The 57,671-nt window shown below is 56.0% G+C and carries 51 protein-coding genes, 1 other RNA gene and 1 pseudogene (2 of these 53 running past the window's edge); 22 read left to right on the top strand and 31 right to left on the bottom strand.

Annotation, left to right across the window (positions count from 1 at the left end; translation table 11 throughout):
• Both HV213_RS04980 and srsR read left to right on the top strand, forming a co-directional pair.
• A protein-coding gene (locus tag HV213_RS04980; protein WP_181484915.1) for an oxidative stress defense protein crosses the window boundary here: on the top strand, positions 1–412 show its 3' portion. Its footprint begins 356 nt before the window's first position; only the last 412 of its 768 coding nucleotides appear in the window; its start codon lies beyond the left edge, outside the window; it ends in the stop codon at positions 410–412.
• Between the two features lie 119 nt (positions 413–531).
• Positions 532–1,480 (top strand): annotated as a pseudogene (gene srsR / locus HV213_RS04985) (LysR family transcriptional regulator SrsR); the annotation flags it as partial.
• On the opposite strand, the gene HV213_RS04990 reads toward srsR, so the two are convergent.
• From HV213_RS04990 to argP, 5 genes are all read right to left on the bottom strand, one after another.
• Positions 1,425–2,891: an acetyl-CoA hydrolase/transferase family protein gene (locus tag HV213_RS04990; RefSeq protein ID WP_442788142.1), complete on the bottom strand. Its 1,467-nt coding sequence runs from the start codon at positions 2,889–2,891 to the stop codon at positions 1,425–1,427. The pseudogene srsR and the gene HV213_RS04990 overlap by 56 nt on opposite strands.
• A gap of 10 nt (positions 2,892–2,901) precedes the next feature.
• Positions 2,902–3,687, bottom strand: coding sequence for a methylmalonyl-CoA decarboxylase (gene scpB, locus HV213_RS04995; protein ID WP_181484916.1), 786 nt, complete (start codon positions 3,685–3,687; stop codon positions 2,902–2,904).
• 13 nt (positions 3,688–3,700) lie between these two features.
• On the bottom strand, positions 3,701–4,693 hold the full coding sequence (gene meaB / locus HV213_RS05000; protein WP_181484917.1) for a methylmalonyl Co-A mutase-associated GTPase MeaB: 993 nt from the start codon (positions 4,691–4,693) through the stop codon (positions 3,701–3,703).
• Positions 4,686–6,830 carry a methylmalonyl-CoA mutase gene (gene scpA / locus HV213_RS05005; protein WP_181484918.1) on the bottom strand — a complete coding sequence of 715 codons (2,145 nt, stop codon included), beginning with the start codon at positions 6,828–6,830 and terminating at the stop codon, positions 4,686–4,688. Before scpA ends, meaB begins: the two co-directional genes overlap by 8 nt.
• Positions 6,831–7,030: 200 nt before the next feature.
• Complete coding sequence (argP, locus tag HV213_RS05010) at positions 7,031–7,924, bottom strand: DNA-binding transcriptional regulator ArgP (RefSeq protein WP_110276731.1); 894 nt, start codon at positions 7,922–7,924, stop codon at positions 7,031–7,033.
• 168 nt (positions 7,925–8,092) lie between these two features.
• Here argP and rpiA point away from each other — a divergent pair, with 168 nt between their 5' ends.
• Both rpiA and serA read left to right on the top strand, forming a co-directional pair.
• Positions 8,093–8,752 carry a ribose-5-phosphate isomerase RpiA gene (rpiA, locus tag HV213_RS05015; protein WP_181484919.1) on the top strand — a complete coding sequence of 220 codons (660 nt, stop codon included), beginning with the start codon at positions 8,093–8,095 and terminating at the stop codon, positions 8,750–8,752.
• 269 nt (positions 8,753–9,021) lie between these two features.
• Positions 9,022–10,254, top strand: coding sequence for a phosphoglycerate dehydrogenase (serA, locus tag HV213_RS05020; RefSeq protein ID WP_181484920.1), 1,233 nt, complete (start codon positions 9,022–9,024; stop codon positions 10,252–10,254).
• A 504-nt stretch (positions 10,255–10,758) separates the two neighbouring features.
• On the opposite strand, the gene HV213_RS05025 is transcribed toward serA, so the two are convergent.
• From HV213_RS05025 to zapA, 3 genes are all read right to left on the bottom strand, one after another.
• Positions 10,759–11,355 carry a 5-formyltetrahydrofolate cyclo-ligase gene (locus tag HV213_RS05025; RefSeq protein WP_181484921.1) on the bottom strand — a complete coding sequence of 199 codons (597 nt, stop codon included), beginning with the start codon at positions 11,353–11,355 and terminating at the stop codon, positions 10,759–10,761.
• A 111-nt stretch (positions 11,356–11,466) separates the two neighbouring features.
• Positions 11,467–11,650, bottom strand: a non-coding RNA gene (gene ssrS / locus HV213_RS05030) — 6S RNA.
• 41 nt (positions 11,651–11,691) lie between these two features.
• Positions 11,692–12,021, bottom strand: coding sequence for a cell division protein ZapA (gene zapA, locus HV213_RS05035; RefSeq protein WP_110276727.1), 330 nt, complete (start codon positions 12,019–12,021; stop codon positions 11,692–11,694).
• A gap of 163 nt (positions 12,022–12,184) precedes the next feature.
• Here zapA and HV213_RS05040 point away from each other — a divergent pair, with 163 nt between their 5' ends.
• From HV213_RS05040 to HV213_RS05075, 8 genes are all read left to right on the top strand, one after another.
• Positions 12,185–12,763, top strand: a complete 579-nt coding sequence (locus HV213_RS05040) for a YecA/YgfB family protein (RefSeq protein ID WP_181484922.1) — start codon at positions 12,185–12,187, stop codon at positions 12,761–12,763.
• Positions 12,764–12,791: 28 nt separating this feature from the next.
• Positions 12,792–14,108 carry a Xaa-Pro aminopeptidase gene (pepP, locus tag HV213_RS05045; protein ID WP_181484923.1) on the top strand — a complete coding sequence of 439 codons (1,317 nt, stop codon included), beginning with the start codon at positions 12,792–12,794 and terminating at the stop codon, positions 14,106–14,108.
• Positions 14,105–15,283 (top strand): 2-octaprenyl-6-methoxyphenyl hydroxylase, encoded by a 1,179-nt coding sequence (ubiH, locus tag HV213_RS05050; protein ID WP_181484924.1) that lies wholly within the window; start codon positions 14,105–14,107, stop codon positions 15,281–15,283. Before pepP ends, ubiH begins: the two co-directional genes overlap by 4 nt.
• Positions 15,284–15,293: 10 nt before the next feature.
• Positions 15,294–16,496 (top strand): FAD-dependent 2-octaprenylphenol hydroxylase, encoded by a 1,203-nt coding sequence (ubiI, locus tag HV213_RS05055; RefSeq protein ID WP_181484925.1) that lies wholly within the window; start codon positions 15,294–15,296, stop codon positions 16,494–16,496.
• 420 nt (positions 16,497–16,916) lie between these two features.
• Positions 16,917–18,011: a glycine cleavage system aminomethyltransferase GcvT gene (gcvT, locus tag HV213_RS05060; protein ID WP_181484926.1), complete on the top strand. Its 1,095-nt coding sequence runs from the start codon at positions 16,917–16,919 to the stop codon at positions 18,009–18,011.
• Positions 18,012–18,034: 23 nt separating this feature from the next.
• Positions 18,035–18,424, top strand: coding sequence for a glycine cleavage system protein GcvH (gene gcvH / locus HV213_RS05065; protein WP_110276721.1), 390 nt, complete (start codon positions 18,035–18,037; stop codon positions 18,422–18,424).
• A gap of 178 nt (positions 18,425–18,602) precedes the next feature.
• Positions 18,603–21,476: an aminomethyl-transferring glycine dehydrogenase gene (gene gcvP, locus HV213_RS05070; protein WP_181484927.1), complete on the top strand. Its 2,874-nt coding sequence runs from the start codon at positions 18,603–18,605 to the stop codon at positions 21,474–21,476.
• A 60-nt stretch (positions 21,477–21,536) separates the two neighbouring features.
• Positions 21,537–22,280: an SDR family oxidoreductase gene (locus HV213_RS05075; RefSeq protein ID WP_181484928.1), complete on the top strand. Its 744-nt coding sequence runs from the start codon at positions 21,537–21,539 to the stop codon at positions 22,278–22,280.
• Positions 22,281–22,437: 157 nt separating this feature from the next.
• Here the strand turns inward: HV213_RS05075 and HV213_RS05080 are convergent, their stop codons facing one another.
• The 6 genes from HV213_RS05080 to HV213_RS05105 all read right to left on the bottom strand — a co-directional run bounded on the left by HV213_RS05080 (position 22,438) and on the right by HV213_RS05105 (position 28,547).
• A complete protein-coding gene (locus HV213_RS05080) occupies positions 22,438–22,938 on the bottom strand; it encodes a protein disulfide oxidoreductase (protein ID WP_181484929.1) in 501 nt (166 codons plus the stop codon).
• Entirely contained in the window at positions 22,928–23,527 is a 600-nt protein-coding gene (locus HV213_RS05085) for a DsbA family protein (RefSeq protein ID WP_181484930.1), read from the bottom strand. Before HV213_RS05085 ends, HV213_RS05080 begins: the two co-directional genes overlap by 11 nt.
• A gap of 2 nt (positions 23,528–23,529) precedes the next feature.
• Positions 23,530–25,539, bottom strand: coding sequence for a protein-disulfide reductase DsbD family protein (locus HV213_RS05090; RefSeq protein WP_181484931.1), 2,010 nt, complete (start codon positions 25,537–25,539; stop codon positions 23,530–23,532).
• Positions 25,540–25,587: 48 nt separating this feature from the next.
• A complete protein-coding gene (locus HV213_RS05095) occupies positions 25,588–25,947 on the bottom strand; it encodes a copper resistance protein (protein WP_181484932.1) in 360 nt (119 codons plus the stop codon).
• Positions 25,948–26,263: 316 nt separating this feature from the next.
• Positions 26,264–27,697: a 6-phospho-beta-glucosidase BglA gene (bglA, locus tag HV213_RS05100; protein WP_181484933.1), complete on the bottom strand. Its 1,434-nt coding sequence runs from the start codon at positions 27,695–27,697 to the stop codon at positions 26,264–26,266.
• Between the two features lie 121 nt (positions 27,698–27,818).
• A complete protein-coding gene (locus HV213_RS05105; protein WP_181486337.1) occupies positions 27,819–28,547 on the bottom strand; it encodes a MurR/RpiR family transcriptional regulator in 729 nt (242 codons plus the stop codon).
• Between the two features lie 50 nt (positions 28,548–28,597).
• Between HV213_RS05105 and yqfB the strand changes: the two genes are divergently transcribed.
• Positions 28,598–28,909 carry a N(4)-acetylcytidine aminohydrolase gene (yqfB, locus tag HV213_RS05110; RefSeq protein WP_110276712.1) on the top strand — a complete coding sequence of 104 codons (312 nt, stop codon included), beginning with the start codon at positions 28,598–28,600 and terminating at the stop codon, positions 28,907–28,909.
• Positions 28,910–29,070: 161 nt separating this feature from the next.
• Positions 29,071–29,730 (top strand): PAQR family membrane homeostasis protein TrhA, encoded by a 660-nt coding sequence (gene trhA, locus HV213_RS05115; RefSeq protein ID WP_112216534.1) that lies wholly within the window; start codon positions 29,071–29,073, stop codon positions 29,728–29,730.
• 157 nt (positions 29,731–29,887) lie between these two features.
• Here the strand turns inward: trhA and dagF are convergent, their stop codons facing one another.
• From dagF to dagR, 7 genes are all read right to left on the bottom strand, one after another.
• Entirely contained in the window at positions 29,888–30,631 is a 744-nt protein-coding gene (gene dagF / locus HV213_RS05120; RefSeq protein ID WP_181484934.1) for a 2-dehydro-3-deoxy-phosphogluconate aldolase, read from the bottom strand.
• Positions 30,618–31,727, bottom strand: a complete 1,110-nt coding sequence (dgaE, locus tag HV213_RS05125; RefSeq protein ID WP_181484935.1) for a D-glucosaminate-6-phosphate ammonia lyase — start codon at positions 31,725–31,727, stop codon at positions 30,618–30,620. Before dgaE ends, dagF begins: the two co-directional genes overlap by 14 nt.
• Before the next feature lie 3 nt (positions 31,728–31,730).
• The gene (locus tag HV213_RS05130; RefSeq protein WP_167492726.1) at positions 31,731–32,591 is read right to left on the bottom strand and encodes a PTS system mannose/fructose/sorbose family transporter subunit IID; all 861 of its coding nucleotides are present in this window, start codon (positions 32,589–32,591) and stop codon (positions 31,731–31,733) included.
• Positions 32,588–33,337: a PTS mannose/fructose/sorbose/N-acetylgalactosamine transporter subunit IIC gene (locus HV213_RS05135; protein WP_110276708.1), complete on the bottom strand. Its 750-nt coding sequence runs from the start codon at positions 33,335–33,337 to the stop codon at positions 32,588–32,590. Before HV213_RS05135 ends, HV213_RS05130 begins: the two co-directional genes overlap by 4 nt.
• 145 nt (positions 33,338–33,482) lie before the next feature.
• Positions 33,483–33,968, bottom strand: a complete 486-nt coding sequence (locus HV213_RS05140) for a PTS sugar transporter subunit IIB (protein ID WP_181484936.1) — start codon at positions 33,966–33,968, stop codon at positions 33,483–33,485.
• Between the two features lie 12 nt (positions 33,969–33,980).
• Positions 33,981–34,406, bottom strand: coding sequence for a PTS sugar transporter subunit IIA (locus tag HV213_RS05145; RefSeq protein ID WP_181484937.1), 426 nt, complete (start codon positions 34,404–34,406; stop codon positions 33,981–33,983).
• Positions 34,407–34,526: 120 nt separating this feature from the next.
• Positions 34,527–37,325, bottom strand: a complete 2,799-nt coding sequence (dagR, locus tag HV213_RS05150; protein ID WP_181484938.1) for a transcriptional regulator DagR — start codon at positions 37,323–37,325, stop codon at positions 34,527–34,529.
• Positions 37,326–37,622: 297 nt separating this feature from the next.
• Here dagR and HV213_RS05155 point away from each other — a divergent pair, with 297 nt between their 5' ends.
• Complete coding sequence (locus HV213_RS05155; protein ID WP_181485305.1) at positions 37,623–38,645, top strand: IS110 family RNA-guided transposase; 1,023 nt, start codon at positions 37,623–37,625, stop codon at positions 38,643–38,645.
• 329 nt (positions 38,646–38,974) lie between these two features.
• Here HV213_RS05155 and ygfZ read toward each other — a convergent pair whose 3' ends face one another.
• Positions 38,975–39,958, bottom strand: coding sequence for a tRNA-modifying protein YgfZ (ygfZ, locus tag HV213_RS05160; RefSeq protein ID WP_181484940.1), 984 nt, complete (start codon positions 39,956–39,958; stop codon positions 38,975–38,977).
• Positions 39,959–40,201: 243 nt separating this feature from the next.
• On the opposite strand from ygfZ, the gene sdhE reads away from it, so the two are divergent.
• Positions 40,202–40,468, top strand: a complete 267-nt coding sequence (sdhE, locus tag HV213_RS05165) for an FAD assembly factor SdhE (protein ID WP_110276703.1) — start codon at positions 40,202–40,204, stop codon at positions 40,466–40,468.
• Positions 40,449–40,859: a protein YgfX gene (locus HV213_RS05170; protein ID WP_110276702.1), complete on the top strand. Its 411-nt coding sequence runs from the start codon at positions 40,449–40,451 to the stop codon at positions 40,857–40,859. Before sdhE ends, HV213_RS05170 begins: the two co-directional genes overlap by 20 nt.
• 5 nt (positions 40,860–40,864) lie before the next feature.
• Here the strand turns inward: HV213_RS05170 and fldB are convergent, their stop codons facing one another.
• Positions 40,865–41,386 carry a flavodoxin FldB gene (fldB, locus tag HV213_RS05175; protein ID WP_112216527.1) on the bottom strand — a complete coding sequence of 174 codons (522 nt, stop codon included), beginning with the start codon at positions 41,384–41,386 and terminating at the stop codon, positions 40,865–40,867.
• A gap of 121 nt (positions 41,387–41,507) precedes the next feature.
• On the opposite strand from fldB, the gene xerD reads away from it, so the two are divergent.
• The 5 genes from xerD to lysS all read left to right on the top strand — a co-directional run bounded on the left by xerD (position 41,508) and on the right by lysS (position 47,591).
• Entirely contained in the window at positions 41,508–42,404 is an 897-nt protein-coding gene (xerD, locus tag HV213_RS05180) for a site-specific tyrosine recombinase XerD (RefSeq protein WP_181484941.1), read from the top strand.
• A gap of 23 nt (positions 42,405–42,427) precedes the next feature.
• Positions 42,428–43,141: a bifunctional protein-disulfide isomerase/oxidoreductase DsbC gene (gene dsbC, locus HV213_RS05185; RefSeq protein WP_181484942.1), complete on the top strand. Its 714-nt coding sequence runs from the start codon at positions 42,428–42,430 to the stop codon at positions 43,139–43,141.
• A gap of 5 nt (positions 43,142–43,146) precedes the next feature.
• Positions 43,147–44,880, top strand: a complete 1,734-nt coding sequence (gene recJ / locus HV213_RS05190) for a single-stranded-DNA-specific exonuclease RecJ (RefSeq protein WP_181484943.1) — start codon at positions 43,147–43,149, stop codon at positions 44,878–44,880.
• A gap of 85 nt (positions 44,881–44,965) precedes the next feature.
• Positions 44,966–46,064, top strand: a protein-coding gene (gene prfB, locus HV213_RS05195; protein WP_181484944.1) for a peptide chain release factor 2 whose coding sequence is annotated in 2 segments (ribosomal slippage) — positions 44,966–45,040 and positions 45,042–46,064 — 1,098 coding nt in all. Because the reading frame shifts where the segments join, the coding sequence is not laid out codon by codon here.
• Between the two features lie 9 nt (positions 46,065–46,073).
• The gene (gene lysS, locus HV213_RS05200) at positions 46,074–47,591 is read left to right on the top strand and encodes a lysine--tRNA ligase (protein ID WP_181484945.1); all 1,518 of its coding nucleotides are present in this window, start codon (positions 46,074–46,076) and stop codon (positions 47,589–47,591) included.
• Between the two features lie 41 nt (positions 47,592–47,632).
• On the opposite strand, the gene idi is transcribed toward lysS, so the two are convergent.
• From idi to ygfM, 8 genes are all read right to left on the bottom strand, one after another.
• On the bottom strand, positions 47,633–48,181 hold the full coding sequence (gene idi / locus HV213_RS05205) for an isopentenyl-diphosphate Delta-isomerase (RefSeq protein WP_181484946.1): 549 nt from the start codon (positions 48,179–48,181) through the stop codon (positions 47,633–47,635).
• A 132-nt stretch (positions 48,182–48,313) separates the two neighbouring features.
• Positions 48,314–48,436 carry a hypothetical protein gene (locus HV213_RS33190; RefSeq protein ID WP_228288593.1) on the bottom strand — a complete coding sequence of 41 codons (123 nt, stop codon included), beginning with the start codon at positions 48,434–48,436 and terminating at the stop codon, positions 48,314–48,316.
• 1 nt (position 48,437) lies between these two features.
• Positions 48,438–49,883, bottom strand: a complete 1,446-nt coding sequence (locus tag HV213_RS05210) for a nucleobase:cation symporter-2 family protein (RefSeq protein WP_181484947.1) — start codon at positions 49,881–49,883, stop codon at positions 48,438–48,440.
• Positions 49,884–49,969: 86 nt separating this feature from the next.
• On the bottom strand, positions 49,970–51,337 hold the full coding sequence (ghxQ, locus tag HV213_RS05215; RefSeq protein ID WP_181484948.1) for a guanine/hypoxanthine transporter GhxQ: 1,368 nt from the start codon (positions 51,335–51,337) through the stop codon (positions 49,970–49,972).
• 32 nt (positions 51,338–51,369) lie between these two features.
• The gene (guaD, locus tag HV213_RS05220) at positions 51,370–52,686 is read right to left on the bottom strand and encodes a guanine deaminase (RefSeq protein WP_112216520.1); all 1,317 of its coding nucleotides are present in this window, start codon (positions 52,684–52,686) and stop codon (positions 51,370–51,372) included.
• Positions 52,687–52,701: 15 nt separating this feature from the next.
• Positions 52,702–54,102: a nucleobase:cation symporter-2 family protein gene (locus tag HV213_RS05225; RefSeq protein ID WP_181484949.1), complete on the bottom strand. Its 1,401-nt coding sequence runs from the start codon at positions 54,100–54,102 to the stop codon at positions 52,702–52,704.
• 525 nt (positions 54,103–54,627) lie between these two features.
• Positions 54,628–57,498, bottom strand: coding sequence for a molybdopterin-dependent oxidoreductase Mo/Fe-S-binding subunit (locus HV213_RS05230; RefSeq protein WP_181484950.1), 2,871 nt, complete (start codon positions 57,496–57,498; stop codon positions 54,628–54,630).
• A protein-coding gene (gene ygfM / locus HV213_RS05235) for a molybdopterin-dependent oxidoreductase FAD-binding subunit (protein WP_112217312.1) crosses the window boundary here: on the bottom strand, positions 57,495–57,671 show its final stretch. It continues 603 nt past the right edge of the window; only the last 177 of its 780 coding nucleotides appear in the window; the start codon falls outside the window, past its right edge; the stop codon is at positions 57,495–57,497. The genes HV213_RS05230 and ygfM overlap by 4 nt, the downstream gene beginning before the upstream one ends.

The following is a 57,671-nucleotide window of genomic DNA, read 5'->3' on the forward strand; positions in this document are numbered from 1 at the left end:
GCGTCAGTTAGATAAGCTAAACGGCCTGTTGGATGGGGCGTTAAAAGCCGGTCTGAATGAAATTCGCTCCGTGTCGTTGGGCGTTGCGCAGCCGGACTCTTACAAAGACAAAGCGCGTAAAGCGGCGATTGATGATGCTATTCATCAGGCGCAAGAGCTGGCGACAGGCTTCCACGGTAAACTGGGGCCAGTCTATAGCGTGCGTTATCATGTCTCTAACTATCAGCCAAGCCCGATGGTGCGGATGATGAAGGCCGATGCAGCACCGGTTTCTGCCCAGGAAACCTATGAGCAGGCGACGATTCAGTTTGATGACCAGGTTGATGTGGTGTTTGAACTGCAACCGACCCAGCCTACGCCAGCACCCGCTGCGCCAGCGAAACCCGCTGAAGAGCCAAAAGCGGCACAGTAATTCGATTGCCCGGCATTCGTGCCGGGTTTTTTCTGTGACCATCTGTAAAAATGGGAGCACGACAAAAGTCTTTCCCCTGATGAAGTGAGGATATATCCCTGTCCCTTGATGAGGTAAACATGGATATCTTTATTTCGAAAAAAATGCGCAATTTTATTCTGTTGGCGCAGACCAATAACATCGCCAGAGCGGCGGAAAAAATACATATGACCGCTTCCCCCTTTGGCAAAAGCATCGCCGCGCTGGAGGATCAAATTGGCTATACGCTGTTTACCCGCAAAGATAACAGCATCAGCCTGAATAAGGCTGGGCAGGAGCTTTATCAGAAGCTGTTTCCGATTTATCAGCGCTTATCGGCAATTGATAACGAAATCCATCACTCTACGCACCGTTCGCGCAATATTGTCATCGGTATCGACAACACGTATCCCACCATTATTTTTGATCAGCTGATAAGCCTCGGCGATAAATACGATGGCGTCACCGCGCAGGCGGTGGAGTTCAGCGAAAATGGGGTGATTGATAATCTGTTTGACCATCAGCTCGATTTTATTATCTCGCCACAGCACGTTTCCGCTCGCGTTCAGGAGCTAGAAAATCTGACCATCACCGAGCTTGCACCTTTGCGGCTGGGGTTTCTTGTTTCCCGTCGTTACGAAGATAAGCCACCGCAAGAGCTTTTGCGTGAGCTACCCTGGTTGCAAATGCGCTTCCAGAACCGGGCGAATTTTGAGGCGATGCTGGATGCTTATATGCGCCCATGCGGAATTAATCCCACTGTCATCTATCGGCCTTACAGCTTTATGGCCAAGATCAGCGCCGTGGAGCGCGGACAGTTTCTGACGGTGATCCCGCATTTTGCCTGGCGTCTGGTGAACCCGGCGAAGCTGAAGTACTTCGACGCGCCCGGTAGCCCAATGTATATGCAGGAGTATCTCTACTCGCTGAAAAACCATCGCTATACCGCCACGATGCTTCAGCACATTACTGAAGATCGTGACGGCACGGCGAATTAACCGAGCATCGAGCCGTACTCAATTAAGTTACGGTGCAGATCGAACGCGTGGCGGAGGTCGTGATGGATATGCCCGCCGGGCGCATTTTCCAGATAGCGATGCAGGTAGCTCCGATAGAGCGGATGCGCGCAATTTTCGATAATCGTGTACGCCCGCTGTAGCGGCGACAGCCCTCGCAGGTCGGCAATCCCTTGCTCGGTGATGATGACTTTCACGCTGTGTTCGCTGTGATCGACATGGCTGCACATCGGCACTATCGTCGAAATCTTCCCGTCCTTGGCAATTGAGGGGGCCATGAAAATGGAGAGATAGGCGTTGCGCTCGAAATCGCCGCTGCCGCCGATGCCGTTCATCAGATTCACCCCAGCCACGTGGGTGGAGTTGGCGTGACCGTAGATATCAAACTCCAGCCCGACGTTCAGCGCGATTACCCCCAAACGGCGGATGATCTCCGGATTATTGGAGATCTCCTGCGGGCGCAGCACGATGCGGCTGGCGAAGAAATCCATATTGTCGTAAATCTTGTGCAGTGAATCGGCGGAGACCGTCAGGCTGGAGGCGCTGGCCCCGGTGATTTTTCCGCTTTCCAGCAGATGTACCACCGACTCCTGCAAAACCTCTGAATACATCGTAAACGGCGGAATATCCGGGTTTTCGCCAAGCCGCGCCATTACCGCGTTGTTGATATTGCCAACCCCGCTTTGTAGCGGCAGAAACTCAGACGGGATCCGTCCCTGCGCCATCTCATTGAGCAAAAATGTCACTACATTATCGGCGATTTGCTGGCAGAAAGGGTTGCTCTTCTCCAGTGCGTTACCTGCATCGGGCAGCTCGGTCTCCACCACCGCAACAATCTTTTTCGGATCGATCTGTACGTACTGGCTGCCTACGCGATCCATGGTGTGAAAAATAGAGACGCTATTGCGACGCGGCGGCGCGCCGGGGATCACGATATCAGCCAGCTCAGCAACTCGCGGGCTGTGGTAGTGATTAAGCTCAATGATCACTTTTTTCGCCCGCAGCAGCCAGGTTGGCGCATTGCCGATCCCGCTAGAGAGCCAGACTCGTCCATCCGGCGCAATGGCTGAAGCCTCGATCACCGCAACGTCAATATCGCCAAAGAAGCCGTAGTTGACCATCTGCGCCACTTCGCTCAGGTGCAGGTCGACAAATTTCACTCTCCCCTGATTGATTTTTTGCCGCAGACCGGAGGCGGTCTGATACGGTGCGCGCCACGAGACGGCGTCGGCTTCTGATAGGGCATCATCCGCCGCTGCACTAATTGACGCCCCGGTTAGCAAACGAATCTGAAAAGGCTGTTGCATCTGATGCAGTTCGCTGGCGCGGCGGGCAATGGCAGCAGGCAGGGCCTTGGGCGAACCGGCGGGCGTGAACCCGCTGAACGCAACCATCTGGTCATGCTGGATAATCTCCGCCGCTTCATCGGCGCTCATCCGTTTCATTTTGCTCTCCTTAATGGCCGATGAAATTAGGTTTACGTTTTTCCATAAACGCGCTCATGCCTTCCTGATAATCCTCACTGTCGTAAACGGCGCGGCGCATCCCCTGAATACGTTCGAACTCATCGGAATTCATGGTGTGCGCTTCGCCAAGCACGCGCAGCTCTTCCTTTATTACCGTGATGGCCAGCGGCGCTTTTTCCGAGATGTGGTGCGCCATCTGGAGGGTGAAATCCTCCAGCTCTTCAACCTCCACGACGTGGTTGAGAATGCCGACTGCCAGCGCGCGCTGGGCGGTAATCGGCAGGGCGGTGAAAATTAGCTCTTTAACGATATGGAAACCTGCGTCGCGGGTAAGGTTGTGGATGCCGACCAGGTTGTACGGTACGCCGAGGTTGACCGGGGTCATTGAGAAGGTTGAGGTGCTGGCAGAAATAATCAGATCGGAACTCATGATCATCTCAAATGCACCGCCCCAGACGCTGCCTTCAACCATTGAGATCACCGGCTTCGGGTATTTTTGGATCATGCGGGTGATTTGGCGTAGCGGATCGTCATACGAAAGCGGATCGCGCCGCCCGGCGGGCAACTCATGGATATCATGGCCTGCGGAGAATACCTTTGCTCCGCTCGGGGCACGTAAAATAACGCAGCGAATTTCCGGCTTGTTGAGATCGCTTAGCGCCTGCATCAGATCGTCAATAAACACCTTGCTCAGGGCATTGAGCTTGCGGGCGTAGTTGAACTCAATGACCGCAACTTTCTGGATAATTTCAACATTAACATATTGATAAGACATAAATATCCTTGCATTAAAAGTAATGATTCTGGAGAAATTCGCTGATCTGCCGCAGTCCGGTGCGCGGCGAGAGGCTGTTATTTTTGACGGCCTGTAGCGTCTGCTGGAAGTAGTGCTCGAAGTCGGTACGGGCAAAGAGCTGGTGCAGAGCTTCCGTTTCCGTCTGCTTTTGCAGCCACTCCACCGCCTGCTGTTGGCGCAGTTTTTCCAGGCTGCCGCTGGCGGTCAGCGCCGTTCTGAAGTCGAGGATGGCGAGCCAGATTTCTTCGATACCGCGTTTTTCCAGCGCGCTACAGCTCAGAACGTGCGGCTGCCACTCAGCGTATTTGCGGCGCAATATATGTAGCGCGGATTCGTACATATGGCGGGCGATGGCGACGCTGGCGTGGTTATTGCCATCGTCTTTATTAATGACCACCAAATCCGCCATCTCCATAATTCCCTTCTTGATGCCCTGGAGGTCGTCGCCCCCACCGGCGATTTGCAGCGAGATAAAGCAGTCCACCAAGCGGGCGACCTCCGTCTCTGACTGCCCGACGCCGACGGTTTCGACGATCACCACGTCGTAACCCGCCGCTTCGCACAGCAGCATTAATTCACGAGCGCGCTGGCTTGCGCCGCCCAGGTGTCCGCTGGAAGGGACCGGGCGGATAAACGCGCTGTCCGAGCGCGAGAGCTCAACCATCCGGGTTTTATCGCCGAGGATGCTGCCGCCGCTGACCGGACTGCTGGGATCGACTGCAATCACCGCGACCCTTAACCCCTCACGGATTAGCAACATGCCAAAGGTTTCCAGAAAGGTGCTTTTTCCGGCCCCCGGCGTGCCGGTGATGCCCAAGCGCAGCGCGTTACCGGTGAACGGCATAATGGCGTCCAGCAGTTGGGTGCTTAGCGCCTGATGCCGGGAATGCTGGCTTTCTACCAGCGTCATGGCCTGGGCGAGCGTGGCGCGCTCCCCAAGCCGCAGCCGACGGATAGCATCAACAAGAGTGGATTCATTAATCATGATGCTGACTAATCCGGTTCAACACGTCGCGCACGCTCTCCAGCATCGGCGTGCCGGGGCCGTAAATGGCCGCTACGCCATGCTCATGCAGGAAGGCGTAATCCTGCGGCGGGATCACGCCGCCGGCGATGACGCAGATATCATCACGACCCCATTTTTTCAGTGCCGTAATCAGTTCAGGAATCAACGTTTTGTGGCCCGCCGCCAGCGACGACGCGCCAACCACGTGCACGTCGTTTTCCACCGCCAGACGGGCGATCTCATCGGGCGTGGAGAACATCGGGCTGAGATCGACATCGAAGCCGAGATCGGAATAGGCGCTGGCGATCACTTTGGCCCCGCGATCGTGGCCGTCCTGGCCCATCTTGGCGATCAGAATACGCGGACGGCGGCCGTTCTCTGCCAGGAACTGGTCAGTTTGCGCAACAATGGCGTCAAACTCGCCGGCGGATTTATCAGACTGGTGGTAGCTTTGCGCAATGACTCCGGTGACGCACTGGCTGGGCACCAGATAACGGTCAAACGCGGCTTCCAGCGCGTCGGAAATCTCACCGAGCGTGGCGCGAACGCGGGCGGCGTTAACGGCGGCGGCTAGCAGGTTTTCATTATGCTGTGCGGCGTGGGTGAGGGCGCTCAGCGCGGATTTTACTGCCGTATCGTCACGGGTGGCGCGAATACGTTCCAGCGAGGCGATTTGCTCGTTGCGCACCTTAACGTTGTCGATCTCCAGCACCGCCGTTTCGTCCTCTTTCTCCAGCTTGTACTTGTTGACGCCGACGATAACGCGCTTGCCCTGGTCGATCAGCGACTGCTCGCGGGCGGAGGCTTCTTCGATCATCCGCTTCGGCAGGCCCGCTTCGATGGCCTTTGCCATGCCGCCTGCTTCGTCGATCTTTTCGATGATGGCCCGCGCCTGCTTGACGATCTGATCGGTCAGCGACTCCACGTAGTAAGAACCGGCCAGCGGATCGACGGTGCGGCAGATCTCCGACTCCTCCTGAATGATGATCTGCGTATTGCGTGCGATGCGGGCGGAAAAGTCGGTGGGCAAACCGAGCGCCTCGTCGAAGGCGTTGGTGTGCAGCGACTGGGTGCCGCCAAGCGTAGCGCCGAGCGCTTCGATGGTGGTGCGGATCACGTTATTGTACGGATCTTGCTCGGTCAGGCTCCAGCCGGAGGTCTGGCAGTGGGTGCGCAGCGCCAGCGACTTCGGATTGGTCGCGCCAAAACCGCTGACCGCTTCGCTCCACAGATAGCGTGCAGCGCGCAGCATGGCGACGTTCATAAACAGATCCATGCCGATGCCGAAGAAGAACGACAGGCGTGGGGCAAAATCGTCGATTTTCAGCCCGGCGGAGAGCGCGGCCCTGATGTACTCAATCCCATCAGCGAGGGTGAACGCCACCTGCTGCACGCAGTTAGCACCCGCTTCGCCCATGTGATAGCCGCTGATGCTGATGGTGTTAAAGCGCGGCATGTTGTCTGAACACCAGGCGATGATGTCGGCGATAATGCGCATCGATGGCTTCGGCGGGTAAATATAGGTGTTGCGACACAGGTACTCTTTCAGAATATCGTTCTGGATCGTCCCGGTAAGCAGTTCCGGCGCCACGCCCTGCTCCTGCGCCGCCACGATGTAAAACGCCAGCACCGGCAGCACCGCGCCGTTCATGGTCATCGATACGGACATCTTATCCAGCGGGATCTGGTCGAACAGCACCTTCATGTCTTCGACGGTATCGATGGCGACGCCCGCTTTACCAACGTCGCCCGCCACACGCGGGTTATCGGAGTCGTAACCGCGATGGGTGGCGAGATCGAAAGCGACGGAAAGCCCTTTTTGCCCGGCGGCGAGGTTGCGGCGGTAAAAGGCGTTGGACTCTTTGGCGGTGGAGAAACCGGCGTACTGACGGATGGTCCACGGCTGGGCGGTATACATGGTAGCTCGCGGGCCGCGAACGTAAGGTGCCAGGCCGGGAAGCGTGCCAGTGACCTCCAGATTATCGAGGTCGGCTTCGGTATACAGTGGTTTGATGGCAATCCCTTCTGCCGTCTGTTTTACCAAAGACTCAACGGTTTTTTCCCGTCGACTCAGTTCCTTATTGGCGAGTGTCCGCCACTCCTGCAAGTCTGACATTTTGTGCTCCATATTCCACAATTAAAATAAGGTATTGCGAATACGGTGAGCTTTTTAACGATCCTTGTCGCCAGCAAAAAATAGCCATCAATGCGTCGTTTTTTGCCGCATGGAATATTTTATTTTGTGATGTATTTCAAAGACGTGATGTGGAGATGGTGGGTCATGCAGGCCGGATGGATCCGGCCTGCTGGCGAGGCTTAATCTTGTCTTAACACTTTGTGGCCGTAAGCGATCAGCGCATCGGTGACCCGGCGCATCATGCGGCTTTCTGGCGCGAAACGGTGCCAGTAGAGCATCCGGCGCTGGAACAGGCCAGGGGTGAGGTTAATAAGCTCGCCGCTGTTCAGCTCTTTCTCAATCTGCAAGTGCGGGATCATACAGCAGGTTGTCCCCTGACGGGCCAGTTGCACAAAGGCCTCAGAGGAGTTAACGATATGGCAGGGTACGCTACCCGGTGGTAAGTCGAAGTTCTGTTGCAAAAAGGCCTGATGCATATCATCAAGATGATCGAATGCGACTACCGGGGCTTTGAGCAGCGCCGAGCGGGTCACGCCGTTAGGGAAATAGCGTTGTGCAAATTCTTTGGAGGCGACGAACAGGTAGTCCAGAGCCCCGAGCTGATCGACCAGACAGCTTGGCAGCGCCTGCGGCTGGATACTGACTGCACCAACCACTTCGCCACGGCGCAGGCGTTCCTGGGTCCGGGTTTCATCTTCGACCTGCAGGTTCAGACGAATAGGCGAGTCGGAAAGTACGCTGGAAAGCGCGGGCAGCAGCCAGGTCGCCAGGCTGTCGGCGTTGACCGCCAATGACAGCAGCAGCGGCGTAGCACCGGTCTGCTCATCGCCCAGCCACTCTTCTTCCAGCAGCTCAACCTGGCGCAGCAGGGCCAATAGCTTTTGCCCTTGTTCGGTCGGACGCGGCGGGACGGTACGCACCAGCAGCGGCTGCCCAAACATATTTTCCAGCTGTTTGATACGCTGAGAGACGGCGGACTGTGTAATACAAAGCTTCTGCGCGGCGCGCTCAAACCCTCGTTCCCTGATTACCGCGTCCAGCGCTTGTAGTGTTCTGTAGTCCGGTCGTTTCATTGATCTGGCGTACCCCTAGTACTTTTCGTTAACTTGCACTATGACATAAATTTGTTTTTGATGAAGACGAAAAATGATCTACTCAGTTGTGTGATCCCCGTCGCAGGGACAATGGCACCCTTGATGTTCTATAATGCGCCACAGGAATTCACATCTCGGACCATAATCATGACGCAAGATGAACTGAAAAAAGCGGTAGGCTGGGCGGCATTGCAGTATGTACAACCTGGCACCATTGTTGGAGTCGGCACTGGCTCCACGGCGGCGCATTTTATTGATGCGCTGGGCACCATGAAAGGGCAGATTGAAGGCGCGGTTTCCAGCTCTGATGCTTCGACTGAAAAACTGAAAGGCCTCGGCATTCATGTGTTTGATCTCAACGAAGTGGATAGTCTTGGCGTTTACGTTGACGGTGCTGATGAAATCAACGGCCATATGCAGATGATCAAAGGTGGTGGCGCAGCGCTGACGCGTGAGAAGATTATCGCCTCGGTCGCGGATAAGTTTATTTGTATCGCCGATGCGTCTAAACAGGTCGATATTTTGGGCAAATTCCCGCTGCCGGTGGAAGTGATTCCGATGGCGCGTAGCGCAGTCGCGCGTGAACTGGTTAAGCTTGGTGGTCGTCCGGAGTATCGTCAGGGCGTAGTGACCGATAACGGCAACGTGATCCTCGATGTATTTAGCCTGGAGATTCTGGATGCTATCGCGCTGGAAAATGCGATTAACGGCATTCCAGGCGTCGTTACCGTTGGTTTGTTCGCTAATCGTGGCGCTGACGTGGCGTTGATCGGAACCGCCGATGGTGTAAAAACTATCACTAAATAGTCTGATCAGGGGGAGTGAATGGCTCCCTCGTAAATATTTTTTTGTCAGGACGATTTTGGTGACTTCTGTCACATTTATGCGGCGGATGTCATTAACAATCTACCTTTCTTTTACTTTCTGGTGTTTTGTCCTGTCATTTCCCTCTGTGTGATATTTCTTCAGGTCGTCGACGCAAACGTTCATATTGCCGCAATAGTTTTTTTTGATATGTTGCTGAGAAGAACTTTCGTTCCGCACGACATCAGATAAGACAAAAACAGGACGGGGAAATGGCTAAGGTATCACTGGAAAAAGACAAGATTAAATTTCTACTGGTTGAAGGTGTGCATCAAAAAGCGGTGGATAACCTCCGCGCTGCAGGCTACACCAACATCGAATTTCACAAAGGCGCGCTGGACAGCGAAGAGCTGAAAGCGTCGATCCGTGATGCCCATTTCATCGGCCTGCGTTCCCGTACTCACCTGACTGAAGAGATCTTCGCGGCGGCGGAAAAGCTGGTTGCGGTCGGTTGTTTCTGTATCGGTACCAATCAGGTTGATTTGAATGCGGCGGCAAAACGCGGTATTCCGGTGTTTAACGCGCCGTTCTCAAATACCCGCTCTGTTGCTGAACTGGTGATCGGCGAACTGCTACTGATGCTGCGTGGCGTACCGGCGGCAAACGCCAAAGCGCACCGCGGTGTCTGGAACAAATTGGCTGTCGGCAGCTTTGAAGCGCGCGGCAAAAAACTGGGTATTATCGGCTATGGCCATATCGGTACCCAGTTGGGTATTCTGGCAGAATCGCTGGGAATGCACGTTTATTTCTATGATATTGAAAGCAAACTGCCATTAGGTAATGCCACTCAGGTTCAGCATCTCTCTGATCTGTTGAATATGAGCGATGTGGTGAGCCTGCACGTGCCGGAAAACGCCTCCACCAAGAACATGATTGGCGCAGAAGAACTGGCGCTGATGAAACCGGGCGCGCTGCTGATTAACGCCTCTCGCGGTACCGTGGTGGATATCCCGGCGCTGTGCGATGTGCTGGCAAGCAACCACCTGGCAGGCGCAGCGATTGACGTATTCCCGACTGAACCGGCGACCAACACCGATCCATTCAACTCTCCGCTGTGTGAGTTCGACAACGTGATCCTGACTCCGCATATTGGCGGATCAACCCAGGAAGCGCAGGAAAATATCGGTCTGGAAGTAGCTGGCAAGCTGGCGAAGTACTCCGATAACGGTTCAACGCTTTCTGCGGTTAACTTCCCGGAAGTGTCGCTGCCGCTGCACGGCGGTCGCCGTCTGCTGCACATCCATGAAAACCGTCCGGGCGTACTGACTGCTCTCAACCAGATTTTTGCCGCCCAGAGCATTAACATTGCGGCCCAGTATCTGCAAACCACCCCGCAGATGGGCTATGTGGTTATTGATATCGAAGCGGAAGAAGATGTCGCGCAGCAGGCGCTGCAGGCAATGAAAGCGATTCCAGGTACTATTCGCGCACGTTTGTTGTTCTAATCATTTTTTGCCTGTGGGCAGGTTGTTGACCTGCCCTTTTTCTTTTCCGAACCCCCATTTCTGAAATTTCCCGCGCTCATACAAACTCTTTGCGAGGCTTGCCGCAAACGGCGATTAAAGCCGATAGATGTCGTTGTGCCTGAAAGAAAGGGAATTACGATAAGGGCGCAGCATGAGGCTGATACGGGAAAGCCCCTGGCGAAGCTGGGGCTCAATACCCTAAATAATTCAAGTTTCAAGAAGGCGGCAAGTGAGGGAGTCCCCAGGAGCTTACATGAGTAAGTGACTGGGGTGAGCGAGTGAAGCCAACGCACATGCAACTTGAAGTATGACGGGTATAAGAGGAAAGGGACGATGATGAGACTACTCATCATGTTGCTTATCCTGTTAATCATCGCCTGGCCAGCATATTAACAGAGAGGAAGCAGGAGGGAGGTTCGCCTCCCTCACCCTTTACCCGAGAATTTAGGTTAAAAAAAAAGCAATGTCAATGGGGCCGACGCTCTACCAGAGCCAGGTTTTTGCTGGCGTAACCACTGCGGGCAGCGGGATATCCCACTGCTCCGTTGGCAGCGTTTCGACCTGCTGGCAGTCGTGGGCGTAGCCGACCGGCTGTAGATGATACTGCCGCCAGTTTTGCAGCGTCCGGTCATAAAATCCGCCGCCCATTCCCAGGCGCTGCCCAACGGCATCAAACGCCACCAGCGGCGTAATCAGAACATCCAGTTGGCTAAGGGGAAGGACATCGCGCACGTCAAGCTTTGGCTCGCGGATTTTCAAACGATTCACTACCAGGCAGCTGCTCGGATGGTAGTGCAGAAACAGAAGATTACCCGGGCTGAAAGGGTGGAGCACCGGAAGATAAACCTGTTTACCCGCCCGCCACAGTTGCTCAATCAGCGGCTGCGTATCCAGTTCCCCATCAAACGAGAGAAACACTGCAACGGTATGCGCCAGTAAAACCGGTGGATAGGCCATCATTCGGTCAGCGGCCTGAAGGGCAAACTGCGTTTGCTGCTCTGACGTTAATGCGCGTCGACGCAGGCGAGTCTGCTGGCGAATTTGTTGTCGGCTAAGTGGGATATCCGGAATTTGAGTCATACCTGGCTGCCTGAAAAGCGTTACGAGAGCAAAGGAGACGAACGAAGCAAGTGTAATACACCAAGAGGCAAGAGCCGAAAATGAAAACAGGGGGATGGAACGATAAAGAAGGGAATCTCCGAGATGCCGCCGCAGGCTGTAACCCTTGAACCCTTGGTTCAAGGTGAATGTGTCGTCACAGTCTTAAGGCTTCTCGGACGAACCGAGCATGCTCACCAACCGTGGAGCGCCACATTCTTGTGGTATGAAATATCGGCTCAGGGGACTGGCCCGCTTGCAAACATCTCAGAGAAATTTTGTTCTTGCGATTACTCTAACACAGTTAAATGCAAAGTGTTATTCAAACTTCTGCCCGGGTCTTTCGCTTATGCGACCTTGCTCAAGCAACGCTTGTTCAATGGTCTGCTGAAGCATCCGAATACGCTGTTCCATGCTGGCGGCGTAGTCGCGGGTTTTCGCTTTTTCCTGAGCCAATTCGTAGCTGATGTTCAACGCGGCGATGAAAACCAGCTGCTCAGTATTTGTGACTCTAGTGCGTTCTTTTAAATCTTGCAACCGCTGATTCAGGTCGTCAGCTGCCTGGTTTAAGGCATCCCTTTGTTCAGGCGGGCAATTCACTCGTAGTGAACGGCCAAAAATTTGGAGATCTACGGGTTGTGCAGACATGCCACCTTCCTGCTGATTGACTGCGCTGCCTTCACGCCCTGCCCGGGTCTGCGAAGGGGCGACACTATAGCTACCCTGGAATGAAGATACAAGCCCCATTCTGGTTCACCAGGGTCCAAAGTGGTAGCATATCATGAATTCCTCCCAACGATGACGAATGCGCATGTCTATACAGAACGAAATGCCTGGTTACAACGACGTAGACCAGTTACTGAACCAACAAGGGGTGGGATTAACCCCTGCCGAAATGCACGGTTTGATCAGCGGGATCCTGTGCGGTGGCAATAAAGACAGCAGCTGGCAGCCGTTGGTACATGACTTGGCCAACGAAGGTCTTGCTTTTGGTCATGAGCTGGCACAGGCGCTGCGTAACATGCATTCCGCCACCAGCGATGCGCTGGAAGATGACGGCTTTCTGTTCCAGCTCTATTTGCCGGATGGAGACGCGGTGAGCGTTTTCGATCGCGCCGATGCGCTGGCGGGTTGGGTGAACCATTTTCTGCTCGGGTTGGGCGTGACGCAGCCTAAGTTAGATAAGGTCAAAGATGAAACCGGCGAAGCCATAGACGATCTGCGCAACATTGCCCAGTTAGGCTACGACGAGGATGAAGACCAGGAAGAACTGGAAATGTCCCTCGAAGAGATTATCGAGTACGTACGCGTTGCCGCGCTGCTGTGCCACGATACCTTCTCTACGCAAAAGCCCACTGCGCCGGAAGTTCAAAAACCGACATTACACTAATCATTGATTAAATCGTTCAGGGGGCGTCATGACTCAGCAGGAATTTCTCTCTCGTCGCCAGGCTCTGCTGGCACAGATGCAGCCAGGCAGCGCAGCGCTAATTTTTGCTGCACCGGAAGCGGTACGCAGCGCAGATTCGGAATATCCCTACCGGCAAAGCAGCGACTTTTGGTACTTCACCGGCTTTAACGAGCCAGAAGCGCTCCTTATCTTGATTAAAAGCGACGAAACGCATAATCACAGCGTTCTGTTTAACCGCGTGCGCGATCTGACGGCGGAAATTTGGTTTGGCCGTCGTCTTGGTCAGGACGCTGCGCCGGAAAAACTCGGCGTCGACCGCGCCCTGGCGTTTAGTGAAATCAATCAGCAGCTATTCCAGATACTTAACGGCCTCGATGCTATTTATTTTGCACAGGGTGAATACGCTTACGCAGACGAAATTGTGTTTAACGCGCTGGAAAAACTGCGCAAAGGCGTGCGCCAGAATCTGCAAGCGCCGAACTCGGTGATTGACTGGCGGCCGATGGTGCATGAAATGCGCCTGTTTAAGTCGGCGGAAGAACTTGAGGTGATGCGGCGAGCTGGTGAAATTTCCGCGCTGGCCCACACCCGCGCCATGGAAAAATGTCGCCCGGGCATGTTTGAGTATCACCTTGAAGGCGAAATCCTTCACGAATTCAACCGCCATGGCGCGCGCTTCCCTTCCTACAACACCATCGTTGGTGGCGGCGAAAATGGCTGCATCCTGCACTACACTGAAAACGAATGTGAACTGCGCGACGGCGATCTGGTATTGATCGATGCCGGCTGTGAATATCGCGGCTACGCGGGCGACATCACCCGAACTTTCCCGGTTAACGGCAAGTTCAGCCCGGCGCAGCGCGAGATTTACGATATCGTCCTCGAATCGCTGGAAACCTCGCTGAAGCTCTATCGTCCCGGCACCTCAATTCACGAGGTTAACCAGCAGGTCGTGCGGATTATGATTACTGGCCTGGCGCGTCTGGGGATCCTCAAAGGGGATATCGACGAGCTGATTGCCAACAACGCCCATCGTCCTTTCTTTATGCATGGTCTGAGCCACTGGCTTGGCCTCGACGTGCATGATGTCGGCAACTATGACGTAGACCGTTCGCGCATCCTCGAACCAGGGATGGTGCTGACCATCGAACCGGGACTCTATATTGCGATGGATGCCGATGTTCCGGCTCAGTATCGCGGTATCGGCATTCGTATCGAAGATGACATCGTGATTACCGAAGACGGCAATGAGAACCTCACCGCTGGCGTGGTGAAAAAAGCGGATGAGATTGAGGCGCTGATGGCGGCGGCACGCCAGCCATGAGCGTGCTGATTGTTGGCGGCGGAATGACCGGCGCGACGCTGGCGTTAGCCATTTCTCGCTTCACCAGCGGCACGTTGCCGGTGCATCTGGTAGAAGCGACAGCACCGGAATCCGCGCAGCATCCGGGTTTTGATGGCCGCGCTATCGCCCTGGCCGCCGGCACCTGCCAACAGCTGGCTCGGGTGGGTATCTGGCAAGAGATTGCCGACTGCGCTACGCCTATTCAGCGTGTCCACGTCAGCGATCGCGGCCATGCTGGTTTTGTGACGCTCGATGCTCAGGAGTATGGCCTGGCGGCATTAGGCCAGGTGGTTGAGCTGCACGATGTGGGCCAGCGCTTGTTTGCGCAACTGCGCAAAGCGCCGGGCATTACGTTGCACTGCCCGGCAAAAGTTGAAGACGTCAGCCGCAGCGGGGAGGGCGTAAGCCTGACTCTGGACAGCGGCGAGGTTCTCCACGGTAAACTGCTGGTGGCGGCAGACGGCTCTCGCTCCACTCTGGGGGCTCGTTGTGGCATCAGCTGGCAGCAGCAACCCTATGAACAGTTGGCAATTATTGCCAACGTTAGCACCGCTCTGCCTCACAACGGCCGCGCCTTCGAACGCTTTACCCAACACGGCCCGCTGGCGATGCTGCCGATGTCGCAGGGGCGCTGCTCGCTGGTGTGGTGTCATCCGCAGTCGCGGCAAGAAGAGGTGCTGAGCTGGTCTGACGAACGTTTTTGCCATGAGCTTCAGCAAGCGTTTGGCTGGCGACTCGGTCAAATTACCCATGCCGGAAAGCGCAGCGTTTATCCGCTATCGCTGACTTCGGCCACCCGCACGGTTGCGCATCGTCTGGCGCTGGTCGGCAATGCGGCACAAACGTTACATCCTATTGCCGGACAGGGTTTTAACCTCGGTCTGCGCGATGTGATGAGCCTGGCGGAAATGCTGTCGCAGGCGCAGGCCGCTGGTCAGGACCCGGGCGATTACTCGCTTCTGAACCGCTATCAGGCGCGGCGCGCCGATGACAAAGCCGCCACTATCGGCGTGACCGACGGGCTGGTGCATCTGTTCGCCAATCGCTGGGCGCCGCTGGTCGCGGGGCGCAACCTGGGCCTGATGGCGATGGAATTATTTACCCCGGCGCGAGATGCGCTGGCGCAGCGTACCCTCGGTTGGGTCCCCCGTTAAGGAGTAAAACGTGCAAAGTGTTGATGTCGCCATTGTTGGCGGTGGGATGGTTGGTCTGGCGGTTGCCTGTGGTTTGCAGGGGAGCGGGCTGCGCGTGGCGGTGCTGGAACAGGCAACCCCTCAGCCGCTGGGTATGGATGCGCCACCGGCGTTGCGGGTATCGGCGATTAACGCCGCCAGCGAGAAGCTGCTGAGCAAACTGGATGTCTGGCAGGATATTGTCGCCCAACGCGCCAGCCGCTACCACGGTATGGAAGTGTGGGACAAAGACAGTTTTGGTCGCATCAGCTTTGATGACCAGAGCATGGGATTCAGCCACCTCGGGCATATTATCGAAAACGCTGTGGTGCACCATGCCCTGTGGCAGAAAGCTCAGCGCTGTTCCGATGTCACCCTGTTGGCCCCGGCTCAACTGCAGCAGGTCGCATGGGGCGAGAACGAGGCTTTTCTGAGCCTGCAGGACGGCAGCATGTTAACCGCCCGGCTGGTGGTTGGCGCTGACGGTGCCAATTCATGGTTGCGCAACAAAGCCGATATTCCTCTGACTTACTGGGATTATCATCATCATGCGCTGGTTGCCACTATTCGTACCGCAGAGCCGCACGAAGCGATTGCGCGTCAGGCGTTCCACGGCGAAGGGATTCTGGCGTTCTTGCCGCTGAGCGATCCGCATCTCTGCTCTATTGTCTGGTCGCTGTCTCCTGAAGACGCGAAGCGGATGCAGCAGGCGGACGAAGTCGCTTTCAACCAGGCGTTGAATATTGCTTTCGATAACCGCCTTGGCTTGTGCTCGGTGGAAAGCGAGCGTCAGGTTTTCCCGCTGACGGGCCGCTATGCGCGTCAGTTCGCCGCCCATCGTCTGGCGCTGGTTGGCGATGCTGCTCACACCATTCATCCGTTGGCGGGGCAGGGTGTCAATCTTGGCTTTATGGATGCCGCCGAGCTGATTGATGAGCTCAAACGCCTGCATGCGCAGGGAAAAGATATTGGTCAGCATTTGTATCTGCGTCGCTATGAGCGCAGCCGCAAGCATAGCGCCGCAGTGATGCTGGCAGGAATGCAGGGTTTTCGCGAGATGTTCTCCGGCAGCAATCCGGCGAAGAAGCTGCTGCGCGATATCGGCCTTAAGCTGGCGGACACGCTGCCCGGTGTGAAGCCGCAGCTTATCCGTCAGGCAATGGGACTAAACGACCTTCCTGCCTGGTTACGTTAAGCCCATCACACTTCTCTCTCCCGGCCATCGCGCCGGGTCTCCCCGCTCATTTGAAATAATCTAATCTCACCTCTTTTTTCGCATTAGTTTTATTAATGTTACCTTTTTTTTGTTATAGAAATTAGGTGCGTAATTTCGCATAAAATATCATTACCCTCTGTCTTTAAGGTTCATTACATTGTTTTTATGTGGCGTCTATCGCTTTAATTTAGTTGATAACTCTGTAGGCTCATCGGCGGATTTTGGTCATAAGCTAATGTGATGTCCTGATTCAGCTTATGGTTTACTCCCGGTATCGGTGGTAAGTTCTGGCCAAAGAGAACGTTTGCGTCGACGTCCGTTAGCGATGTCGACGGCGGATTTCGTGGCGCAAAATCGCCAAAAATAGTGGCTGGTTCCGTTTTATTCGATGAGGAAAAGATGGCTCAACAGACTCCGTTGTTTGAACAACACACGCTATGCGGCGCGCGCATGGTGGATTTCCATGGCTGGATGATGCCGCTGCATTACGGATCCCAGATTGATGAGCATCATGCGGTGCGCGGTGATGCCGGGATGTTCGATGTGTCGCACATGACCATCGTTGATTTCCACGGCAGCCGCATCCGTGAATTCCTGCGTTATTTGCTGGCTAACGACGTGAATAAGCTCACCACGCCGGGCAAAGCGCTCTACAGTGGGATGCTAACCGCTTCTGGCGGCGTCATCGATGACCTGATTGTCTATTTCCTTTCTGAAGATTATTTCCGCCTCGTTGTTAACTCCGCCACCCGTGAAAAAGACCTTGCCTGGATAACTCAGCAATCTGAATCTTATGGTCTTGAAATGACCGTGCGTGACGATCTTTCACTGATTGCCGTACAGGGTCCGAAGGCGAAAGAAAAAGCAGCGACGCTGTTTACCGATGAACAGCGCCAGGCGGTTGCAGGCATGAAGCCGTTCTTTGGCGTGCAGACGGGCGACCTGTTTATCGCCACCACCGGCTATACCGGCGAGGCGGGTTATGAAATTGCGCTGCCGAACGAGCAGGCGGTGGATTTCTGGCGCGGTCTTCTGGATGCAGGCGTTAAGCCATGCGGCCTGGGCGCACGCGACACGCTGCGTCTGGAAGCGGGGATGAACCTGTACGGCCAGGAGATGGACGAAGGCGTATCTCCGCTGGCGGCGAACATGGGCTGGACCATTGCATGGGAGCCCGCGGAGCGTAATTTTATCGGCCGCGAAGCGCTGGAGTTACAGCGTGAAAAAGGCACTGAGCAGCTTGTTGGCCTGGTGATGACCGACAAAGGCGTCCTGCGCGGCGGCCTGCCGGTGCGCTTTAGCGATGCCGAGGGTAATCAGAAAGAAGGCATTATCACCAGCGGCACCTTCTCCCCAACGTTGGGCTACAGTATTGCGCTGGCACGCGTACCGGAAGGCATCGGCGAAACCGCCGTGGTGCAGATTCGTAACCGTGAAATGCCGGTAAAAGTGACTAAACCTGTTTTTGTACGCAACGGCAAAGCCGTGGTGTGATTTCCCCTTTTGGAGATGAATTGATGAGCAACGTACCAGCAGAACTGAAATACAGCAAAGAACACGAATGGCTGCGTAAAGAAGCTGACGGCACCTATACCGTCGGGATCACCGAACACGCACAGGAGCTGCTTGGCGATATGGTCTTCGTTGACCTTCCTGAAGTGGGCGCCATCGTCGAAGCAGGTGCTGACTGCGCGGTTGCCGAGTCTGTGAAAGCGGCTTCCGATATCTATGCCCCCATTAGCGGCGAAATCGTTGCCGTTAACGAAGAGCTGAATGACTCTCCTGAGCTAGTGAACAGCGAGCCGTACACCGACGGCTGGATCTTCAAAATCAAAGCCAGCGACGAAGCTCAGGTTGCCGCTCTGCTGGATGCCACTGCGTACGAAGCGCTGTTAGAAGACGAATAAATACGCTTCATTCTTCACGTTGCAGGTGTGTTGGCTGCGCTCGCTCACCCCAGTCACGTACTTATGTACGCTCCTGGGGATTCACTGACTTGCCGCCTGCCTGCAACGCGAATTATTTTGCGTATTCAGATAAGTAGAGACACCTACGATTCACCGCACGTTTCAGGAACCATCGCTCATGACCCAGACTTTAGGCCAGCTTGAAAACCGTGACGCCTTTATTGAACGTCACATCGGCCCGGATGCCCAGCAACAGCAGGAGATGCTGAAAACCGTTGGCGCCGACTCGCTTAACGCCCTGATTGGCCAGATTGTGCCGCAGGATATCCAGCTGGCGACGCCGCCGCAGGTGGGCGAAGCAACTACTGAATTCGCCGCGTTGGCGGAGCTGAAGGCGATTGCCGGTCGTAACAAGCGCTTCAAGTCGTACATCGGCATGGGCTACAGCGCCGTGCAGCTGCCGCCGGTTATTCAGCGCAATATGCTGGAAAACCCAGGCTGGTATACCGCCTATACGCCTTATCAGCCGGAAGTCTCTCAGGGCCGACTGGAATCTCTGCTGAACTTCCAGCAGGTCACGCTGGACCTGACGGGCCTGGATATCGCCTCGGCTTCGTTGCTGGATGAAGCCACCGCCGCGGCTGAAGCAATGGCGATGGCCAAACGCGTGAGCAAACTGAAAAACGCCAACCGCTTCTTCGTTGCCGCCGATATCCATCCGCAAACCCTGGACGTGGTGCGCACCCGTGCGGAAACCTTTGGCTTTGACGTGATTGTCGATGATGCTGATAAAGTCCTCGACCACCAGGATGTCTTCGGCGTACTGCTGCAACAGGTCGGTACCACGGGTGAAGTGCATGATTACAGCAAGCTGATCGCGGAACTGAAAGCGCGCAAAGTGATTGTCAGCGTCGCCGCCGATTTTATGACGCTGGTTCTGCTGACCGCTCCGGGCAAGCAGGGCGCGGACATTGTCTTCGGCTCCGCTCAGCGCTTCGGCGTACCGATGGGCTACGGCGGCCCGCACGCGGCCTTCTTTGCCGCAAAAGATGAATTCAAACGCTCCATGCCGGGCCGTATTATCGGCGTATCGAAAGATGCGGCGGGCAATATTGCGTTGCGCATGGCGATGCAGACTCGTGAGCAGCATATTCGCCGCGAGAAAGCGAACTCCAATATCTGTACTTCCCAGGTGCTGCTGGCTAACATCGCCAGCCTGTACGCCGTATTCCACGGCCCGGTAGGCCTGAAGCGTATTGCCAGCCGTATTCATCGCCTGACCGATATTCTGGCCGATGGCCTACAGAAAAAAGGCCTCAAGCTGCGTCACGCGCATTACTTCGATACCCTGTGTGTGGAAGTTGCTGATAAAGCAGCGGTACTGGCGCGGGCGCAAGTGCTGCAGATCAACCTGCGCAGCGATATTCACAACGCCGTCGGCATCACGCTGGATGAAGCCACCACCCGCGAAGACGTGCAGAACCTGTTCCGTGCCATCGTTGGCGATGATCATGGTCTGGATATCGACACCCTGGATAAAGACGTGGCGCTTGATAGCCGCTCGATCCCGGCCAGCATGCTGCGCGACGATGCGATCCTGACCCATCCGGTATTTAATCGCTATCACAGCGAAACCGAAATGATGCGCTATATGCACTCGCTGGAACGCAAGGATTTGGCGCTGAATCAGGCGATGATCCCGCTGGGCTCCTGCACCATGAAGCTGAACGCCGCCGCTGAGATGATCCCGATCACCTGGCCGGAATTTGCCGAGCTGCACCCGTTCTGCCCGATAGAACAGGCGGAAGGTTATCATCAAATGATCGCCCAGCTTGCCGACTGGCTGGTCACCTTGACCGGTTACGACAGCGTTTGTATGCAGCCGAACTCTGGCGCACAGGGCGAGTACGCGGGCCTGCTGGCGATCCGTCATTACCATGAGAGCCGTAACGAAGGGCATCGCGATATCTGCCTGATCCCGGCTTCTGCCCACGGCACCAACCCGGCTTCCGCGCAGATGGCGGGGATGCAGGTGGTCGTAGTGGCCTGTGATAAAAATGGCAACATCGATCTGGCAGATCTGCGGGCAAAAGCGGAGCAGCACGCGGACAACCTCTCCTGCATTATGGTCACCTATCCGTCTACCCACGGCGTCTACGAAGAGACGATCCGCGAAGTGTGCGAAATCGTGCATCAGTTCGGCGGCCAGGTTTACCTCGACGGCGCGAACATGAACGCGCAGGTCGGCATTACCTCTCCAGGCTTTATCGGCGCGGACGTATCGCATCTCAACCTGCATAAAACCTTCTGCATTCCGCACGGCGGCGGCGGCCCGGGTATGGGGCCGATTGGCGTGAAATCACATCTGGCGCCGTTTGTTCCGGGCCATAGCGTGGTGCAAATCGAAGGTGTGCTGACCCGTCAGGGCGCAGTTTCCGCCGCCCCGTTCGGCAGCGCCTCGATTCTGCCGATCAGCTGGATGTATATCCGCATGATGGGCTCAGAAGGGCTGAAGCAGGCGAGCCAGATGGCGATTTTGAATGCCAACTACATCGCCACCCGCCTGAAAGACGCGTTCCCGGTGCTGTATACCGGACGCGACGGTCGCGTGGCGCACGAATGCATTCTTGATATTCGTCCGCTGAAAGAAGAGACCGGCATCAGCGAGTTGGACATCGCTAAACGCCTGATTGACTTTGGTTTCCACGCGCCGACGATGTCCTTCCCGGTAGCGGGTACGCTGATGGTTGAGCCGACCGAATCGGAAGGCAAAGCCGAGCTGGACCGTTTTATCGATGCGATGCTGGCGATTCGCGGCGAAATTGACCGTGTGAAAGCCGGTGAGTGGCCGCTGGAAGACAACCCGCTGGTTAACGCTCCGCATACCCAGGGCGAACTGGTGAGCGAGTGGAACCACCCGTACCCCCGTGAGCTGGCGGTATTCCCGGCAGGGCTGAACAATAAATACTGGCCGACCGTGAAGCGTCTGGACGATGTTTACGGAGACCGTAATCTGTTCTGCTCTTGCGTCCCGATGAGCGAATACCAGTAATCTGCTGATTAGACTATCTTTTAAAGGCGCTGCGGCGCCTTTATTTTTTGGGGGAATGGCATGACGATAGCATTAGTGACGGGCGGCAGCCGCGGAATAGGTAAAGCGACGGCGCTGCTGCTGGCGCAGGAAGGTTATACCGTGGTGGTGAATTATCACCAGAACAGTGAAGCTGCGACCGGCGTGGTGAACGAAATTATCGCCTGCGGCGGAAAGGCCGTTGCGCTGCAAGCGGACGTCAGTGATGAAACACAGGTGGTGGCGATGTTTGAGGCTGTCGATCGCCTTGGCGAACCGCTCTCGGCGCTGGTCAATAACGCTGGCATTTTGTTTACCCAGGGGACGATTGAAAGCCTTTGCGCCGAGCGGATTAACCGGGTACTGGCGACCAACGTCACTGGCTATTTTCTTTGCTGCCGGGAGGCGGTAAAGCGGATGTCGCACAAGCACGGCGGTAAGGGTGGGGCGATTGTTAACGTTTCATCAGCGGCCTCGCGCCTGGGCGCACCGGGGGAATATGTGGACTATGCCGCGTCAAAAGGCGCGGTAGATACCCTGACCACTGGCCTGTCGCTGGAGGTTGCGGCGCAGGGAATTCGGGTCAACGGGGTTCGTCCTGGCCTAATTTATACTGAAATGCATGCCAGCGGCGGTGAACCGGGGCGCGTGGATCGCGTGAAGTCGATGTTGCCGATGCAGCGCGGTGGTCAGCCAGAAGAGGTCGCCCAGGCCATCGTCTGGTTGCTGAGCGACAAAGCCTCCTACGTAACCGGCAGCTTTCTGGAGCTGGCGGGCGGAAGATAATCCACAACGCCTTCCCGGAGGCGGCGCTGCGCACCTGTCCGGGCTGCAAAACTGAACCTGCTCCCGGGTTGCGGCTAACGCCTTACCCGGGCTACGGGACCGCAGACGGCTGTGAACCCGTAGCCCCGCTAAGCGTAGCGCGAGCGGGGGAGATGCGCTACGACGCCATCCACAGCCGCAGGCGCATCCCCCAACCGCTGGTCCAGCCGCTGGTGACCGACTTCACCTCGCCGCGCGAAATTACGACCAGAGTTGGCGTCACCTGCACATCCCACTGCTGTGAGAGCTGACCGCTGGCGTCGTTTATCGTCGGTAACGCCATCTTTTTATGCGCCAGCCACTTCTCCAGGGCAGCGTTATCGCCGGAGCGCAGCGCCACGGTTATAACGTTACTGCCATCGTCAGCCAACGCGGCTACCGATGGCGTGGTGTAACGACATACGCCGCACCATGTGGCCCAGACGTACAGCAGCAGCGGACGTTCGTGGCTCATCGCCGCCAGGTCGACCGTCCGGCCATCAAGGGTTTGCAGCGGTGTGCTGGTGAAATTTTGCGGCAATGCGGGTTTACGCACGTAATCCACCGCCAGGCTTATCGCCACCCCAATCAATAGCAAGACGATCCCCTCGCGCAGCCAGCGCGTTAATTTACTGCGCATCCGCTTTCGCCAGCTGTTCTTTCACCAGCCCCTCCAGATCTGCTTCGGGGATTGCGCCCGCTACCATCTCGTCGCCGATAATGGTGGCCGGTGTGCCCTGAATATTCAGTACCTGCGATAAAATCAGGTTCATCTTCAGCGACTCCATGGTTTTCTCATCGATCTTCACCCCGTCGGTGGCGGTTTTCTGCTGCGCGGCGTGAATGCTGGCATCATCGTGATAGCCCTTTTTCGCCATCAGCCGCTGATGCAGCGTCCAAAACTTATCTGGCTGCTGCTGCCAGGTTGAGAGCGCGGCTTTGGCTGCGTTGACCGAACTTTGCCCCTTAAACGGCAGTAGCTTCACAATCAGTAAAACGTCAGGATTATCATGGACGATTTTCTCCAGCATTGGGTCGAACTGCTTGCAGTAAGGGCAGTTGTAATCCGTGAATGAGACGATGGTCAGTTTCGGCTCTTTGGCTCCCATACGCGGGCTTAAGGGATCGTTAAACAGCAGCCTGGCGAGCTGGTCATCGGTGGACGATTCCGGCGCGGCCATGCTAAATGTTGCTATGCACAGCAGCAGTAATGCGGTGATGATTCTCATGATTATTTTCCTTTCGCAGCGGATAGGGTGGCGAGAAGCTCTTCTCGATTTAATAGCGCAGGCAGCGTCTGGCCCTGCGGTAACGCCGGTCCATAAACCTGATTGAACGGTACGGCGGCGCTGCCGCGAGCGGTCAGAAACTGGCTAATGGTGTCCGACGGTCGACTCCAGTCGCCGCGCAGCGCCACCACATCCGGGGCTGAGAGCGCCTCCTGTACCTCATCACGAAGCAATACGTTGTATTTATTGGCTTTACAGGTCACGCACCAGTCGGCAGTTACATCGACAAACACTCGCTGATGATTTGCCAGCGCGTCGGCAATCGCCTGTTCACTGAGCGGTTGCCAGTTGACGCGATCGCGGCGCGAGCCCTGGCCTTCCGGTGGTGAAATCAAAGCAACCGCGACCGCAATCACCAGGGCCAGCGCTGCGGCCTGTAGCGCCGTACGCCAGCGGTAGCGCCAGGCCGTCGCCAGCAGCAGAACGAGAGCCAGAATCACCAACAGTGCGAGCACCGGCAGGCGACCTATGTGCACCGTCAGCAGACTTACCAGCCACAGCGACGAGGCGAGCATCATCAGCCCGAGAATGACCCGAACGCGGTTCATCCAGCGGCCTGGGCGAGGAAGATGTCGGGTGAAACCGGGCCAGGCGACAATCAGCAACCACGGCAGGCTCATTCCCAGACCCATCGCGAAGAAGATCCCCCACAGCAGCGGTAGTGGCGCAACGAGCGCCACCGATACGGCTGTGCCGAGAAACGGCGCGGTACACGGCGTGGCGAGAAGCGTGGCGAATGCCCCTTGGCAGAAGTGGCCCAATAAACCGCTTCCGCCGCGGGTGGCCAGAAACGTGCTGGTGTTAGAGGTGAGGCGAAACTCAAACAGCCCCATCAGGCTGGCGCTGAACAGCACCATCACCATCGCCATCGCACCGATAAACCACGGATTCTGGAACTGAATGCCCCAGCCCAGCGCCTGATTGCCCAGCCTTAACAGGGTCATCATCAGCGCCAAAACGAGGAAAGAGGCGATAATCCCGCCAACGGATGCCAGGAACTGGCGTCTTATTACCCCGCGCTGCTGGTTAGCGCTTTGCACCAGCGTGCCCAGCTTCATGGCCAGTGCCGGCAGCACGCAGGGCATCACGTTGAGGATCAGGCCCCCGGCCAGCGCCATCAGCAGCACCCACCACAGGGACAGTTCCGGTGCAGCGGTCCCCTGAACAATGGCAACCCGGCTCTCCTCGGCCTGACCGCCCTCGGCAAGCACCAGCGATAAAGTCTTACCGCTGAGGTTTGGCGCAGCATCGCCCCAGCTATCGGTGACCGGCAGCGTGGCGATAAGCGTATTCCCCTTGATGGCGAAGGCGGGCTTGCCGAAATCCACGTCATCCATACTGTCGATAAATAGCGAAGGCTGCTGCCAGCCTGATTCGCGAACGGCGGTGACCGTTAACTTACCGCTGATATAGCTGGCGCTACGCTGCGAGGTCAGGCCGTCCGTCAGCGGCAGAGTGCCTATCGCCCGGGTGAAGTCGTAGCGAAAATCGCTTCCAGCGGGGGAGGTCATATCCAGCGAGAAGGGATAGTCGGTGAGAATACAGACGTTGCTACAGGTGGATAGCGTCAGCACACCGTGCAGGGTTTCCGGCAGCGGGCCGCGAATCTCCAGTGGGAAGCTGACGTTGCCGTGATAGCCCTGAGTAGAAATCCCGGCGACGTCAAAGCGCTGCGGCGTTGGCCAGTGCCAACTGACATCAAGCGGTTTTGACCAGGTTATTGCCGGAGCAATTCCCCCCTCACCCGGCGAGCGCCAGTAGGTTTTCCAGCCCTTTTCCAGCGCGACGTCCAGCAGCAAGCGCGTTTCGCCGCTGCTCTCATTTTGCGCGCGCAGCCTGACGCTGGCGTGTTGATTATCGGCGGCGCGTAACCAGCCGCTGTCGGCGGCCTGACTGACGGGCAGCCATAGCCAAAGCAGGCAGACCAGTAGTCGCCTGAATACCATAAGCATAAATTTTCTCCGTAAATGAATGATTAACCTGAACCGTCAGGCCAGTGCTCATTCACGGAAAACACATAATCGGAGATGCACCCGTAACCGGGGAGGAGAAATTTCGCGGGGGGGCCAGAGGCGCTCAATACGCGCAGGACTTGCCGCCAGTACCGCCAGCAGCAGGGCGATGGCAAATAGCGCGCCTTCGAACAGCATCGGCGGAACGGCCATCAGCGATTTGGCGCTCAGCTCGCAGGGCGTCACCGGCTCATCGCTATTACTCTGACCCTGCTGTACCGATTGAGTGGCGGCAGTCGCATTTATGACAAGCGCATGCATCCCGGCCATACGCTGCGCGGTGCATATCAGCACCACCAGACAGGCAAGGGCTACAAGAAGGATGGCTTTGCGTTGTCGCTTGATCATGATCGCCTCAATTATTCACGTGGCCTATCTTATCGGGCGAAAGCTTTTTGGCAATGTTAATGCTGTAAAGAAGTGTCTGTACCCGTCGTACTTCAAGTTGCAGGTGTGTTGACTGCGTTCGTTCACCCGAATCACTTACCAAAGTAAGCTCATCGGGATTCACTCTCTTGCCGCGTTACTCGGCCTACGGCCTCGCCCCTTCGGGGCCAGCGCAAGCGCTGTTCAAGGTACAAGTGCCTTGTCCTGCAACTCGAATTACTTAGGGTATATATCGTGGGGTTTTTTGCCCCCTCCCGGCCGGGAGAGGGCAGAAGCATTATAGTTTTTCACCGTTGCTGGCGATAACCTCTTTGTACCAGTTGAAACTTTTCTTACGCGAGCGCGACATATCGCCGGTGCCGTCGTCGTGTTTATTGACGTAGATAAAGCCGTAACGTTTGCTGTACTGGCCGGTGGTGAAGGAGACGCAGTCGATGCAGCCCCACGGGGTGTAGCCCATCAGCTCAACGCCGTCGTAAGTGACCGCTTTGATCATCTCTTCGACGTGCGCGCGCAGGTAGTCGATGCGGTAGTCGTCGTTGATGCTGCCGTCTTCTTCTACTTTATCGTACGCGCCGAAACCGTTTTCGACGATAAACAGCGGCTTCTGATAGCGCTCATACAGTTCGCACAGCGCATAGCGCAGGCCTACCGGGTCGATTTGCCAGCCCCAGTCGGAGGCTTTGACGTGCGGGTTTGGTACGCTGCCTTCAAAGCCGGAAATCGCGTCGCCAGTGCCGCCTTCCGCTTTCACCGCGTTGGTCATGTAGTAGCTGAAGCCGAGGTAAGCACAGGTGCCTTCACGCAGGATCTGCGCATCGCCGTCTTCCATTTTGATGTTAAAGCCGCGACGCTCCCACTCGTTTAAGACGTAGCTCGGGTAGCTGCCGCGTAGCTGGACATCGGTAAAGACATAGCGCTCGCGCATTGATTCCTGAGCGAACATGATGTCTTCCGGCTTACAGGAAAATGGATAGAGGGGAACCATCGCCAGCATGCAGCCAACCTGCATATCCGGGTTGATTTGACGCGCTGCTTTTACCGCCAGCGCGCTTGCCACGAACTGGTGGTGTAGCACCTGGTACATGGTCTCTTCCGGGTTTTCATGATCGGTATAGACCACGCCCGAGCAGCAGTAGCCAAACAGCGGCGCGCGCCAGTTGCGCTGGTTGTTGATTTCGTTAAAGGTCATCCAGTATTTCACTTTGTGCTTATAGCGCTCGAAGACCACTTCGGCGAAGCGCACAAAGAAATCGACCACTTTACGGTTGGTCCAGCCACCATATTGCTGAACCAGATGTAGCGGCATCTCAAAGTGGGAGAGGGTGATAACCGGCTCGATGTTGTACTTCAACAGTTCATCGAACATGTCATCGTAAAACTTCAGGCCTTCTTCATTCGGCTGGGTTTCGTCACCTAATGGGAAGATGCGGGTCCAGGCGATAGAGGTACGGAAACACTTAAAGCCCATCTCGGCAAACAGCTTGATGTCTTCTTTGTAGTGGCCGTGGAAGTCGATGGCTTCGTGGTTCGGGTAGTATTTACCCGGCTCAACCTGCTGGGTTATCTCGCGTGGTACGCCGTGCGCGCCACCGGTCAGCACATCACAGATGCTTGGGCCTTTGCCGCCTTTATTCCAGCCGCCTTCAACCTGGTGTGCAGCTACCGCGCCACCCCATAAAAAGTCTTTCGGTAAAGGTATTTTTTTCATCTTTGCTAATCTCGTCATAATTACTTGTTGGTTTCGAGTCTAGCAAAGGGGATATAAATGTCACGATATAACAATTTTCCCTGCGTGGGATTTGTTACATCGAAAAAACAGGGTGTTATTTTCAGGCGAGTTTACGCGCTAATTTACGCCCGAGGCTTTCAAGAATATAAATAACCGGGATCTGCGTCGTAATATCGTAGACTCCGCCGATGCGAGTTTGCGGGACGTGCCATGAGAGATTAAAGTCTGCAAGCTTTGCCAGCCGCGAGTGTTCGTGGCTGGTGATGGACATCACTTTACAGCGGTGCAGGCTAAACTGGCTGGCGAAACGCAGGATCTCTTCGGTTTCGCCGGAGACCGACAGCACGATCGCCAGCGCATTGCGCGCCATATCATTGGTGACCGGGAAATAAGGGTCATCGATATGATTGCTGAATTTCCCAACGTTAGAAAAGAAGCGGGCACCATATTTCGCCAATGCGCCGGAAGTCCCCGCGCCAACGAAAATAATACGCTCAGAAGAGAGGATAATATCGACGGCCTGTTCCAGTAATCCATCAAATTCATCATTATTGACGCTTTTGAAAAAGCTCATTATTTCACTGGCACCGATATTTGCCTGTTGAGGCTCATTCTGCTCCAGATATAATTTAAAGCGTACGCGAAACTCTGAGTAGCCTTCGCACTGCAGTTTACGGCAGAAGCGCAGGACGGTTGTCGTAGAGACTCCGACGGCTTCCGCCAGTTCGCGGATGGTCATATACATCACTTTGTCACGATTCTTAATAACGTAGTGATAGACCATCATCTCAAGATTGTTGAGACTGGCGATAGCAGCGTGGGAGAAGATACTCACAGTGGCAAACTCACAATTCATAATGACCAGGACGGAATTATATCATGCAGCAGAATGACATTACCTTTTTTCAGCGCTTTCAGGACGACATCCTTGCCGGGCGTAAAACCATTACTATCCGCGATGCTGCCGAATCGCACTTTAAAGTGGGCGATATCTTGCGCGTTGGCCGCTACGAAGATAACGGCTATTTTTGTACCATCCGCGTAGTGGCGACCTCAACGGTAACTCTGGAGACGCTGACCGATCTGCATGCGCAGCAGGAGAATATGACGCTGACGCAACTACGAGACGTGATTGCGGAGATCTATCCGGGTGAACAGCAGTTTTATGTCATTGAATTCGAAACGCTTTAATAAAATAGTGAACGACTGTTAGTTGAAATTTAACTGTAACACTATGATTTTATAGTATTCATAAATATTCATCTTTTTATTTTAGCTAACAGGTGTTCACTGGAATCATTCTCAGTTAACCTAAGTGAGCACAAAAAGCGTACTTGTTTTCGGAGTCAAATATGGTTCGCAAGCCATTAATCACTCAGGGATATTCTCTGGCAGAGGAAATTGCCAACAGCATCAGTCACGGGATCGGGCTGGTGTTTGGTATCGTCGGTCTGGTGTTGTTGTTGGTGCAGGCGGTAGATAGCAACGCTGGCGCAACGGCTATCACCAGCTACAGCCTGTACGGCGGCAGCATGATTTTGCTGTTCCTCGCCTCCACTCTCTATCACGCGATTCCGCATCAGCGGGCTAAGCTGTGGCTGAAAAAATTCGACCACTGCGCCATCTATCTGCTGATTGCCGGGACCTACACGCCGTTCCTGCTGGTGGGGCTAAATTCACCGCTATCGCGCGGGCTGATGATTGTTATCTGGAGCCTGGCGCTGCTGGGGATCCTGTTCAAGCTGACCATCGCGCATCGCTTTAAGATCCTCTCACTGGTGACCTACCTGACGATGGGCTGGCTGTCGCTTATCGTGGTTTATCAGCTGGCGATTAAGCTGGCGGTGGGCGGCGTCACGCTGCTGGCGGTCGGCGGAGTGGTCTATTCGCTGGGGGTGATTTTCTACGTCTGCAAGCGCATTCCGTACAATCATGCAATTTGGCATGGGTTTGTGCTCGGCGGCAGCGTGTGCCACTTCCTGGCGATTTATCTGTACGTCGGACAGGTTTAAATTTCGCGAAATCTCCCGGTGGCGCTAACGCTGGCCGGGCTACGAGCCCGCGCGGTTTGTGGTTTGGTAGCCCGGACAAGGCGCGTCAAGCGCCGCCTCCGGGACATTCTCCGTTGGTGATGGCTTGCTTGCCAGGGCTACGGCTTGGTTTTTTTATTTAGACTACGGCTTTCACTATATCCATTAATCTGCGGATATCTTCTGGTCGTGTATTGCCGGTTTGCGGGTCGATTATCGAGCTGTAAACATGAGGCATCACGCGAGGTACGCCTGCTTCCAGACAGCTTTGCAAAATAATGCCAAAATTATCGAGATCGATTCCGCCGGTTGGTTCTATCAGCGTCATCCCGTTGCGCGCAGCGGCGGTCGCCAGCACATACAGCTCCGGTAGCGACTTCTCACCGCCCATTGGAAAAAACTTCGCCGCATGCGCCCCTGAATCCTGCATCATACGTACCGCCGCATCGCAGGAAACGCGGGCGGGCGTTCCCTGACTACTGCTGACTCCAGTTGAAATCAGCACCTCGCCCGGCGTACCCGTCGGGCTGACCAGCGCGTTGATATGCGTCTGCCCGCCGCCCGTCGCCGCCAGCGCGCCAGCCGCAAAACCGCAGCCGGTAAAGGTCTGGTTGACGTGCGCCGGATGTACCTTCGACGCGATCATCGCTGCCTTGTAATACTGTGCCGGATCCCCGGCTCCCAGCCCCACGGAGATGGACGGCACCTCCGCCATCCAGCGTTTGATCTCCTGAACGCCGTCTTCCACTGAGGCAAACTGCGCGGAGAGCACGCCGATTACCGCATGGCCCTCTGCGGCATCATAGATTTCCCTGGCATTGGCAATATCTTTCGCCAGCACGTTGATCGCCACTCGTTGGCGATAAAAATTAATCTGCTGCATGGTCTGCAATCTCCTTGAGTCGCGCCACAATTAACGCCATTTCCCCTTCTGCGACCGTCCGTGGATCAAGGCTAAATACGCCCTGATGAAGGTTATAGCGTCGGGCATAAATGGCGATATCGCCGCCGCGCAGTTGCGCTTCCACTTCACGGGCGTTAATGCCTAACGCCTGCGCATTCACCCGGACACGAATACGCCAGATGGCGCGCCCTGCTTCATCCTGCTCAATATCGGCGTTCAGCCCGCGAATGGCGGAAATCGCCTCCGCCACTGGCTGCAGTTGTTCGGCAGTCACTACCGCCTGCTCCTGATGATAATTTTCCAGCGCGTACACCAGCCCAACCATATTCTCCTTACCGATTTTCATCGCCCGCGCAATACCATGGTGCTGCGCCTTACAGGCGGTAATCCACGGTTTCTTACCGGTGATAAACCCGGAGGTGGGCGCGTTAAAGGCTTTTGCCCCGCTGTAGACAACCATATCCGCTCCGCTCGCCACCCAGGCGTGCAAATCCTCCTCGGCGGCGGCATCAACAATCAGCGGCAGGTTGTGAACCTGCGCGACCTGCACGAAGTCTTCAATGCTCAACATCCCTTTCTGCACGCAGTGGTGCGATTTCACATACAGCAGCGCGGCGGTATTGCCAGTAATCGCGCTCTCCAGTTGCCAGCGGGCCGCCAGGTTGCTCGAACCCACCTCTACCACACGCCCGCCGCCGAGGCGAATGGCGCTGGTAATCGGCGCACCGTAGTCGACGTTATGTCCACGCAGCATCACTACTTCGTTGGCCATACCGGAGCTGTCCGGTATCTGCGTGACTCTGGCCTGGTCACCACGAGTAATGGCGGCGGCGACGGCAATGGCGATGCCCGCCGAGGCGCAGGAAGTGACGTAACTGTCCTCAGCGCCGGTAAAGCGGGAAACCAGCTCGCCAGTACGGTCCACCAGTCTGTCGATTTCCACAAAGGCTGAAGCCGCCCGAGCCGTGGCCTGCATCACCTGTGGCGCGACGCTGGAGACGCCCAGAATCGTCATCTTGCCGCAGGCGTTAATCACCTGTTTTAGCCCCAACTGTTGATAGATGTTCTGCGTCATGGTTTACAGCACTCCCAGCAGCGAACAGACCACGCTCAGCGCGACAATCGACAGCAAAATAGTGGTGTAACGCGGCCCTTTCTTCAGCAGATAGAAGTAGACCGCGAATACCGCCGCCAGCGGCAGCAGGCCCGGCGCGATGGAGTCGAGGATCTGCTGGACAACCACCTCAGAACCTTTCAGGGCGCTGATTTTTAACGGCGTAGTGATTTTGACGTAGCTCGCCGAAAGCGCGCCCATCATGATCAAACCCAGCACGTTCGCGCCGTAGATCAGTTCTTTAATTCGCCCCCCTTGCAGCAGGCCGATTATTGAGTCGCGCCCCAGCGTGTAGCCTTTGTGAACCATGCCGTAGCTGATCGCCAGCGTAATCGCCGGATAAAGAATTAAGGGCACAATGCCGCCCATTGCGCTGCCGTTGGCGGCGAACGGGATGAAAATCGCAATCAGCAGCGGCATCACAGCCGCCCAGATGATGGAATCGCCCATCCCGGCCAGCGGCCCCATCAGGCCGGTTTTAATCCCGGTGATCGAGGCATCGCTAATCGGCTCGCCGCGGGTTTTTTGCTCCTCCATCGCAATGGAGATCCCCTGAATCACCGCACCAAAGGTCTGTTCCGAGTTGAAGAAGTTCAGATGGCGTTTTAGCGCCTCTACCTGCTCCTCTTTTTGCGGGTAAAGCTTTTTGATGATCGGCGTCATCGATGCGCAGAAAATCAGGCTTTGCAGGCGCTCATAGGAGCTGGAAACTTCCGCACCCAGCCAGTAGATAAACCAGGCTTTGGTGATATCGGCTTTGGTCAGCGTGCCGCTTACTCGTGCGCGTTCGACCAGTTCATTCTGCATTACGTCGCTGCTCATCATGCTGCTCCTTCATTTTTCGCCAGGCCTTTAATCAGGAAGGCCACGCAGGTGCCGAAGATGGCCATCGCCATGATGTCTACCTTCAGATAGAGCACCGCGAAGAATCCACCAATGAACCACGGCAGTAGGCTCTTTTTACCGATCACCATAATGGTGATGGCGAAACCCAGCGCCGGGAGGATCCCGCCCATGATTTCAAAGGAGTGGGTCAGCCAGTGCGGCATCAGCTTGAGGAAACTTTCCACCACGTTCTGGCCGAAATAGTTGGCGGCAAATACCACCGGGAAGCGCAGTACCAGCCCAAGCAGTGCCGGGTAGAGGAAGGCGCAGCGCATAATACCCGCCATATTCGCCGTTTCCGCATGTTTATCCGCCATATGTACCCAGGCGGCGTTCAGCGTACGACGCAGCTGATCGAGGAACACGCCGATCACGCCAAACGGAATCGCCAGCGCTATCGCCAGGTTCGGATCCATCCCGGCCTTCACGGCAATGGGAATAGCAATACAGGCGGCCAGCGCGGGGTCCGACGGTACGTTACCGCCTGGCGTCGAAGTTACGCCGAGATAGACGAGCTGCATGCCCGCACCAATGATCATTGCCGTTTGCATGTTGCCAAGCAGCAAGCCGACGAAGACTGCGATAACCACCGGCTGAAGCAGCATGGCGGAGAAGGTGTAGCCAAGGCGTAATCGGGCAAACCAGTAATACAATCCCATCAGGCTTGCAAAGACTAAAGTATCCATAATATTTTCCTATACACTTCATCCTTCAGGCTGCCTCTTTGTTGGCTACCTTCGCTCACCCCAGTCACTTACTTTAGTAAGCTCCAGGGGATTCACTCAGTTGCCGCCTCGATGCATCCAGAATGATTTTGTGTATGTTAAATGGTTAGAATTTTTTCAGGATATCGTCCAGAGACTGCGGCTTATCTTCCGGAATGGTCTGGAATACTGCCTTAATCCCGCGACTTTTCAGGTCGTTAAGAATGCCTACGTCTTTTTCATCCAGCGTGATGTTCTGGAAAACGACTTTGCGGTTCGGCCCGCCGCCTAAACCACCCACCTGAATGGCGGAGACATCAAACCCCAGCTGTACGGCTTCCTGAATCGCCGCCAGAGAAGGGAACAGCACCAGCACATTGCCATCGCCAAGCTGATTTTCTTTCCACGATGCCGCAAAGCTCTGATTGCTGTAGCAATCCACTTTAATGTTTGGCGGTGCGGCCATCAGATAGATGTTTTTCATAAACGGATCGGCGTCCAGCTCATCACTGACCACCGCAATCCGGTTGGCCTGAGATTGTCCGACCCACTTTGTCACCACCTGTCCATGAATCAGACGGCTGTCGATGCGACATAACACGATGTTAGCCATAATATTTTTCCCTTATTTTGGTTGTTGTAATTGACGAACGTGGGCGACAACGTCCAGACAGCTGCTGCGTGCGGCTTCCACCAGGTCGGCCACGCAGGCAGAGAGCGGCCCCTCTTCACGCCTGTCCAGCGCCTCCAGCAACAGCGAGGCATTTAGCCCGGAAACCACCGCCACCGGATAATCCGCACTCAGTCGCGCCGCCACGTTTGAGGTGGTACCGCCAACAAAATCGGTCAGAATGAGTGAACCTTCCGGCATGGTTTTCACAACGGCTTCGACACGCTGGTAAAATTCGCCCAGCGTATCGACGGGCATCAGCGCAATTTCCGTCACGCCTTTGATTTCGCCCGTCACCATGCACAGGCTGTTGCAAAGCTGTTGCCCCCAGCCGCCATGCGTCAGCAGCAGGATCTGGGACAAGGGTTCAGTGGTAGTCAAAATGGCCTCCTGGCTCTATTACGTTTACACACGTAGTAAGAGCAAAGGCTGTGCCAGAATTTGTGTCACGTGGGGGAGGAGAGAGGGCTGGCGAGGCGCAGAGCCACGCCAGATAAGGAGTTAGCGATACAACAGTTCGTAGATATAAAAATATTCCGCGTCGGATAAACGGATGGCATAAGCCTCTTCGATAGGCAGGAAGGCGGATTTAATGACACTAAACGCCCGGGCATCCAGATCGGGCTTGTTCTCCAGCGACATCTGTAACGGTTTGCGGTTAATCACGATATGCTCGACCATACAGCAGCAGTGGATCAGGAAGCGCAGTGTCACCTGGCGGCTCGGTTTCAGCGAAAGTGAGGTGGTCAGATGGTTGAGCACGCCTTCCATCTCTTTGAGAATGCGCTGAGGATTGAGCACCGAAATATGGTTGATGATGCTTTCCATGGTTAGCGCGCTGATAAAACGCATCGCGCTGCGCTCCATCTCCAGGCGGCGTTCGCTGCTTGAGAGATCCGGTGTCAGCAGGCTTAGCACCAGCTCCGGCCCCTGTTCGGAGAACAATTCTTCCAGCGAGATAAACGGAATATCCGGCAGACCGGGCTGGAAGGTGCCGACAATTCCCGCCAACCGTTCGCTGGGGTTAATCGCCTGCTGGACCCGCTCCAGACTGCGCACCTCGTTGTAGTCGAGGATCACCATCCGCGTGTCCTGTGACATCAGTTCGCCAAAGCTTTCCTCCAGCACCTTTTTGATTTTCTCCGCCGTGCCCATGCCGGTAATGCAGGAGATTACCAGTACTTTACCGCCGTTCTCCTGCTGCGGCGTGCAGAGCTGACAGGGGATATCTTTACTCTGCATTAACGCCGCCAACTGTGGTAACTCGCTGGTTTCATAGCTTAAATCCAGCCCTAACTCCAGCAGGCTGGTCAGAGTGATATTGGGCATCAGCAGTACATCAATCTGAAATAACTTGCTGATCGTACTACCAAAATGAATCAGTGAACCGATATCTACCATCAATATCAGCCGCTGCCAGCGTCGGGCCTGGATCATCTGGATTAACGTTTCGAGGGTGTCATGCACCGACTGCTCAAACGGCATGTCGATGGCGCTAAACAGCTCGCGCTCCAGCACCCGGTTCACGTACTGCGCCTGGCTGGTGGCCGTCGTCGAACCATGGGCAATCAAAATCACCCCGCAGTCCGGGCTGGCATCGATGCGCTGACGGTAATGTCGACACTCTTTCAGGAACAGGCATAACCAGACCACTTCCGTCGCCGGGCACTGGATATGCAGTAGTTCGTTGATTTTTCGACACAGCAGCGTGGCATTGTCGTATTCATCTTTACAGCGGTCGAGGATCAGGCTGGAGGAGTAAAGCTGCGGGATAAGACCACGCTGCACGTAGCCAATCAGTGCCAGAAAGTGCTTACGCAGCGGATTCACCAGGTTTTCAGGCAGCGTAAACGTAAGCACCTGCTCCACGCAGCCAATCAGCAGCGTCACGCGCTCCTCAATCTGATCGCCATAGCGCGGCGGATGGGCAATATTGTCGCGGCTGTAGAGACCATATTCAAAAATTGAACTGAGCTTATTTTTCAGGATTGCCAGCGTTTCAGCTGGCGGAACGTTGCTGTTGCGCAGATTGACATATTCGCGAGTCAGGAAGCTGTAAAACAGATCGCTCTCTTCAATCTCCGCCCCCGTCGCCAGCGAGGTTTTCAACGCCGGCAGCGTGCGCGCATCAACACTTAGCCGCTCTTTACCGTCAAATAGCGTATCGACCAGCAGACGCTGCTCCGGCGTGGCGTTAAACGGCATCTCCGCCAGCCGTTTATCCAGCTGTAGCGTATCGCTATGCTCCGTCATCCCTGATGCCCACGCCTGGGCACACAGGAACTGAATATCACTCTTGAGTTGGCCAATATTGCCTTCCAGCGGTTTATTTAACAGCCAGAGCAGCAGCGTTTTGTCGATGCTTATTGTGCGCTCGATTTTACGGCTCTCACGCTGTAAGAAGCCGACAATCAATTCAACCTGCTCTTCCACCGAGCGCTGGCGAATACCGGGCAGATCGATGCAGACCTGAATACGCCGCTGGAAGGTGCGCAACAGCGCCGAGCTGACCGGTTCAGTCGTTGCACAAATCAGGCGTACCGAAATTGAGCGCGCAGTGGCGCTTGAGCCGAGCGGGCGATACTGGCCTTTGTCGAGAATGGAGAATAGCTTTTCCTGCCCTTCATATGGCAGACGGTGGACCTCATCGAGCAGTAGATAGCCACCATCTGCCTGTTCAACCAAACCGGGTTTATTCTCGTTTGCTCCGGTAAATGCGCCCTGCCGGTGACCAAACAGGTGCGAGGAGAGCAGTTCCGGGTTATGGGCATATTCTGCACAGTTAAAGTAGACCAGCGGCGGCGCAGTTCCCGTTGCATGTTCGCAGGCAAAGCGATGCATCAGTTCGGCAAAGAAGGTTTTGCCAACGCCGGAAGGGCCGGTCAACAGCACATGCAACCCGTGGGGATAAAGTACCGCAGCGCGGCCTTTTTCCACTGCGTCACGCAGACTACGGTCATAACCAATCAGGCCGCTAAAAGGGTCATCAGTCGAGTGGTCTTCCTGATGGGGGAGCAGATCGGCAACCGTGCGCACTTCACGCTCGGACTCATCCAGCGTGCGTCCCAGCAGCGTTTCCACCGCTTGACGGTGCAGGAAGAACACCGGACGGCCACGACTCTTAATCGCCAAACCGTCGCTCCACAACTGATTGAGATCTTTGCTAACTGAGTTACGCGCCAGCCCAAGGTTAAAGCCGATGGCTTCTGCCGTAAACGCTGTCTCCTGCGCTAAATCCGCAAGACTCAAGCCGCTCGTCAGCCGCGCCAGCTCTCCCTGTATTACCTCAATCCGTCTCATTCTCTTTACCGCTTAAGAAATAAATGATTGTTCAGAACATACACTATTCTGCTATGCAAGAAAGTGGCCTGGGGCCAGAGATGGTGCATTAGCTCAGACGGCTATGGCAGTTGAGGGACGACGGGGAGGCGGTATCGCTTTCGGGAAAATCCCCCGGTGGCGCTGCGCTGACCGGGCTACAGGTTCACAGTCGTCTGCTGTCCGGTAGCCCGATGTGATGGACACCTCCCACCTTACGGCATCATAACGTGCCAGACTGGAAGTGTTACCTGCAGTCCACAGGAGGAGGTGTCCACCATGAATATTAAACGTATCGGTCTTGACCTGGCAAAAAATGTCTTTCAGATCCATGCCGTGGATCACCATGAGCATGTCGTCGTACGAAAATCTATTCGCCGCGCCCACATGCACGCTTATTTCTCTCAGCTGGCTCCCTGCACCATCGGGATTGAAGCCTGCGCATCATCCCACTACTGGTCCCGCGAACTCACCCGCATGGGGCATACCGTGCGCATTATTCCCCCGAAATTCGTCAAGCCTTACCTCAAAGGCAACAAGAATGATGCCAACGATGCCGAAGCCATCTGTGAAGCCATCAGCCGCCCCGCCATGCGCTTCGTCGCGGTTAAGACAGAGCGCCAGCAGACCCTTCAGGCGGAGCATCGCGTGCGGGCCAGAGTGATAAAAAGCCGCACGGCGCTGTGCAACGAGATACGGGGCTTTCTGGGCGAATTCGGCGTGGTGCTGCCGGTCGGCATCAGCCAGTTGCGTAAGGCGCTGCCGGAGATACTGTCACAGCAGGAGCAGTGGGATGACCGGTTTATGCGCCTGCTGTGCGAGCTGGCCGAAGAGCTGCGGATGCTGGATGACCGGGTGGCGGGGCATGACCGGCGGCTCGCAGAGGCGGCGCGGGAAGATATCTGCATCCAGCGGCTGATGAAAATAGAAGGTATCGGCGTGATAACCGCCAGCGCGATGGTGGCGTTGTTGGGTGACGCGACGCAGTTTAAGAACGGTCGGGAGATGGCGGCTTATGTGGGGCTGGTTCCCCGGCAGCACTCAAGCGGCGGTAAGCAGCAGCTGGGGCATATCAGCAAGCGGGGTGACAGCTACCTGCGTACGCTGGTCATCCACGGGGCACGGTCAGTTCTGAAGACATGTGCAGGCAAAGAAGACCGGCGGAGCCAGTGGCTGCAGTCGGTGGCGGAAAGACGGAACCGGAATATCGCGACGGTGGCGCTGGCGAACAAGAATGTGCGGATAGCGTGGGCGGTGATGAGTCGCGGAGAAGATTACCATGGTTCACGGGTCGCCGGTTAACCGACGCCCCGTGAGCCATGCAGTAAAAAGAGCAGTAACCCTGTCGTGAGATTGCGAAGCGATTTAGCGTGATGAGTAACCGGTAAGACCAGCACCTGAGAAATCCGGCCTGTCCGAAGGCTCCCTGCGAAGCAAAGCCGATAGCCCGAAAGGAAGCAGGTGCGCAGAACACATCATGGCCCGGGTACGACGGTACCGAAAGAGAGGCCGGATATACGAACGCAACTTACCCTGGTGACTCACACAAAAAATAGCTTGCATCACGGGAGGTGTCCATATACGGACAGGCGCATTGCACCGCCTCCGGGGAGAAGACGGCCAGGAATATTTTAACTCTCTTCCAGTGAATACGGCAGCGGTTCGATGCTCAGGCTACCGGCATCATCGCGCACACGGAATACGCTGTCCGGCTCCATATCGTTATTCATCACCACCTGCACCAGCAGGCGACCATCATCTAACTGCACGGCGGCTAAAACGGTGCCGGTACGACGCCAGTTTTCACCCATTTTCAGCTCAAGGTCCTCCCCGGCTTCCGGCACGCGGCTGGCTTTCCCCGCCAGGGACCACAGAGCACGCTTGTTGGCACCGCGGAATTTTGCGCGGGCAACCATTTCCTGACCGGTGTAGCAGCCTTTCTTAAAGCTGATGCCGCCCAATGCCTGAAGGTTAGTCGCTTGCGGAATAAACTGTGCGCTGTTGGCGCTGTCGATAACCGGCAGTCCGGCTTCAATATTCAGCGCCAGCCACTGCTGGCTGTTGTTAAGCTGCGCTTCACCGCGCAGGGCCTCGGTGACGCGGGTGGCGGTTGTCTCATCGGTCACCAGCAGGAAACGCTCGGCCGGATGCTCAAACCACAGCAGGCTGGTGGATCCTTCACTGACAACCTGCTTGTCGGCATTCGGCAGTTCGCTAAACAGCGGTGCCAGCGCGGCACGGGCCTGGAAACCGGCGACGCCCAGCAGCACCAGTTCATCATCGGCGGCGATCGTCACTTTAGAGAACACCGCGTATTTTTTCAGTTCAGTCAATTGCGCGTCGCGCAGGCTGCGGCGTTCAATCCATGCAAACCCCTCGTTACGACGGAAAACGCGCAGATTGCTCCACATCTTGCCTTTAGCATCGCAATGCGCGGCAAGCAGGTGCTGCTCGTTGGTCAGTTGACTGATATCAGCGGTAATCTGCCCTTGCAGATATTTTTCGCCATCCGCACCGGTAATCGTCGCCAGCGCCCAGTCATCCAGCGTCATCAGCGTTAACGGCAGACGCGCGCAAGAGGAAGGCTGACGCGGAGGAAAAGGTGTAAAAGCCATAGTCATATCCCGAATAGCTTAACGCAGAGTGTGTGACTAATGGTAAAAGAGCTAGAGTGCAATGCAAGCGCTTTCGGCAAGCCATTTGTGCCCTCAATGGCGGGAAGCCAGACCGCAGGAAATAATGAAAGACCTGATTATTTTAGGGTTTTCATGGAGGCGCGCTCGCGAATCTTGATATTCCTGTGAAGTCAGTGGCGAAAACGGGTTAAACTAAGAAATATTTATAAGTAGGAAGTAAACATGGATATTAACAATAAAGCTCGTATCCACTGGGCGTGTCGCCGGGGGATGCGTGAACTCGATATCTCCATCATGCCGTTTTTTGAGTACGAGTACGATACGCTCAGCGATGGCGACAAGCTGTTGTTCATCCGCCTGCTGGAAAACGACGATCCGGACCTGTTCAACTGGTTAATGAACCATGGCGAACCGGCTGATGCGGAACTGCAACGGATGGTAAAATTAATTCAGATACGGAATCGGGAACGTGGTCCTGTGGCAATCTGATTTACGCATCTCATGGCGAGCGCAGTGGTTCTCGCTGTTGCTGCATGGTGTTGTGGCGGCACTTGTGCTGCTGATGCCCTGGCCGCTCAGCTACACCCCGTTATGGCTGATACTGCTGTCGCTGGTGGTGTTTGACTGCGTGCGCAGCCAGAGGCGGATTCACGCCCGTCAGGGCGAAATAAAACTGCTGATGGACTCCCGACTGCGCTGGCAAAAAGCGGAGTGGGAAATCGTCGGTACCCCATGGGTGATCAATAGCGGAATGCTGCTGCGTCTGCGGGATACAAAAAACCACCGTACCCAGCATCTGTGGGTCGCGGCAGATAGTATGGACGCGGGGGAGTGGCGCGACCTGCGCCGACTGGTGTTACAGAAATCGGCGCAAGATTAAGAGCCTCAGGCGAACTGCTCAGCCATTTCGCCGAGGATTTGTTCGCACCAGTTCTGGATGCGTTCATCGCTCAGGTCGTACTGGTTAGTTTCATCCAGCGCCAGCCCAACAAACAGCTGCCCGTCGGCGATAACCGGTTTCGGACTGGTAAACTCATAGCCTTCAGTTGGCCAATAGCCGATGAACTTCACGCCTTTGGTTGCCAGCTTGTCGTGCAGCATACCCAGCGCATCAAGGAACCATTCGCCGTAGCCTAACTGGTCGCCCATACCGTATAGCGCGACGATCTTATCTTGCAGATCCAGCGTATCGAGCTGTTGCCAGACGGCCTCCCAATCTTCCTGGATTTCACCAAAATCCCAGGTTGGAATGCCGAGGATAAGCACGTCATATTGCGTCATCAGGGCAGGGGAATCATCTTTCAGGTTGTGCAGCGTCACCAGTTCAGGGCCGATGATATCGCGGATTTTTTCCGCCGCCATTTCGGTGTAGCAGGTGCTGGAACCGTAAAAAAGACCTATGTTCATCGCAAAAATGTCTCAATTCTTGTTGTGACTTTGTGCTTAGTCTACCAGAAAGGCCGTGGCCGCCTGCAACTCGAATTATTTAGGGTATAATGACGCCGTTTTGATAAGCAAAGAGGCCGATGTGAAACAGGATCTCGCACAAATCGAGCAGTTTCTCGATGCTTTATGGCTGGAGCGTAATCTGGCGGAGAACACGCTAAGCGCCTACCGCCGGGATCTGACGATGGTGGTCGAATGGCTGCATCATCGCGAGCTGTCGCTTGCCAGCGTTAGCGGCGAGGATCTCCAGTCGCTGTTGGCGGAGCGCCAGACCGGCGGCTATAAAGCCACCAGTACTGCGCGCTTACTGAGCGCCGTACGTCGTTTCTTTCAGCATCTTTATCGGGAAAAAATCCGCCCGGATGATCCAAGCGCGCTGCTGGCATCGCCAAAGCTGCCGCAGAGGCTGCCGAAGGATCTGAGCGAAGCCCAGGTTGAACGCCTGCTGCAGGCACCGCTGGTGGAGCAACCGCTGGAGCTGCGCGATAAAGCGATGCTGGAAGTACTGTACGCGACGGGTCTGCGCGTCTCAGAACTGGTGGGTCTGACCATGAGCGACATCAGCCTGCGCCAGGGCGTTGTGCGCGTGATTGGTAAAGGCAATAAAGAACGACTGGTACCGTTAGGCGAAGAGGCGGTACTGTGGGTTGAGAATTACCTTGAGTACGGGCGTCCCTGGTTGCTGAACGGCGTGGCGTCCGATGTGCTTTTTCCCAGCCAGCGCGCGCAGCAGATGACGCGCCAGACGTTCTGGCATCGGATTAAACACTATTCCGTACTGGCGGGGATTGACAGCGCAAAGCTCTCCCCGCACGTGTTACGCCATGCATTCGCCACGCATTTACTTAACCATGGCGCGGACTTACGCGTGGTGCAGATGCTGTTAGGACACAGCGATCTCTCCACGACGCAGATCTACACCCACGTGGCGACCGAGCGTCTGCGACAACTTCATCAACAGCATCACCCGCGTGCGTGAGCGCTGAATAAAAAGGATTGAGTATGAAAAAAGGTTTACTGATGTTCACCCTGCTGGCGACCACCTTATCCGGTGCAGCACATGCCGATAGCGCGGCGATTAAGCAGCTGCTGGCAAAGCTGGGTGTGCAGAGCACGGACGTGCAACCTTCTCCGGTCAAGGGCATCAGCACCGTGTTGACGGATAGCGGCGTTCTGTACGTCACCGATGATGGTAAGCACATCATCCAGGGGCCGATGTACGATGTCAGCGGCGCGCAGCCGGTGAACGTTACCAACACGTTGTTGGCCGGTAAGCTCAACGCGCTGGAAAAAGAGATGATTGTCTACAAAGCGCCGCAGGAAAAACACGTCATCACCGTCTTCACCGACATTACCTGCGGCTATTGTCACAAGCTGCACGAGCAGATGAGCGACTACAATGCGCTGGGCATCACCGTGCGCTACCTGGCCTTCCCGCGCCAGGGGCTGCAAAGCGAAGCCGAGCAGAATATGAAGGCTATCTGGTGCGCCAAAGATCCTAACAAAGCACTGGATAACGCCATGAGCGGCAAAGCCGTAGAGGCTGCCAGCTGCGATGTTGATATCGCTAAACACTACACGCTTGGCGTGCAGCTTGGTGTTAACGGCACCCCGGCGATGGTGCTGAGCGACGGGACCCTTATGCCGGGCTATCGCGATCCTAAAGACCTGAAAGCGCTCCTCGATGAGCATCAAAAACAGACAAGCGGTAACTGATTCGCGTGAAACAACAGATACAACTACGCCGCCGGGAGGCGGCTGACGACGTCGACTTACCTCCAGACCTTCCTCCGCTCCTGCAACGGCTGTACGCCAGCCGGGGCGTGCGCAGTGCGCAGGAGTTGGAACGCGGCGTGAAAGGCATGCTGCCGTGGGCGCAACTGACCGGCGTCGAAAAAGCGGTAGAAATGCTCTACGGCGCATTTAAACAACAACTGCACATCGTGGTGGTTGGCGATTTTGACGCCGATGGCGCCACCAGTACGGCGTTGAGCGTGCTCGCCTTGCGCGCGCTGGGTTACGGCAACGTTTCCTATCTGGTGCCGAACCGCTTTGAGGACGGTTACGGCCTGAGCCCGGAAGTGGTCGATCAGGCTCATGCCCGCGGCGCGCAGATGATTATGACCGTTGATAACGGTATCTCATCACATGCTGGCGTCGATCACGCTCATGCTCTGGGCATTCCGGTGCTGGTGACCGATCACCACCTGCCTGGCGACACGCTGCCCGCAGCTGATGCGATCATTAACCCAAACCTGCGCGACTGTGAGTTCCCGTCGAAATCGCTGGCCGGGGTTGGCGTGGCTTTTTATCTGATGCTGGCGCTGCGCACTTTCCTGCGTGATAAAGGCTGGTTTGAGGAGCGCGGCATCGCGCCGCCGAATCTGGCTGACTTACTCGACCTGGTGGCGCTTGGCACCGTGGCGGATGTGGTGCCGCTGGATGCCAACAACCGTATTTTGACCTGGCAGGGGCTGAGCCGCATTCGGGCGGGTAAATGCCGTCCGGGTATTAAGGCGCTGCTGGAAATCTCTAATCGCGACCCGCAAAAGCTGGCGGCCAGCGATCTCGGTTTTGCTCTCGGTCCGCGCCTTAATGCGGCCGGACGGCTGGATGATATGTCCGTCGGCGTCGCATTGCTGCTGTGCGAGAGTACTGGCGAAGCGCGGGTGCTGGCGAATGAACTGGATGCGCTAAACCAGACGCGTAAAGAGATTGAACAGGGGATGCAGGCGGAAGCGCTGACCTTATGTGAAAAGCTGGAGCGCAGCAGCGAGACGCTGCCCGGCGGGCTGGCGATGTACCACCCGCAGTGGCACCAGGGCGTGGTCGGCATCCTGGCTTCACGTATTAAAGAGCGTTTTCACCGCCCGGTCATCGCTTTTGCGCCCACCGGAGACGGACTGCTAAAAGGCTCCGGTCGGTCGATTCAGGGGCTGCATATGCGCGATGCGCTGGAGCGCCTGGATACGCTCTATCCTGGCATGATTTTGAAGTTCGGCGGTCACGCCATGGCGGCAGGACTGTCGCTGGAAGAGGCGCGCTTTGATGAGTTTCAGCAGCGCTTTGGCGAACTGGTGACCGAGTGGCTCGACCCCGCGCTATTGCAAGGGGAAGTGGTTTCCGACGGCCCGTTAGCAGCGGCTGAAATGAGCATGGAAGTCGCTCAAATGCTGCGCGATGCGGGCCCCTGGGGGCAAATGTTCCCCGAACCGCTGTTTGATGGTCATTTTCGCATTTTGCAGCAGCGCCTGGTCGGCGAACGTCACCTGAAAGTGATGGTTGAACCGGTTGGCGGCGGCCCGCTGCTGGATGGTATCGCGTTTAATGTCGATACTTCCATTTGGCCAGATAACGGCGTGCGCGAAGTCCAGCTTGCCTACAAGCTTGATATCAATGAGTTCCGCGGCAACCGCAGCCTGCAGCTGATCATTGACCACCTCTGGCCAAATTGACAACAGTATATTAATGGGAGCGCGAATCCGGTAGAATTCCGCTCTTATCACCGCATTTTGACGAATCCATTAAAAGAAACCGACCATGTTTGAAATAAATCCGGTAAATAACCGCATTCAGGACCTCACGGAGCGCTCGAACGTTCTTAGGGGGTATCTTTGACTACGATGCTAAGAAAGAGCGTCTCGAAGAAGTAAACGCCGAGCTGGAACAGCCGGACGTGTGGAACGAGCCAGAGCGCGCACAGGCGCTGGGCAAAGAACGTTCCTCGCTGGAAGCCATCGTGGATACGCTGGATCAGATGTCCCAGGGGCTGGAAGACGTTTCCGGTCTGCTGGAGCTGGCCGTTGAAGCCGACGACGAAGAGACCTTCAACGAAGCCGTTGCTGAACTCGACGTGCTGGAAGAGAAACTCGCGCAGTTGGAATTCCGCCGTATGTTCTCCGGTGAATACGACAGCGCCGATTGCTATCTGGATATCCAGGCCGGTTCCGGCGGTACGGAAGCGCAGGACTGGGCCAGCATGCTGACGCGTATGTATCTGCGCTGGGCCGAAGCGCGTGGCTTTAAAACCGAGATTATCGAAGAGTCTGAAGGCGAAGTGGCGGGTATTAAGTCCGTCACCATTAAGATTATCGGCGACTACGCCTACGGCTGGTTGCGTACCGAAACCGGCGTCCATCGCCTGGTGCGTAAGAGCCCGTTCGATTCCGGCGGCCGTCGCCACACCTCTTTCAGCTCTGCGTTCGTTTACCCGGAAGTGGATGACGATATTGATATCGAAATCAACCCGGCGGATCTGCGTATCGACGTTTACCGCGCATCCGGTGCGGGCGGTCAGCACGTTAACCGTACGGAATCTGCGGTGCGTATCACCCATATTCCAACCAATACGGTCACCCAATGCCAGAACGACCGTTCACAGCACAAGAACAAAGACCAGGCCATGAAGCAGATGAAAGCGAAGCTTTATGAGCTGGAAATGCAGAAGAAAAATGCCGAGAAGCAGGCGATGGAAGATACCAAATCCGACATCGGCTGGGGCAGCCAGATCCGTTCTTACGTGCTGGACGATTCCCGCATTAAAGATCTGCGCACCGGGGTGGAAACCCGCAACACTCAGGCAGTGCTGGACGGCAGCCTGGATCAATTTATCGAAGCAAGTTTGAAAGCAGGGTTATGAGGAACCAACATGTCTGAACAACAAGCACAGGGCGCTGACGCGGCAATTGACCTTAATAATGAACTGAAAGCCCGTCGTGAGAAGCTGGCCGCACTGCGTGAGCAGGGTATCCCGTTCCCGAATGATTTCCGTCGTGACCACACCTCTGATCAACTGCACGCTGACTTCGATGCGAAAGAAAACGAAGAGCTGGAAGCGCTGAACGTTGAAGTCGCCGTTGCTGGCCGCATGATGACCCGTCGTATCATGGGTAAAGCCTCTTTCGTTACGCTGCAGGACGTTGGCGGCCGCATTCAGCTGTACGTTGCGCGTGACGATCTGGCGGAAGGCGTCTACAACGAGCAGTTCAAGAAATGGGACCTCGGGGACATCATCGCTGCACGCGGTAAGCTGTTCAAAACCAAAACCGGTGAACTCTCTATCCATTGCACCGAGTTGCGTTTGCTGACCAAAGCCCTGCGCCCGCTGCCGGACAAATTCCACGGCCTGCAGGATCAGGAAGCGCGCTATCGTCAGCGCTACCTGGACCTGATCTCCAACGATGAATCCCGCAACACGTTTAAAATTCGTTCGCAGATCCTGGCTGGCATTCGTCAGTTCATGGTTGGCCGCAACTTTATGGAAGTGGAAACCCCGATGATGCAGGTGATCCCCGGCGGCGCATCTGCCCGTCCGTTTGTCACTCATCACAATGCCCTGGATATGGACATGTACCTGCGTATCGCGCCGGAACTGTACCTGAAGCGTCTGGTGGTCGGCGGCTTCGAGCGCGTGTTCGAAATCAACCGTAACTTCCGTAACGAAGGCATCTCCGTTCGTCATAACCCAGAGTTCACCATGATGGAACTCTATATGGCTTATGCGGACTATAAAGATCTGATCGAGCTGACCGAATCCCTGTTCCGCACCCTGGCGCAGAATATCCTCGGCAACACTGCGGTGCCTTATGGCGATGAGACCTTCGACTTCGGCAAGCCGTTTGAAAAACTGACCATGCGCGAAGCGATTAAGAAATACCGTCCGGAAACCGAGATGGCGGATCTGGATAACTTCGATTCCGCGAAAGCCATTGCTGAAAGCATCGGCGTTCACGTTGAGAAAAGCTGGGGCCTGGGCCGTATCGTGACCGAGATCTTCGAAGAAGTCGCGGAAGCGCACCTGATTCAGCCGACTTTCATTACTGAATACCCGGCAGAAGTCTCTCCGCTGGCGCGTCGTAACGACGAGAACCCGGAAATCACCGACCGCTTTGAATTCTTTATCGGCGGGCGCGAAATCGGTAACGGCTTCAGCGAACTGAACGACGCAGAAGACCAGGCGCAGCGCTTCCTCGATCAGGTAAACGCGAAAGCCGCTGGTGATGACGAAGCGATGTTCTATGACGAAGACTACGTGACCGCGCTGGAGCACGGCCTGCCGCCGACTGCGGGTCTGGGTATTGGTATCGACCGTATGGTCATGCTGTTTACCAACAGCCACACCATCCGCGACGTGATCCTGTTCCCGGCGATGCGTCCGGTAAAATAAGCATTACCGTAATAAATGAAACCCCAGATTTTCTGGGGTTTTTATGCCTGACGGCTAAAGTTTATCAATGCGTTACGCGCATTATCATCCGCAGCCTGCATCACCATCCACGGGCTGAAAGCCCACGGCGTGGCGCGGATCCCGCTGAAAACATCTTCAAGATTGCACCACTGGAAATCCATCACTTCATCAGGATTTATCTGTAGCGGGCTGGCTCTTCGGGCGGCATACACCGGGCAGACTTCATTTTCGACAATACCGTTTGGCGCCACGGCCCGATAGCGAAATTCAGGATAAACAGGCGTTATGCTGTGGATATCGACGCCCAGCTCAAAGCGGCAGCGGCGCGCAACGGCCTGCTCAAACGTTTCGCCCGTTTGCGGGTGCCCGCAAACTGAGTTAGTCCACACGCCGGGCCAGGCTTTTTTATCCAGCGAACGCCGGGTGACCAGTAACTGGCCATGTTCATTAAACAACCAGCAGGAAAACGCGAGGTGCAGCGGGGTGTCGAGGGTGTGAGCGGTATACTTCTCCAGCATACCTGAAGGCTTATCTTGCTCATCCAGCAAGATGACATGTTCCTGTCGCATAGTGTCCACCAAGAATCTTAAGCACTCGCTATTATAAGCCTTAATGCGACGGAATAATTAACACTTCGGACTATTTAACCGATAGGGGGAAGCAGTACCGTAACAGAAACGGAACTGCTTGAAGTGAGATGCTTAGAAAAGCAGCAGAAAGTGAAACCGACTTTCAATGCCTAACGCAATACCGTCAGAAACGGCAGGGATCGCCATCAGCATCAGTAAGAAAAGGCTAATCATACAGCGCAGTAAGATATTCATATCACTCCTCCCGCTGGCTCTTTTTTAGCTTTCGCAGCAGCAACCACATGCGTACCGTACGGACTTTTCCACCCGAGGATGCCGTTTCTTGCGCCAGTTCCGTATGGTGGCGATAACCATTAAAGAAGAGGTTAAGCACCACGGCGCTAACGGTGGCCAGCATAATACCGCTATGCAGCAGCGGCTGGAGTACGGCAGGCAGTTTAGAAAAGAAATCATGTGACAATGTTGGCGTCATGCCCACGCCGAGGCTGATCGCCACAATATAGAGGTTGTAGCGATTGGTGGTGTAGTTACAGCGCGACAGAATGCGAATCCCCGTCGCCAGCACCATGCCAAACATCACCAGACCGGCTCCGCCCAGTACAAACTGCGGGATCGATGCCACCAGTACCGCCATTTTGGGCACCATGCCAAACAGAATCAAAATCACCCCAGAGGCAATACACACCCAGCGGCTGTATACCCGGGTCACGCTGACCAGTCCGACGTTTTGTGAAAATGACGTATGGGGAAAGCTATTAAATAAGCCGCCAATCAGCGAGCCCACGCCATCAACGCGCAGTCCGCGGATAATATCCTGCGAAGACAGTTTGCGACCGACAATCTCCCCGAGGGCGAGGAACATGCCCATCGATTCGATAAAGACGATGATTAACACCGCCGTCATGGTCAGGATCGATACCGGATCAAACACCGGCATACCGAAGGCCATTGGCGTGACGATGGCAAACCACGAGGCGTCCTGCAGGCCGGAGAGGTTAACCTCATTCATCATCCACGACAGCGCAAAGCCGAAAATAATGCCTAACAATACGGCGACGTTGGACAGGAAACCTTTGGCAAAGCGGGTGATTAATAAGATAAAAACGAGCACGGCAAATGAAATACCCAAATAAACCGGATCGCCGTACTGCGGATTCCCTTTTCCCCCGGCGGCCCAGTCGATGCCGACCTGGATAATGCTCAGGCCGATAGAGGTAATCACCACACCGGTAACCAGCGGAGGAAACAGCGGGATTAAGCGCCCGATAAGCGGTGCCAGTAAGGTGGTGATGATGCCTGCGGCAATGGTTGCGCCAAAAATCCCCAGCAGGCCAATATCCGGATTCATCCCGATGGCGATCATCGGCGTTACGGCGGCAAACGTCACCGACATAATTACCGGCAGACGAATGCCCATAAAGCGACCGATCCCAATGCATTGCAGCAGCGTCACCACGCCGCAGCAAAACAGATCGGAGCTAATCAGCAGCGCGACGGCCTCTTTATTCAGCCCGAGCCGGTCGCCGATCATCAGCGGCACTGCCACTGCGCCTGCATACATCACCAGTACATGCTGTAGCCCGAGGACGACCAGCTTTCCCGGCGATAAGATGCGGTCAACCTCGTCGATGGTGCCGCCGGGTTCGGCGGGAGGTGGAAGTTGAGAATCTATGGCGCTCATGTGTATTTCTCCTTGAACCCGGCACGCGCCAAAATCGGTTACCGGGCAGTAAAATGGCGAACCTTTCGACCCATCACATCTGGCGCTTAAATCGCCCATCCTCCGGCATAGAATGCCACCAGGGCGAGGGTGATAATCACGGTGCCGATATTCAGCTTTTGCCACTCGCGAGCGAAGACACGCCCGACAACCAGGGTGACAAAACCCAGCATAATGCCGGTGACGATATTGCAGGTCAGGACGATAAATACCGCGCAGACCAGCCCGGACATTGCATCAATAAAGTCATCAAAATCGAGCTTCGAGACGTTACTTAGCATCAGTAACCCCACGTACATCAGCGCGGGCGCGGTGGCGTAGCCGGGAATCAAATACGACAGCGGCGATAAAAACAGAATCAACAGGAACAGGAGGCCGACGATGGTCGCCGTCAGGCCGGTTTTCCCTCCGGCGGCGGTTCCTGCGGCGGATTCAATATAGACCGCCGCAGGGGCGGCACCGACCAGGCCGGAGAACACGGAGCTAATGGAGTCGCTGGTCAGCGCTTTGCCGCCGTTGATAATCTGGTTGTCTTTATCCAGCAGGTTTGCCTGCCCGGCCACGGCGCGGATAGTGCCGGTGGCGTCGAATACGGCGGTCATCACCAGCGCCAGCACGCTGGGAAGCACGGTGGGCTGGAGCGCACCCATGATGTCGAGACTAAAAATCAGTGATTTACCATCTTCACCGCTCAGGCTGGGTATCGCGACCAGGCCGTGATACTGAACGGCGGGATCGAAAATCAGGCCGATAATTGAAATGGCAATAATGACCAGTAGGATCCCCCCGGGGACGCGATTTTTTTCCAGACCAAAAATTACCGCCAGACCCAACAGGCTCATGATCACCGGAAAGGAAGTAAACGATCCGAGCGCCACCGGCAGCCCTTCCAGTGGGTTTTTTATCACCATGCCGACACCGTTCGCTGCAATGAGCAGCAGAAACAGCCCAATACCGATGCCGGTACCGTGAGCGATACCCATCGGCAGGTTACGCAAGATCCAGGTGCGCACCCCGGTAACCGAAATGGCGGTGAAAATTACCCCCATCAGAAAAACCGCGCCCAAGGCGACGGGAATGCTGATGTGCTGCCCCAGCACCAGGCTAAAGGCGGTAAAGGCGGTCAGGGAAATGGCGCAGCCGATGGCCATTGGCAGGTTTGCCCACAGCCCCATCAGCAGTGAACCGAAGCCCGCAACCAGGCAAGTGGCGACAAACACGGCGGCGGGCGGGAAACCCGCTTTTCCCAACATGCCGGGCACCACGATGACCGAATAGACCATCGCCAGAAAGGTGGTGAGTCCCGCCAGCACTTCCTGGCGAACCGTACTGCCGCGAGCCGAAATTTTGAAATAAGCGTCCAGCGCACCGCGGGGCTGCGATGCATCCGGGGTAGGCAGAGTATCTCCAGACATAGTTATGTCCTCAGCAGAATAGAAGGGTTTCGTCAGGTGCGCTCATACACCAGGCGGCCGTCAATATAGGTACGATAAATAGAACGATCGTCACCCAGCGTCATCATCACGAACAGCTTGTCGACCAGGGATACCGAGTTGTCGTAGCGTAGCTGCTGCAACGGCGTCGCCGTCGGCTCCAGCACCACAAAGTCGGCCTCTTTGCCCGGAGTGAAATTACCAATCAGATGGTCAAGCCCCAGCGCTTTCGCGCCGCCGAGGGTTGCCAGGTAGAACGCCTCATAGGCCGAGAGCCGATACCCCTGCAACTGCACCACTTTGTAGGCTTCGTTTAGCGTTTGCAGCATGTTGAAGGTGGTGCCTGCGCCGATGTCGGTGCCCAGCCCAACCTTGATTTTCTTACGCCAGGCTTTTTGCAAATTGAACAGCCCGCTGCCGAGGTACAGGTTCGAGGTGGGGCAAAAAGCGATGCTGGAGTCGGTTTCGCTCAGGCGATCCCACTCTTTCTCTTCCAGATGTACGCAGTGGGCGAAAACGCAGTTTTTACCGGTCAAACCATACTGGTGATAGACGTCAAGGTAGCCATCATGATCGGGATAGAGCTCTTTAACCCAGGCAATTTCATCTTTGTTTTCACACAGATGCGTATGTACCCAGGTGTCGGGATACTCCTGGCGCAGACGTTGCGCCATCGCCAGCTGTTGCGGCGTTGAGGTTGGGGCGAAGCGCGGGGTGATGGCATACAGCAGGCGACCATTTTTGTGCCAGCGTTCAATCAGCGCTTTGCTTTGCTGGTAGCTGCTTTCGGCATCATCCAGCAGATACTCCGGCGCGTTGCGGTCCATCATCACTTTGCCCGCAATCATGCGCATGTTGATATGGCTGGCGGCTTCAAACAGGGCGTCTACCGATTGCGGATGCACGGTGCCGAAGACCAGCGCGGTGGTAGTGCCGTTACGCAGTAGCTGCTTGAGGAAAAAAGAGGACATTTCGCGCGCATATTCCAGGTCCTGATAGCGCCGCTCGGTGGGGAAGGTGTGCTTGTTCAGCCACTCCAACAGCTGCTCGCCATAGGCGCCAACCATCTCGCTCTGCGGGTAGTGAATATGGGTATCGACAAATCCCGGAATCACCAGCTTGCCGCGATAATCGCGGACCCGGATGGCTTCAGGAACCCGATGTTTTCCCTTTTCCCATTCGCCAAACCATTCGACTTTGCCCTCGCGAATTAACAGCAATCCATCCTCGATAAACCGCAGCGCCGATTCGAGCTCCTCGGGATGTTCGATGGTGCGCGTGATATCGATAAAGCTACCACGCACGGCTTTTAGCGTGTGTTCTCCTGACATGTGAACTCCTTACAGTTAATCCGCTTCTTCCAATGAATCGGCTGCGGGCAAGACGTCCTCTTGCCGATAGCCGCCCGGAAGAATGATATTCAACAGGATTGCGGTCAGTCCGCCTGCGCAGATGGGGTTTTCCACCAGCACATAAATTGAGGCGGGTAAGATTTTGAAAATTTCCGGATCGTAAGAGACGCCAAGCCCCAGCCCGAGAGAGGTGGCGACGATCAGCGTTTCACGGCGCTTCAGGCCATTGGAAATAATGATGCGGATCCCGGCGATAGCGATCATCGAGAACATCAGCGTCATCGCGCCGCCCAGTACCGCCGAGGGGATGGTGGTGAAGAAGCCGCCAATGGTCGGGAACAGGCCGAGGATCACTAGCATGACGGCGATGGTGCGCCCGATATAACGCGAGGCGACGCCGGTCATCTGGATAACCCCGTTGTTTTGCGCAAAAGTGGTGAGCGGCAGGGAGCCAAGCGCGGAAGCGATGACCGAGACCAGTCCGTCCGCCAGCACGCCGCCTTTCAGGCGCGACTGGTACTCATCACCCTGGATGGGGCGTCTCGACACCATCGCCGTAGCGGTGATATCGCCAACCGCTTCCAGCACGCTCAGCAGGTAAATGGTGCCGACGACCAGAAAGTGATGCAGGCTGAAATGAAAACCGTATTTAAAGGGGATTGGGATAGTCACCAGCGGCAGGTTTTTCATGCCGCTGAAATCGACCATTCCCAGGCACAGCGACACCACGTAGCCCACGCCCAGGCCGATGGCGATCCCCCCCATGCGCAGCAGCGGGCTACGACAGCAGTTGAAGCCAATCACCACCATCAGGACCAATAAACCCACACCGAGATTTTCGTAATTACCGTAGGTGCCGCTGCTCTTTGCCGCGAAGCCGCCGCCAAAATCAATAATGCCGACTTTAATCAGGCTCAGGCCAATCATCAGCACCACAATACCGCTGACGGTAGGTGTAATGACCCGGCGCAGATAGGGGAGGATAAAAGAGGAGCCGACCACCAGAAACGCGCCGACAAACGACACGCCGAGCAGCGAGGACATAATCAGCTCTTCGTGAAAACCGTCGCTTTTCATACCGCTGCCAAGCGCGATCATCACGGTGACAAACGAGAAGTTCACCGACTGTATCGACAGTAATCCGGAGCCGACGATGCCGTAGCGGTTCACCTGTAGCCAGGTGCCGATCCCGGAGGCGATCATCGCCATCGAAACCAGGTAGGCGGTGGTTTCCGCAGAGAGTTGTAGCGTTGCCCCCACGATCAGGGCGGGGGTGACCATGGGAACGAAAATGGCCAATAGATGGGTAATCGCTCCCACAATCGTCTGGTGAAAAGGGGGGCGATCCTCCAGCTCATAAATCAGATCGGAACCTGTGCGGTTTATATCAGACATCCCTTTACTCCCTCTATTTGGGTATATACCCGTCATACTTCAAGTTGCATGTGCGTTGGCTGCGTTCGTTCACCCCAGTCACTTACCAGAGTAAGCTCCTGGGGATTCGCTCACTTGCCGCCTTCCTGCAACTCGAATTATTTAGGGTATAAGCAAATTTGATCATCTGAATCAGTGAAATTAAATTCTGCGAATTTTGGGCGCAGGAGGCCCTGAGAAAGGCGGTTCTCAATCCACAGACGGCATTTAATATTGATTGAATCACTTAGCCAGGCCGTCTCCCCGAAATGGGGAACCGGCAGGTTTTCTCCCTCAGAGAAAGCATCGGGGTGAGGGGGAGTGTGTGTTTTTCCCCTCACCCTAACCCTCTCCCCAAAGGGGCGAGGGGACTCCCCTCTGCGATTTTTTGTTAAATAGCAACGGATAAGCGGAGTTACAGCCCGCACCCTCCGGTTTTCTCCCTCTCCCTGTGGGAGAGGGCCGGGGTGAGGGCATCGGCAACAGCGCCGTAGCGGCCCCTTGTGGTTACAGTTTTCCTAACGCGCTCAGTATTTTCTCTGGCGTGAAATGCCATTCGCGTAGCCAGACGCCGCAGGCATCGTGAATGGCGGTGGCAATCGCCGGAGCCGCGCCGTTGACGCCGATTTCGGAGATTGATTTCGCGCCAAACGGGCCGACCTTGTCATCGCTTGGCACCAGCACCGCGCGGAAATCATGCGGAATATCGCCGATTTTCGGCGCGCCATAGCTGCGCAGATCGCGGGTAAGCGGATGGCCCTGTGCGTCGTAAAGAATCTCCTCCGTCAGGCTATGACCAATGGCGCGCATTGACGCCCCGTAAATTTGCCCCAGCGCCAGCTCCGGGTTAACCGGCGTGCCGCAGTCCAGCAGCGCATAGAACTTGTCGAGGCGGATTTCACCGGTGCGGGTATTCACCGCTACTTCGGCGAAGTTGGCTCCATACGGGAAGGCGAAATCAGCGGTGATATAGCTGGCGGTGGCGACTAACGTACCGAAGCCGGTGCCGGTCTCGGCCTTGTGGGCGATATCGGCATAGCTCACTTCCCCCTGCTTACCGCGCACCACGCCGGGGGCTATCAACTCAACGTCGCTTAGCGGTTCCCCGAGCATCTCTGCGCCGTGGAAGCGTATTTTTTCCCGCAGATTTTCTGCCGCCTTACGCGCCGCATTGCCAGAGAAGCAGGTGCCGGACGAAGCGTAAGCGCCTTTGTCGAACAACGCATGATCGGTGTCGCCGGAAATAACATGCACCTCCTGCGGCGGGCAGTGCAGTACTTCCGCCGCCAGCTTGGTGACCACCGTATCCAGTCCGGTACCAATATCTGCGCCACCGGAGTGAACGATAAAGGTGCCATCGGATTCGAGCTTGATCATGCAGTTGGCCTGGTCGATGTCCGGGATCCCCGACTTCTGCATAATGATCGCCACACCGCGACCTGTCCGCCAGTCGCCCGCGTGCGGTTTCGGTGACGACCATTGGATCATCTCGCGGCCCTGACGCAGGATCTCCTCCAGCGCACAGCTGGCAGCGGTAGGCACCGACGTTGGCGCTTTACCTTCGCCAATCGCGCCAAGGATCTTCAGCTCCTGCCCTTCATGCACGCGGTTGCGCTCGATAATCTCCAGTTGATCGATCTGTAGCTGCTCCGCCAGTTCCGCCAGCGCCATAGTGATGGCGAAGTTGCCCTTCGGTGCGCCATAGCCCTGATAAGCGCCGGTTGGGCAGATATTGCTGTAGTAGGTGGTCACTTTGAAATCGACGTTATCGCAGGGATACAGCGGCAGCGACAGCGCCGGTCCGTTGGACGGCACGGTCAGCGAATGGTTGCCGTAGGGGCCGGTGTTGGCGCGGAAATCCATCTTCACTGCCGTCAGGCGACCATCTTTCTTCGCCCCCAGCTTCACCGTCACCTTGGCGACGTGGCGAGAGGTATTGGCGATAAACTCCTCTTCACGGGTATAGCGGAAATAGACCGGGCGTCCGGTGACGCAGGTGGCCCAGGCGCAGACCTCTTCCAACAGGATATCCTGCTTCGAGCCGAAGCCGCCGCCCACGCGCTCTTTAATTACGTGAACCTTGTGCTGCTTCATGCCGACCAGACGCGCCACCTGGCGGCGAAGGTGCCACGGAACCTGGGTCGAGGCGTGAATAACCAGACGATCGCCGTCCATGCGGGTAAAACAAAGATGCGGTTCCGTCGGGCACTGCTGGGCCTGAGTGGAGGAGTAGGTGCGCTCGATAACCACATCGGCTTCAGCGAAACCTTTCTCCATATCGCCAATATGGCCGTGAATGCTGGCGGCGATATTTTTGCGCGGGCGCGAGCCAATGGGGAAATTGATAATCATATGTTCGCCGCGCTGGGTGGCGTGGCGGTTATCTTCTTCCAGCGTATCCGGCGCGCCAGCGACATACACCACCGGTTCATCGTGAACCACTGGCGCGTCATCGGCCATCGCCTCATCAATCGACATCACCGGCTTAAGCACCTCATATTTGACGTCGATAAGCTTCAGCGCGGCCAATGCAATATCTTCACTTTCAGCGACAACCGCCGCGACGCGATCGCCGACGTGGCGTAGCTTCTTACCGAACATCCGCCGGTCGAGCGGTGACGGTTCCGGTGCGCTCTGCCCGCCGGGGGTGTAATAGATATCAGGGCAGTTAAGATGGGTGATCACGTGAACTACGCCCGGTAGCGCCTCGGCCTTGCTGACGTCGAGATGAGTAATTAGCGCATGGGGATGCGGGCTGCGCAGCATTTTAATAATGCAGGCGTCCGGCGTGACGCGGTCCTCCACGTAGCAGGGCTTGGCCTGCACCATGGTTGCCGCATCGGTTTTCGGATACAGCTTGCCGACGACCGCCAGATCGTCGCGGAAGGTCGGGGCGCTATCGATAGCGATCTGCGGGTCGCCTTTACGCGCCACCGCCAGTTCGATCACCTGATAATATTGCTGCCAGCCCGCGTCACGGCTGAATAATCCGGAGAGCGCGTCATCGATCTCATCGCGGGTCGGGGTGGCGATACGATCCAGCAGATCGCTGATAATCAGCGCGGCGGCGGGATCGTTATAGCCCGATTGCACCACGCCGACATCGACCATCGCCTGCTGCACCAGACTGAGCTGATTCCATTTGCCCAGCGATTCGCTGGTGCGGATCTCCGCCTGTTCAAGCTGAGCGGCGATCAGCAGGGAGGCATTAACGATGCGGCCGTTAAACAGAATCGCGTCGGAGCCCGCGAAGCCGAAACCATCGTCGCTGTTGCGCACCGAGTGCATCCCGAGGCCGAAAAGCAGCGCCTGTACGTTAGCGCCGGGATTGACCTTCATCTCGCGCGCAGCGCCGTTCAAGGTAAAGTGAATCATCATACGACCTCCTCGCCCATCTGCTGGCAGTCGGCATACAGGTCTGCGACAACCACGCCGGTGATATAGCGTTTATAGGCCACGCTGCCCCGAACATCCTGCTGAGGGAAAATTGCGGCGGCGACGGCCTGCTCCAGCGCGCTGCCTTCCAGTTGCTGCGACTCCACGTCCCGCAG

It is taken from the genome of Klebsiella sp. RHBSTW-00484, assembly GCF_013705725.1.
GTDB lineage: Bacteria > Pseudomonadota > Gammaproteobacteria > Enterobacterales > Enterobacteriaceae > Klebsiella.

What these genes read in the sequence shown, in the direction of transcription:
- HV213_RS05090 (WP_181484931.1), bottom strand. Translation starts at nt 25,539, where the DNA reads ATGCTTATGGTATTCAGGCGACTACTGGTCTGCCTGCTTTGGCTATGG.
- dagF (WP_181484934.1), bottom strand. Translation starts at nt 30,631, where the DNA reads ATGCAGCAGATTAATTTTTATCGCCAACGAGTGGCGATCAACGTGCTG.
- rpiA (WP_181484919.1), top strand. Translation starts at nt 8,093, where the DNA reads ATGACGCAAGATGAACTGAAAAAAGCGGTAGGCTGGGCGGCATTGCAG.
- HV213_RS05155 (WP_181485305.1), top strand. Translation starts at nt 37,623, where the DNA reads ATGAATATTAAACGTATCGGTCTTGACCTGGCAAAAAATGTCTTTCAG.
- pepP (WP_181484923.1), top strand. Translation starts at nt 12,792, where the DNA reads ATGACTCAGCAGGAATTTCTCTCTCGTCGCCAGGCTCTGCTGGCACAG.
- HV213_RS05210 (WP_181484947.1), bottom strand. Translation starts at nt 49,883, where the DNA reads ATGAGCGCCATAGATTCTCAACTTCCACCTCCCGCCGAACCCGGCGGC.
- gcvP (WP_181484927.1), top strand. Translation starts at nt 18,603, where the DNA reads ATGACCCAGACTTTAGGCCAGCTTGAAAACCGTGACGCCTTTATTGAA.
- HV213_RS33190 (WP_228288593.1), bottom strand. Translation starts at nt 48,436, where the DNA reads ATGAATATCTTACTGCGCTGTATGATTAGCCTTTTCTTACTGATGCTG.
- dgaE (WP_181484935.1), bottom strand. Translation starts at nt 31,727, where the DNA reads ATGACGCAGAACATCTATCAACAGTTGGGGCTAAAACAGGTGATTAAC.
- dsbC (WP_181484942.1), top strand. Translation starts at nt 42,428, where the DNA reads ATGAAAAAAGGTTTACTGATGTTCACCCTGCTGGCGACCACCTTATCC.
- zapA (WP_110276727.1), bottom strand. Translation starts at nt 12,021, where the DNA reads ATGTCTGCACAACCCGTAGATCTCCAAATTTTTGGCCGTTCACTACGA.
- fldB (WP_112216527.1), bottom strand. Translation starts at nt 41,386, where the DNA reads ATGAACATAGGTCTTTTTTACGGTTCCAGCACCTGCTACACCGAAATG.
- lysS (WP_181484945.1), top strand. Translation starts at nt 46,074, where the DNA reads ATGTCTGAACAACAAGCACAGGGCGCTGACGCGGCAATTGACCTTAAT.
- dagR (WP_181484938.1), bottom strand. Translation starts at nt 37,325, where the DNA reads ATGAGACGGATTGAGGTAATACAGGGAGAGCTGGCGCGGCTGACGAGC.
- sdhE (WP_110276703.1), top strand. Translation starts at nt 40,202, where the DNA reads ATGGATATTAACAATAAAGCTCGTATCCACTGGGCGTGTCGCCGGGGG.
- idi (WP_181484946.1), bottom strand. Translation starts at nt 48,181, where the DNA reads ATGCGACAGGAACATGTCATCTTGCTGGATGAGCAAGATAAGCCTTCA.
- scpA (WP_181484918.1), bottom strand. Translation starts at nt 6,830, where the DNA reads ATGTCAGACTTGCAGGAGTGGCGGACACTCGCCAATAAGGAACTGAGT.
- HV213_RS05135 (WP_110276708.1), bottom strand. Translation starts at nt 33,337, where the DNA reads ATGGATACTTTAGTCTTTGCAAGCCTGATGGGATTGTATTACTGGTTT.
- HV213_RS05075 (WP_181484928.1), top strand. Translation starts at nt 21,537, where the DNA reads ATGACGATAGCATTAGTGACGGGCGGCAGCCGCGGAATAGGTAAAGCG.
- trhA (WP_112216534.1), top strand. Translation starts at nt 29,071, where the DNA reads ATGGTTCGCAAGCCATTAATCACTCAGGGATATTCTCTGGCAGAGGAA.
- HV213_RS05140 (WP_181484936.1), bottom strand. Translation starts at nt 33,968, where the DNA reads ATGGCTAACATCGTGTTATGTCGCATCGACAGCCGTCTGATTCATGGA.
- meaB (WP_181484917.1), bottom strand. Translation starts at nt 4,693, where the DNA reads ATGATTAATGAATCCACTCTTGTTGATGCTATCCGTCGGCTGCGGCTT.
- HV213_RS05095 (WP_181484932.1), bottom strand. Translation starts at nt 25,947, where the DNA reads ATGATCAAGCGACAACGCAAAGCCATCCTTCTTGTAGCCCTTGCCTGT.
- HV213_RS05080 (WP_181484929.1), bottom strand. Translation starts at nt 22,938, where the DNA reads ATGCGCAGTAAATTAACGCGCTGGCTGCGCGAGGGGATCGTCTTGCTA.
- argP (WP_110276731.1), bottom strand. Translation starts at nt 7,924, where the DNA reads ATGAAACGACCGGACTACAGAACACTACAAGCGCTGGACGCGGTAATC.
- yqfB (WP_110276712.1), top strand. Translation starts at nt 28,598, where the DNA reads ATGCAGCAGAATGACATTACCTTTTTTCAGCGCTTTCAGGACGACATC.
- HV213_RS04990 (WP_442788142.1), bottom strand. Translation starts at nt 2,891, where the DNA reads ATGAAACGGATGAGCGCCGATGAAGCGGCGGAGATTATCCAGCATGAC.
- gcvT (WP_181484926.1), top strand. Translation starts at nt 16,917, where the DNA reads ATGGCTCAACAGACTCCGTTGTTTGAACAACACACGCTATGCGGCGCG.
- HV213_RS05085 (WP_181484930.1), bottom strand. Translation starts at nt 23,527, where the DNA reads ATGAGAATCATCACCGCATTACTGCTGCTGTGCATAGCAACATTTAGC.
- HV213_RS05025 (WP_181484921.1), bottom strand. Translation starts at nt 11,355, where the DNA reads ATGACTCAAATTCCGGATATCCCACTTAGCCGACAACAAATTCGCCAG.
- bglA (WP_181484933.1), bottom strand. Translation starts at nt 27,697, where the DNA reads ATGAAAAAAATACCTTTACCGAAAGACTTTTTATGGGGTGGCGCGGTA.
- ubiH (WP_181484924.1), top strand. Translation starts at nt 14,105, where the DNA reads ATGAGCGTGCTGATTGTTGGCGGCGGAATGACCGGCGCGACGCTGGCG.
- HV213_RS05230 (WP_181484950.1), bottom strand. Translation starts at nt 57,498, where the DNA reads ATGATGATTCACTTTACCTTGAACGGCGCTGCGCGCGAGATGAAGGTC.
- gcvH (WP_110276721.1), top strand. Translation starts at nt 18,035, where the DNA reads ATGAGCAACGTACCAGCAGAACTGAAATACAGCAAAGAACACGAATGG.
- ghxQ (WP_181484948.1), bottom strand. Translation starts at nt 51,337, where the DNA reads ATGTCTGGAGATACTCTGCCTACCCCGGATGCATCGCAGCCCCGCGGT.
- ygfZ (WP_181484940.1), bottom strand. Translation starts at nt 39,958, where the DNA reads ATGGCTTTTACACCTTTTCCTCCGCGTCAGCCTTCCTCTTGCGCGCGT.
- serA (WP_181484920.1), top strand. Translation starts at nt 9,022, where the DNA reads ATGGCTAAGGTATCACTGGAAAAAGACAAGATTAAATTTCTACTGGTT.
- guaD (WP_112216520.1), bottom strand. Translation starts at nt 52,686, where the DNA reads ATGTCAGGAGAACACACGCTAAAAGCCGTGCGTGGTAGCTTTATCGAT.
- HV213_RS05225 (WP_181484949.1), bottom strand. Translation starts at nt 54,102, where the DNA reads ATGTCTGATATAAACCGCACAGGTTCCGATCTGATTTATGAGCTGGAG.
- HV213_RS05130 (WP_167492726.1), bottom strand. Translation starts at nt 32,591, where the DNA reads ATGATGAGCAGCGACGTAATGCAGAATGAACTGGTCGAACGCGCACGA.
- HV213_RS05040 (WP_181484922.1), top strand. Translation starts at nt 12,185, where the DNA reads ATGTCTATACAGAACGAAATGCCTGGTTACAACGACGTAGACCAGTTA.
- scpB (WP_181484916.1), bottom strand. Translation starts at nt 3,687, where the DNA reads ATGTCTTATCAATATGTTAATGTTGAAATTATCCAGAAAGTTGCGGTC.